Here is a 57,259-nt window from a genome sequence, read left to right as displayed (position 1 = left end):
CCGGCGCACCAGGACGGCCTCGCTGGTGAGCACCGGCTCGCCGATGATGTGCAGCCCGGCGGCGCGCAGCGTCGTCCCGGTCTCGACCACGTCGCAGACGGCGTCGGCGACACCGAGCCGGCAGGCGGTCTCCACCGCGCCGTCGAGCTTGACCACGGAGGCGGGAGTGCCCTGTTCGTCGAGGTAGCGCTGCAGCAGCACCGGGTACGCGGTGGCGATGCGCTTGCCGGCCAGCTGCTCGACGCGCTCGATGCCGGACTCCAGCGGCGTGGCGAACCGGAACGAGGACCGGCCGAAGCCCAGCGGCATGACCTCCACCGCCGCGGCGCCCTGGCCGACGGCCGGCGCGGTCTCGAGCAGCATGTCGCGGCCGGTGATGCCGACGTCCAGCGTGCCGGCGGCGACGTAGACGGCGATGTCGCGGGGCCGCAGGTAGAAGAACTCGGTGTCGCTGTCGGGGTCGTAGACGGCGAGGTCCTTGGTGCTGCGGCGCTGCCGGTAGCCGCTCTCGGTGAGCATCTCGGCGGCCGGCTCGCTCAGGACGCCCTTGTTCGGCACGGCGATGCGCAGCACGGATGGACTCCTTCGGTCGGGGGTGGGCGGTCGGTCCTCCTGCAGGGTCCCGCCGCTGGCTCCGTCCGGAGGCCCACCCCGAGCTCGCTCGGGGTGAGAGGGACGGGGTCCTTCCACGGTGGGGGCAGGAGAGTCCTTCAGAGGTGGGCGTACACGTCGTCGAGGGTCAGGCCGCGGGCGAGCATCAGGACCTGCACCCGGTAGAGGAGCTGGCTGACCTCCTCGGCGGTGCGCTCGGCACCCTCGTGCTCGGCGGCCATCCAGGACTCGGCGGCCTCCTCGACGACCTTCTTGCCCGCGGCGTGCACGCCGTCGCGGACCGCCGTGACCGTGCCCGACGCCGGGTCGCCGGCGGCGACCTTGGCGGAGAGCTCGGCGAACAGCTGGTCGAAGGTCTTCACGCACGGCTCCCGTCGGCCGGTCGGATCGAGAAGCCGGTGGCCCGGGAGTTCCCGCGCAGGCCGCGGAGGGTCAGCGCCGTCGCGAGGGCCGCCACGGTCGCCTCCCAGCCCTTGTCCTCGGCCGAGCCGGGCAGCCCGGCCCGGTCGCGGGCCTGCTCCTCGGTGTCACAGGTGAGGACGCCGTTCCCCACGGGCTTCCCGGCGTCCAGCGCGACCCGGGTGAGGCCCGCGGTGACCGCGTCGCAGACGTACTCGAAGTGCGGCGTCCCGCCGCGGATGACCACGCCGAGCGCGACGACGCCGTCGTGCCGCTCGGTGAGCGCCTGGGCGACCACCGGCAGCTCCACCGCCCCGGGCACGCGGACGACCGTCGGCTCGGGGACACCGCTGGCGACCGCGGCGGCGACCGCGCGATCCAGCAGCGCCCCGGTGAGCTCGGCGTGCCAGGTGGTGGCGACGATGCCGAGGGTCAGCCCGGCCGCGTCGACCACCGCCGCCTCGGGCGCACCCTTGCCACTCACGGGACCTCCTCGCCGACGCTCGTCGGCCGCGTTCGCGGGACCACTGCTGTGCCCGTCGGCGGACTCGCGAGCCCGCTCACAACCGCTGCTCCGTCTGCCGCAGCGGGACGTCGGTGCCCGGCACGGTCGCGGCGTCGGCCGGACCGGACTCGGTCTCCGGCTCGATGATGTCGAGCAGGTGACCCATCCGGTCGCGCTTGGTGCGCAGGTAGGCCAGGTTCTCCGCGGTGACGTGGCTGGGCAGCGGCACCCGCCCGGTCACCTGGAGCCCGTAGCCCTCCAGCCCCGCGCGCTTGGCCGGGTTGTTGGTGAGCAGCCGCATCGTGTGCACGCCCAGGTCGACGAGGATCTGCGCGCCGGTGCCGTAGTCCCGCGCGTCGGCGGGCAGGCCGAGGTCGAGGTTGGCGTCGACCGTGTCGATCCCCATGTCCTGCAGCTGGTAGGCCTGCAGCTTGTGCAGCAGTCCGATCCCCCGGCCCTCGTGCCCTCGGATGTAGAGCACGATGCCGCGCCCCTCCTGGGCCACCGCGGCCAGCGCCGCCTGCAGCTGCGGCCCGCAGTCGCAGCGCAGGGAGCCGAACACGTCGCCGGTGAGGCACTCGGAGTGCACCCGCACCAGGACGTCCTCGCCCTCGCCGATGTCGCCGTAGACGAAGGCGACGTGCTCGCGCTCGTCGTAGGAGCTGCGGTAGCCGACGGCGGTGAAGGTCCCCGGAGCCAGGGGCACCGTGGCCTCGGCCACCCGCTCGACCAGCTTGTCGAAGCGCTTGCGGTAGGCGATCAGGTCGGCGATTGAGATCAGGCACAGGTCGTGCTCGTCGGCGAAGACCCGCAGCTCGTCACCGCGGGCCATGCCGACCGGGTCCTTCTCGCTGACCAGCTCGCACAGCGCGCCCGAGGGGCGCAGCCCGGCGAGGACGGCGAGGTCGACGGCGGCCTCGGTGTGGCCGGGCCGGCGCAGCACGCCGCCGTCCCGGGCGCGCAGCGGGACGATGTGGCCGGGCCGGGCCAGGTCGGTCGAGTCGGTGTCGGTCGAGGCGAGCAGCCGGATGGTCTGCGCGCGGTCGGCGGCCGAGATGCCGGTGGTCACGCCCTCGCGGGCGTCGACGGTCACGGTGTAGGCCGTGCCGCGACGGTCCTGGTTGACCCGGAACATCGGCGGCAGGTCCAGCCGGTCGGCGTCGGCCTCGGTGACGGCCACGCAGATGTAGCCCGAGGTGTAGCGGACCATGAACGCGACGAGCTCGGGGGTGGCCAGCTCGGAGGCGAAGATGAGGTCGCCCTCGTTCTCGCGGTCCTCGTCGTCCATGACGACGACGGGGCGGCCGCTCTTGATGGCGGCGATCGCGTCCTCGACGCTGTCCAGGCGGACGGGTGCGGTCACGAACCCTCCTCGCTCGCGCTCGTCGGCTCCGTGCCCACGGGTGCTGTGCTCCTGCGTGAGCTCGCCCGCTCGCTCACGAGCGGGCTCCCAACAGGCGTTCCACGTACTTGGCGATCACGTCGACCTCCAGGTTGACCGGGCTCCCGGGAGGGACGGCACCCAGCGTGGTCTCCCGCAGCGTGGTGGGGATCAGGCTGACCTCGAACCACGGCTCGGGATCGTCGGCGGCGCTGACGGCGCTCACGGTCAGCGAGACGCCGTCCAAGGTGATCGAGCCCTTCTCGACGACGTAGCGCGCCAGCTCCGGCGGCAGCCCGACCCGCACGACCTCCCAGTGCTCGCCGGGGGTGCGGGAGACGACGGTGCCGACGCCGTCGACGTGGCCCTGCACCAGGTGCCCACCGAGTCGGGTGTGCGGGGTGACGGCACGCTCCAGGTTGACCGGGTCGCCGGCGGCCAGCGCGCCCAGGCTGCTGCGGCGGAGCGTCTCGGCCATCACGTCGGTCGTCCACTCCTCGGCTGTGCCGTCGCCCTTCGGACCCGCCCCGACGAACCCGGTGACGGTGAGGCAGACGCCATTGACGGCGATCGAGTCGCCCAGCGCCACGCCCTCGAGCGCCTTCCGGGCCCGGATGCGCAGCCGGGCGGCGTCCGCCTCGGGCCCGGCCCCGCCGGTCTCCTCGCGGGCGAGCAGGGTGCCGACCTCCTCGACGATGCCGGTGAACACGATCAACCTCCTCCGGTCGCGCCGTGGGAGTCCGCGACGCGCCGGACCCCAGTGTGCCGGGTCGGCCGCAGCCGGATCTCCACGTCCCCGCCCAGGCGGGTGAGGCCGGTGACCCGGAGGGTCAGCGCGTCGCCGATCCCGGTGATTCCCAGGTCGTCCACCAGCGGTGCGCCGGCCCCGAGCAGCTTGGGCGCCAGGTGCACCACGACCTCGTCGACGAGACCCGCGCGCAGGAAGGCGGCGGCCAGCGTCGGGCCGCCCTCCAGCAGCACGCGCCGCACGTCGCGGGCGAACAGCTCGTCGAGCAGCTCCCGCGGCCCCGGCGCGGCGCTGATCAGCGTGGGCGCGGCGTCGTCGAGCACCCGGGCGGTCGCGGGCAGCCGGCCGCGGCGGTCGAGCACGACACGCAGCGGCTGGCGGGGGGCGTCCCGCCCGTCGGCGTCCCGGACGGTCAGCTGCGGATCGTCGGTCAGCGCCGTCCCCGACCCGACGACGACCGCGTCACAGGTGGCCCGCAGCCGGTGGACGGCGGCCCGCGCCTCCGGTCCGGTGACCCAGCGGCTGCTGCCGTCGGCGGCGGCCACCCGGCCGTCGAGGGTGCCGGCGACCTTCCACACCACGGCGGGGCGTCCCTCGCGCACGCCGGTCAGCCACGCGCCGAGCGCGCCCTCCTCGGCGGCCTGCTGCTCCACGCCGAGCTCGACGTCGACGCCGACAGCGCGCAGCCGGGCGGCGCCGCCCCCCGCCAGCTGGGTCGGCTCGGGGACGGCGACCACCACGCGGGCCACCCCGGCGGCCACCAGCGCCTCGGCGCACGGCCCGGTGCGGCCGGTGTGCGCGCACGGCTCGAGGGTGACGACGGCGGTGCCGCCACGGGCCCGCTCCCCCGCCTGCGCGAGCGCCTGCACCTCGGCGTGCAGGCCGCCGGGCGGTGCGGTCGCGCCCTCGCCCACCGGCGTCCCGTCGGCGGCCAGCAGCACCGCGCCCACCGCCGGGTTCGGGCTGGTGGTGCCGAGGACGGCCAGCCCCAGCTCCCGCGCCCGGGCCATGGCGGCGAGCTCGGCCGCGGTGGCGGTCACCGCTGCCGCGCGCCGGCGGCCCGGGCGCGCAGGTCGGCGATGGCGCGCGCGGGGTCGTCCGCGCCGTAGACGGCCGAGCCGGCGACGAAGACGTCGGCACCGGCCGCGGCGGCCTGCTCGATGGTGTCGGCGTTGATCCCGCCGTCGACCTCGACCAGCAGCTCGAGGTGCCCGGTGTCGACGAGCTCCCGCGCCCGGCGCACCTTGGGCAGCGTCTCGGTGAGGAAGCGCTGACCACCGAAGCCGGGCTCCACGGTCATGACCAGCAGGGTGTCGAATTCCGGGAGCACGTCGAGGTACTCGTCGAGCGGGGTGCCCGGCTTGAGCGCCAGGCCGGCCAGCGACCCGGCGGCGCGCAGGTCGCGGGCGACGGCGCGCGGATCGCCGGTGCAGGCCTCGGCGTGCACGGTGACGTTGCGCGCACCGGCCTCGGCGTAGCCCGGGGCCCAGCGCTCGGGGTGGTGGATCATCAGGTGGCAGTCCAGCGGCACCGGGCTGACCGCCTGGAGCGCCTGCAGGACCGGCAGCCCGAAGGTCAGGTTCGGCACGAAGTGCCCGTCCATGACGTCGAAGTGCAGCCAGTCGGCGTCGGCGACGCGCTGCGCCTCGTCGGCCAGCCGGGCGAAGTCCGCCGACAGGAGGCTGGGTGCGATCAGGGGGCCGCGGGACACGTCCGCCGAGTCTAGGCGGGGGTGATCACCGCCCGGCGCGCCAGCGGCGGTACCACAGCCCGCCGGCCACGGCGGCCAGCGCGGCGACCGCCGCGGCCGCCACCAGCCAGCCGCTGCCGGTGCCGTCGTCGGCCGCCGCGGCAGGCGCCGGGGCCGACGCGCTGGGCGCCGGCGGCTCGGCCGCCACCGTCGGGGACGCGGGCGCCGCCGCCGAGGGCACGGCCGCCCCCGGAGCGACGGCGAGCACCGGCGCCGGCAGCTCCGGCTCCGGCCCGCCGGGCACCTCCTGCTCGATCCAGGCGTTCTCGGTGCCGTCGGCGTAGACCTGCACGGTCGGGAAGGCCAGCTCGGTCACGCCGGCAGGCAGGGTTGCCACGGTCACCGCGTACTCGGCGTCCGCGCCGGCGGGCAGCGCGGGCCCGCCCACCTCGAAGCCCTCCGGGGTCGGGGTGAGCGCCCACCCGGGCGGACCGGCGGCCAGCGAGACGCCGGCCGGGTCGATGCCCGCGGGCAGCTGCGTGCGCATCGCCGTGATGCCCGCCGCGGCCTCGGACGCCGCGGAGAAGGCGAGCGTCACCGGACCGGTGCCGGCCACTGCGCCCTCGGCGCTGACCTCGACATGGGCGGCCGCCGTCCCGGTGCCGGCGGCGAGCAGGACGGCGCCGGTCAGGACGGTCGCGAGGGTCCGGCGCAAGGCCGGGCTTCGAGTGGTCACGGTGCAGTGGTCGTCGGCGGGACGCGCCAGGTTCCCGCCGTTCCGGATCGTGGTCGCGGGGTCGCCGTGGGTAGGACTCCCCGGGCGCGCCGACGAGCGGCATCCGCCCCGGGCCGCACCGCGTCGGCAGACCCCCGATACGGAACCGCGCCTCCCTATCGTTCGACGAGTGGTCCGGGGAGGGCGGCGGACGGCGGCCCATGCGGCGGGACGGCACAGGTCGGTGGCGACTTCCGTCGCCTGGTTCGCCTGCGCCGGACTCGTCGTGACCCTGGCGCTGGCCCTGCTCACCGGCGTGCTCGCGCGCCGGGCGGGCCTCGACCAGGGCACGCGGGCCTTCGAGAGCCTGGCCCGCGTCACCGCCGCGACCCTGACGCCCGCCCTCGACAGCGCCCGCGGCGTGCAGCCCGACCCGCCTGCGGACCTGCGCACGCACGTCCGCGCCCTCGTCACGGCCGGCCCGGTCGTCGCGGTGCGGGTGCGGACCGCCGACGGGCGGATCCTCTGGGCCGACGACCGCAGCGTCGCGGGCCGGGCGGCCCCGCTGCCGGACGCCGCGCAGATGGCTCTGGAGACCGGCTCGGTGACCTCGCTGGTGGCCGACCCCGGGGACCCGGGTGTGGTCGAGGGCCGCAGCAGCGGCCGGGTGCTCGTGGCCTGGGTCAGGGTGGAGGACGTGCACGGCACCCCGCTGCTGGTCGAGTTCCACGAGAGCTACTCCGAGGTGACCGACCTCGCCCAGCGCACCTGGCGGCGGTTCGCCCCGGCGGCGCTGGGGGCGCTGACCCTGCTGCAGGTGATCCAGGTGCCGCTGGCCTGGCGGCTGGCGTCGCGGCTGCGCCGGTCGCAGCAGTCCGAGGACGCGCTGCTGCAGGCCGCCGTGGACGCCTCGGACGCCGAGCGGCGCCGGATCGCCGGCGACGTCCACGACCACGTCGTGCAGGACCTCACCGGGCTGGCCTACGAGCTCGACGCGGCCCAGATGCGCGGCCGGCCGCGCAACCCCGAGGACGCCGAGCTGCTGGAGCGGACCGCGACGGCTGTGCGCCGGTCCGTCGAGGACCTGCGCACCCTGCTCGTCGCGCTCATCCCCGCCCGGGGCGGCTTCCGCGGCGGCCTGCTGCCGGCCCTGCAGCTGCTGGCGCAGGAGGTCGGCCGCTCCGGCACCCGCGTCACCGTGCGGGCCGACGCGGCCCGGGACCTGCCCGGCCCGACGGCCGCGCTGCTCTACCGCTGCGCCCAGGAGGCGCTGCGCAACGTCACCGCGCACAGCCGGGCGACCTCGGTGGAGGTCGCCGTCACCCGAGACGAGGGGGTCGCCACGATGAGCATCGAGGACGACGGGCAGGGTTTCGACGAGGCCCGGCTGGCCGAGCGGCTCGCGGCCGGTCACGTCGGGTTGCGAGCACTGGGCGAGCTGCTGGTGGACGCAGGGGGCTCGTTGACGCTCACGAGCGCCCCGGGGCAGGGCACCCGGCTGGTCGCGACCGTCCCGCTGTCGACCACCGTGCGCCCGACCGTGGGAGCCACGCGGTGATCCGGGTGCTGGTCGTCGACGACCACGCCGTCGTCCGGCGGGGCATCTCCAGCCTGCTGGACGCCGCCGACGGCCTGGAGTGCGTGGGCGCGGTCGGGGACGGCGACACCGCGCTGGAGCTGGTCGAGCAGCTGGACCCCGACGTGCTGCTGCTGGACCTGTCGATGCCGGGCCGGGACGGCGTGACGGTGATCCGCACGCTGCGCCAGCGCGGCCACACCACCCCGGTGCTGGTGCTCACCTCCTTCGGCGAGCCCGACCTCGTGCTGCCCGCGCTGGTCGCCGGGGCCGACGGCTACCTGCTCAAGTACCAGGACGGCGAGTCGATCCTCGACGCGGTGCGCTGCATCGCCGCCGGCGGGGCGCCGGTCGACCCCATGGTCACCTGCGCACTCCTCGCCGACCTGCGCGACCGCGGCCAGGACGACCCGCTCACCTACCGCGAGAAGGAGGTGCTCGAACTGGTCCGGCAGGGCCTGCCGAACAAGGTGATCGCGCGGCGCCTGCGGATCAGCGAGGCCACCGTCAAGACCCACGTCACGCGCATCCTGCAGCGCATCGGCGCCACCGACCGCACACAGGCGGCGCTGTGGGCCGAGCGCCGGCTGCGCCCGGCCGGAACCCACCGGACGCCCGGATGAGCACCGGCCGGCACCGCGACCGGCGGTCCGCCGTCCCGCCGGCCGACCCCGGGCAGCGGCCGGTGCTGCTGTACTACGGCGCGACCGGTCGGCCGGCGCGGCGGGCCTGGTCGAAACGGCTGGCCCTGGTGGCGGGGTCGGTCGCCGTGCTCGCCGCCATCGGCACCGCGACGCTCACCGGCGCGTGGGCCGGCTTCTCGCTGCTCGGCGCGCCGGCCGAGCCCGCCCGGCCCGCGGCTGAGCCCGCCCCGCCCGCGGCCGAGGACGCCGGGGCGGACGCCGCGCCGACCAGCAGTCCGCCGTCGTCGTCGGCCGCCCCGTCGCCGTCGGGCGACGAGCCCGCCACGACGGTGCCGCGGCGCAGCAGCGGGTCGGCACCCACCCAGTGGGCGGAGCCCTCCCCCGCCGCCGCGACGGCGGCCGCGCCGCTCACGGTCGTCCCGGCGGACGCCCGGCCGCGGGTCAGCGCACCACCCCCGGTCGCCCCGACCCCGGCCGCGCCGGCCGCGCCGACGGACACCGTCGAGGCAGCCGCGACGCCGTCGCCGGACGACGCCGCCCTCGCCGCGGAACCGACAGCGGCAGCGCAACCGGCAGCGATACCGGCACCGGCACCCGAGCCCGCGCCCGCGGCGTCCACCTCGGCGGCCGCCCCCTCGACCGCGCCGCGGTCGGACGACGACGAGGTGCGCGACCGGCCGGAGGACGGCGACGGCTCCGGCGGGTGGGCCGCCGACCCGGCACGCGGTGACCACCGGGAGCAGGACGGCGAGCACGACGACGCGCACGAGGACGAGGACGAGCACGAGCACGCCGACCACCGCGGCTCCCGGCCCTCCACCGCCGCGCCCGCGCGCCCGACCGGGTGACCGCCCGGCTCAGCGGGTGCGGCGGAGCAGAGCCATGAACATCGCGTCGGTGCCGTGCCGGTGCGGCCAGAGCTGCCCGTACGCGCCGCGGGCGAGCCCGGGCACCTCCGGGAACAGCGGCGCGACCGGCAGCACCTCGACGTCGTCCCGGGCGGCCGCGGCGTCGGCCACGGCGACGGTCTCGTCGGTGTGCGGCGAGCAGGTCACGTAGGCGACCACCCCGCCGGGGCGCACGGCGGCCAGCGCGCCGTCGAGCAGCGCCCGCTGCAGCTCCACCAGCGGCGCGACGTCGTCGGGGGTGCGCCGCCAGCGCACCTCGGGGCGGCGGCGCAGCGCGCCCAACCCGGTGCAGGGCGCGTCGAGCAGCACGCGGTCGAAGGCGCCCGGCCGCCACGGCGGCGTCCGCCCGTCGGCGACCAGCACCTCGACGTCGTCCTCGTCCCGCAACGCGCGGCGGACCAGCTCGGCGCGGTGCGGCGCGCGGTCGGCGGCGGTCAGCTGCACCCCCTCCGGCCGCACCGCCGCCAGCAGCCCGGCCTTGCCGCCGGGGCCGGCGCACACGTCGAGCCAGGCGGCGTCCGGACCCTCCAGCGGCGCGCGGGCGAGCAGCAGCGCGGCCAGCTGGCTGCCCTCGTCCTGCACCGCGGCCCGGCCCTCGCGCACCGACGGGACGCGGGCCGGGTCCCCGCCGCCGAGCCGGACGGCGTGCGGCGACCACGGACCCGGCTGCCCGCCGGACTCGGCCACCAGCTGGTCGCGGGGCACCCGGCGGGCGACCAGGTGGACCTCGGGCGCGGCGTCGTCGGCCAGCAGCGCGGGCTCGAGCTCCGCCTCGTCGCCGAGCGCGTCGCGCCAGGCCCCGACGATCCACCCCGGGTGGTCGGTGGCCAGCGCCAGCCGCTGGTCGCCGTCCCCGTCGAGCCGCTCGAGCCAGGCCGCGCGGTCGCCGCCCGCGGCGACCTTGCGCAGCACCGCGTTGACCAGGCCGGAGGCACCGGTGCCGACGATGGCGCGGGTGAGCGCGACGGACGTGTCGACGGCGGCGTGGGCGGGCACCCGCAGGTCCAGCAGCTGGTAGGTGCCCAGCCGCAGCAGGTCGAGCACCCGCGGGTCGAGCTCGGCCAGCGGCCGGGTGACCAGCGGGGCCAGCACCGCGTCGAGGGTGCCGGTGGCGCGCAGCGTGCCGTAGGCCAGCTGGGTGGCGAAGGCGGCGTCGCGCTCGCCGAGGTCGGCGGCGCGCTCGCGCAGCAGCTGGGGCAGCAGCAGGTTGGCGTAGGCGGCGCGGCTGGTGACGCCGTCGAGGACGTCGAAGGCGGTCAGCCGCGCCCCGTCGAGCACCGGGCGGGAGCGGCGGGACGGCGGACGGCGGTTGCCGCGCCGGGGAGCGGTCACGGGCCGTCGTCCCCGAGTCGCTCGCCCGGCGCCGGCCGCGCGCCGCGGGACCAGTCCGGTGCCGGCAGCAGCCGCTTGCCGGCCGGCTGCACCTCGCCGAGCCGGACCGCGCCCCGACCGGTGCCGACCAGCACGCCGGTCGGCCCCACCGACAGCTCGCCGGGCACCAGCCCCAGGGACGACGGCAGCGGCTCGACCGGCCCCAGCCGCAGCCGGTCGCCGCGCCACGTCGTCCAGGCGCCGGGCGCAGGGGTGACCCCGCGGACCCGCCGGTCGACGACGTGGGCGGGCAGCGACCAGTCGACGCGGGCGTCGGTCGGCTCGAGGCGCGGCGCGAGGCTGACTCCCTCGGTCGGCTGCGGCCGCGGCTCGAGGGTGCCGGCCGCGATGCCGTCGAGGGTGGCCACCAGCAGCCGGGCGCCGCTGATCGACAACCGGCCCAGCAGGTCGCCGGCGGTGTCCCGCGGACCGATCGGCTCGGTCACCGCGCCGTAGACCGGCCCGGTGTCCAGGCCCGCCTCCAGCAGGAAGGTCGAGGCGCCGGTGACCTCGTCGCCGGCCATGACCGCGTGCTGCACCGGTGCGGCACCCCGCCACGCCGGCAGCAGCGAGAAGTGCAGGTTGACCCAGCCGTGCCGCGTCAGGTCGAGCGCGGCCTGCGGCACGAGGGCGCCGTAGGCGACGACCGGCGCGCTGTCGACGGCCAGCTCGGTGAGCCGCTCGAGGAACTCCGGCTCGCGCGGCGAGCGGGGTTGCAGCACGGGGACGCCGGCGGCGTCGGCCCGCTCGGCGACCGGGGAGCGGCTCGCTCGGCGGCCGCGGCCGGAGCGGGCGTCGGGGCGGGTGAGGACGGCGACGACCTCGTGGGCGGAGGCCATCAGGAGTTCCAGCGAGGGGACGGCGACGTCCGGCGTCCCGGCGAAGAGGAGCCTCAGTGGGGGCTCACCTCCACCCGCGGCACCCAGGCCCCGGCGCCGGCCCACTCGGCCGCTCCGATCGCCGCGAGCGCGGCAGCGCGGGCCTCGGCGTCGAGCCGGTCGACGAACAGCACGCCGTCGAGGTGGTCGACCTCGTGCTGCACCGCGCGGGCCAGCAGGTGGGAGCCCTCGACGCGGAACGGCTCGCCGTGCAGGTCGAAGCCCGTGGCGGCCACGTGGAGGTGCCGGCGGCAGTCGAAGGTGAAGCCGGGGATGGACAGGCAGCCTTCGGGACCCTCCTCGGTCTCCTCCCCCACCGGCGCCACCTCGGGGTTCACCAGGTGGCCGACCTCGCCGTCGACGAACCAGGTGAACACCCGCAGCCCGACGCCGATCTGCGGAGCGGCCAGCCCGGCGCCGCCGGCGGCGAACATGGTGTCGGTGAGGTCGGCGACCAGCCGGCGCAGCTCCTGGTCGAAGTCCACGACCGGGGCGGCGGGGGTGCGCAGCACCGGGTCGCCCAGCAACCGGATGGGGGTCACGCTCACCGGTCGATCGTAGGCGGCAGCCCTACGGTGGCCCCCGTGACCTCGCTCCACGCCCTCCGGGCCCGTGCCCTGGCCAGCAGCGCACTCGAGGGGCTGGCGGTCGGCGCCGTGCTGGCCAGCCGCGCCGCGCCGCCGTGGTCCCGGCCGCGGGTGCTCACCGCCACCGCGGCCGGCGCCCTCGTCGCCGTGGACCAGCTCAGCCTGGAGCTCCCCGCCGTGCTGCGCGAGCTGGGCGCCACCGGGGCGGTCGGGCAGCCCCCGGTGCACGAGCGCCGGGCGCTGCTGCACGCCGGCACCCGCGCGCTGGGGCTGGGCCTGCTGCTGCAGGTGTTCGACCGGCCCGCGCGTGCCGAGCTGGCCCGCCGCGGCGTCGCCCACCCCCACCGGTGGTTCGGCCTGGCGGCGGGGCTGGCGCACGCCGCGGCCGTGGCCCCGGTGTACTGGCGGCTGGGCGGCGAGCGGGCCGCTGCCGAGGCCGAGCGCGACGCCTCGATCGAGGCGGAGCTGCAGGCGATGGCCGCCGGCCGCTGACACCCGGCCCCCTGCAGGGTCCCGCCGCGAGCGTGCGAGTGGCGGGGGGTCCTTCCCCAGGCCGGGCAGCTCCCGCTGGACCCGGGTGTGCGCGAGGAGCGTCCCGGCGCTGCGCAGCCCGGTCCCTGTGCCGGCGCGAGCGCCGTCCCGAGGGCCGGGCCCGCCCTCCCGGTGCAGGCCCGGCCTCGGGTCCCTGGTCAGGCGGACAGTCGCACCGAGGACTTGGCCACCTCGAGGTGCGCGACCTGCTCGGTCAGCTGCTGGGCAGCCTCGGTGGCATCGACGCCCACCTGCTCGGCGAAGGCCGCCTCGTGCTCGACGACCGTGCCCTCGAGCTCGACGAGGTCGCCCTCCTGCACCTGATAGGGGACTCCCCGGCCTCGGCGGTCAGCTGCACCCACACCCGCTCGGTCTCCGACGTGCCGAGCCAGAAGCCCTCGTCGGCCGGCACGGAGAGCACCCGGACGCCGGTGGCGGTCACCGGCTGGCCGGCGAGCCCACCCAGCGCCGCGGCGGCGTCGGTCCCCGCGGCCGGCACCAGCGCCGACCGACCGTCAGCGGTCACGACCTGACCGTCGGCGCGGACCCGCCGGACGGGGCGGCCGACGAGCCGGCGGCACCTGACGAGCTCGGCGCGGCCGAGCCGGAGGACGGCTCCCCAGCGGTCGAGGACGTCTGCGCGGCGGGGTCCGAGCCCGCTCCGGGGTCCTCCCCGCCGCACTGGCTCAGCAACAGCAGCAGGGCGACCAGGCCTGCGACGAGCAGCGCCCCGATCAGCAGGGCCCGTCGGCGTCCACCGCCGCGCTCGCCGCCGACGGGCGTGGCCCCTCGCTGCTGGCTCGGGCCGTCGGGGGCGTGCGCGACTCGGTCACTCGGTGCTCCTCGGGTTCGGATCGTCCGCGCGGGGTCCCCTGCGGCGCCGGGCGCTCGGGCGGTCGTGTCCGTCACGGGCCCCGATCAGGGGCCGCGCGGACCCACCCGAGTGCGCTCACGACGTGAACGCGCGTCGGCCGAGCGAGATCGAGGTCACTGGCCGGGCGACCCCTGCGTCTCGCCGCCGGGCCCGTCGTCCGGGCCGCACCGGCCGATCGGCCCGGTGAGGGACGCAGGTCGCGGGGCTCGTCGGCGCTGACGTGTCGGCCTCGGACCGGGGGCACCGCGCGGCGCGGGGTCAGCAGTGGTCCGGCCGACAGGGACACCCGCGTCAGGGCCGCGGGTGAGGGCCTCGCCGTCAGACCAGGTCGAGCGGGTCCAGCTGCACGCGGACGTGCTCCGGGGCCTTCTTCGCACTGCGCACGCCCTGCACCTCGGCCAGCGCGTGCGCCAGCGCCGCGCCCTCGGACCGCGGCACCCGCACCAGGTAGCGCTCCCGCTCACCTTCCTGGCCGGGTCGCGGCGGCTCCGGGACCGGGCCCAGCAGGTCGGCGTCGGCGGGCAGCCGGGCGGCCGCGAGGAACTCCGCCAGTGCCGCCGCCGTCCCGGTCAGCGCCGCCATCCGCGTCACCGGCGGGAAGCCGAGCTCGCGGCGGTCGGCGAGCTCGCGGGCGGCCAGCCACCCCGGGTCCCAGCGGACCAGCGCCTGGACGACGGGGTGCGCGGCGTCGGCGGCGACGACGACCTGCCCCCCGGCCGAGGCCGGGCGGACGAGGCCGGCGGCGTTCACCCACCGGCGCAGCGTCTCCTCCCCCGCCCGCAGGTCGGCCCGGCCGAGCAGCGCCCAGGAGTCCAGCAGCAGCGCGGCGCCGTACCCGCCCTCGGCGACCGGCTCGGCACCCGGCGTGGCGACGACCAGCGCCGGCCCGCCGGGCACGACCGGCAGCACCCCGGAGCCGCGGCCGGACACCCGCACCGCGGCGCCGGGAAAGGCGCGTCCCAGCTCCTCCGCGGTGCGGGCCGCGCCCACGACGGAGGCGCGCAGCTTGGTGCCGCGGCAGTGCGGGCAGTCGAACGTCGCCGCGGGGCGGGCGCACCAGCGGCAGGCCGGCACCCGCGACCCGCCCGAGCCGGGGGTGGGCGCGACGCCCAGCGGCCCGGAGCAGGCCGCGCAGCGGGCCGGCGCCCGGCACCGGTCACAGGCCAGCCCGGGCGCGTAGCCGGCCCGCGGCACCTGCACGAGCACCGGCGCGCCGTCGGCGAGGGCCTGGCGGGCGACGCGGTGGGCGAGGCTGGGTAGCCGGGCGGTGCGGGCGGCGGGGTCGCGGGCCAGCTCGGCGTCGGCGCCCAGGGCCTGCACCCGTGGCGCGGCGGCGCGCAGGGTGGCGCGGTCGGCGGCCAGCTCGTGCGCCCAGCCGCTCTCCACCAGCAGCTGGGCCTCCGCGCTGCGCGCGGTCGCGGCGACGACGGCCGCGCAGTAGGCGAGGTGGGCGCGGTGCACGAGCACGTCGCGGGCGTGCGCGTACGGCGCGCGGGGCTCGGCGTGCAGGTCGTCACCGTCGTCCCAGAGGGCGACCAGCCCGAGGTCGGCGACCGGCGCGTAGACCGCGGCGCGGGTGCCGAGGACCACCTTGGCAGTGCCGCGGACGACGTCGAGGAAGCGGCGGTAGCGGGCGTCCGGGGCGGCGTCGGCGCGCAGCACGACGACCGACCCCTGCGGCAGCCGGGCCTCCGCGGCGGCGGCCAGCCGGTCGAGGTCGCGGCCGTCCGGCGTCACCACCAGGGCGCCGCGTCCCCCGGAGAGGGCGGCCTGGCACAGCTCGACCAGCCGCGCCGGCCAGTCCTCTCCCGGCAGCGCCGTCCACACCGCACGGGCGGGGCGGCCCTCGGCGACGGCGGTGAGCAGCGCCGGGCCGGTCGGATAGCGGGCGAGGCCGGCCGGGTCCGGGGGTGGCGGGGGCGCGGGCGGCTCGGCGGGCGGGCGCTTCTCGGCCGCCACCCGGCGCGGCGGGACGGCCAGGCGCAGCACGTCGGTCACCGTGCCGCCCCAGCGCTCGGCCACCGCGCGGGCCAGCGTGACGACCTCCGGGGTGAGCACCGGCTCGCCCGAGACCAGCTTGGCCAGCGGCACCAGCTTCCGCCCCGACTCGCTCACGTCGGTCAGCTCGAGCACGAACCCGTCGACGAGCTGCCCGGCGAAGCGCACCCGCACCCGGCACCCGGCCCGCACCTCGTCGGCCATCTCGTCGGGGACGGCGTAGTCGAAGGGCCGGTCCAGGTGCGCCAGCGGCACGTCGACGACGACCCGGGCCACCCGCTTCGGCCCCGCCCGGAGGCTCGCCCCGAGCTCGCGGGGGGTGAGGGGGGCGGGGTCCTTCGACAGCGGGGTCTCCGTTCGGCGCGGGTCGTCTCCGGGCAGTGTCCCCGCCGGGTACGACGGCCCCGCGCAGCCGCGGCCGGCGTCCCGAGGGTCACCCCGAGCCGGTGACGTGCTGGCACGACCCCCGTGCAGGGCGCCGGGCCGAGCGAGCGAGGCGTGGGAGGAAGGTGGTTCTCCTTCAGGCTCCCGCGGCCGAGCGCAGCGCCTCGACGCGGTCCAGCCGCTCCCAGGGCAGCTCGACGTCGGTGCGGCCGAAGTGGCCGTAGGCGGCGGTCGGGGCGTAGATGGGGCGCAGCAGGTCCAGGTCGCGCACGATGGCGCCGGGGCGCAGGTCGAAGACCGCGCCGATCGACTTCTCCAGGACGTCGTCGGCGACCGTGCCGGTGCCGAAGGTCTCGACGAACAGGCCGACCGGGTGCGCGGCACCGATGGCGTAGGCCACCTGCACCTCGCAGCGGCGGGCCAGCCCGGCGGCGACGACGTTCTTGGCCACCCAGCGCATCGCGTAGGCGCCGGAGCGGTCCACCTTCGACGGGTCCTTGCCGGAGAAGGCCCCGCCGCCGTGACGGGCCATGCCGCCGTAGGTGTCGACGATGATCTTGCGGCCGGTCAGCCCGGCGTCGCCCATGGGGCCGCCGATGACGAACTTGCCGGTGGGGTTGACCAGCAGCCGGTAGCCGTCGGTGGGCAGGCCGAGCGCGGCGAGCTCGGGCTCGACGACCAGCTCCTGCACGTCCGGGGTGAGCAGCTGCTCGATCGAGATGTCCTCGGCGTGCTGCGAGGAGACGACCACGGTGTCCACGCCGACCGGGCGGTCGTCCTCGTAGACGACGGTGACCTGGGTCTTGCCGTCGGGCCGCAGGTAGGGCACCGAGCCGTCCTTGCGGACCGTCGAGAGCCGGCGGGAGAGCCGGTGTGCCAGCGCGATGGGCAGCGGCATGAGCTCGGGGGTCTCGTCGGTGGCGTAGCCGAACATGAGGCCCTGGTCGCCGGCGCCCTGCCGCTCGATCTCGTCGTCGGCGATCCCGGCGGTGCGCGCCTCGTAGGCGGTGTCGACGCCCTGGGCGATGTCCGGCGACTGCGCGCCGATGGAGACGCTGACCCCGCAGGAGGCACCGTCGAAGCCCTTGCGGGAGGAGTCGTAGCCGATGCCGAGCACGGTCTTCCGGACGATGTCGGCGATGTCGACGTACCCGGCGGTGGTGACCTCACCCGCGATGTGCACCTGACCGGTGGTGATCAGGGTCTCGACCGCCACGCGGCTGCGCGGGTCCTGCGCGAGCATCGCGTCGAGGATGGAGTCGCTGATCTGGTCGGCGATCTTGTCCGGGTGGCCCTCGGTCACCGACTCGGACGTGAAGAGGCGGCGTGACACGCGGTACTCCCTGGGGTCGGGAACGGTGGGGTGGGCGCCCGGGGGTGGACGTCTCGTCGGGTGCACGTTACCGGCGCGCGCCCGCGCCGGGGTCGGCCTCAGGCCAGGCAGGGGCCGACGACGTCCCAGACGCCGGCGGCCACGGCGTCCTTGCTGCCCTCGGGCAGCTCGGTGGCGGTGCCGTCGGCGGCCAGGACGACGGCGGCGTTGTCGGCGCGGCCGAACACCCGGCCCTGCGAGACGTCGTTGACCACGAGCAGGTCGCAGCCCTTGCGGGCGAGCTTCGCGCGGGCGTGGGTGAGGACGTCGGCCTCGTCGTCCCCCGTCTCGGCGGCGAAGCCGACGACCAGCTGACCGGCGGGCCGCTTGGTGACCAGCTCGGCGAGGACGTCGGGGTTGCGCACCAGCGGGACGGCGTCGGGCTCGGCCGCGCTGTCCTTCTTGAGCTTGGTCGACGCGACCGAGGCGGGCCGGAAGTCGGCGACCGCGGCGGCCATGACGACGACGTCGGCGTCCGCCGATTCGGCCACCATCGCCGTCCGCAGCTCCTCGGCGGTGCCGACCGGGACGACGCGGACGCCGAAGGGCGGCGGCAGCTCCACGTTGGCGGCGACCAGCACCACCTCGGCACCGCGGGCGGCGGCGACCCGGGCCAGCGCCCAGCCCTGCTTGCCCGACGAGCGGTTGCCCAGGTAGCGCACCGGGTCCAGGGGCTCGCGGGTGCCCCCGGCGCTGATGACGACGCGGCGGCCGGCCAGGTCCGCGGCGAGCGCGGCGGGGCCGGCGGCCAGCACGACGGAGGCGAGCGCGGCGATGTCGGCGGGTTCGGGCAGCCGGCCGGGGCCGGAGTCCGGGCCGGTGAGGCGGCCGACGGCCGGCGGCAGCACGATCGCGCCGCGCCGGCGCAGCGTGGCCACGTTGTCCTGGGTGGCCGGGTGCAGCCACATCTCGGTGTGCATGGCCGGGGCGAACACCACCGGGCAGGAGGCGGTGAGCAGGCTCGCGGTGAGCAGGTCGTCGGCCCGGCCGGCGGCGGCGCGGGCCAGCAGGTCGGCGGTGGCCGGCGCGACGACGACGAGGTCGGCGGTCTGGCCGATGCGGACGTGGGCCACCTCGTCGACGTCGGACCACACGTCGGTGGTGACCGGGTGGCCCGACAGCGCCTCGAAGGTGGCCGCGCCGACGAAGTGCAGGGCGGCCGCCGTGGGGACGACGCGGACGTCGTGCCCGGACTCGGTGAAGGCGCGCACCAGCAGGGCGGCCTTGTACGCGGCCACGCCCCCGGCGACGCCCAGCACGATGCGGCTCATGCGCTCGATCCTCCCCCAGACACGACGACGCCCCCGGCACCGGCCGGGGGCGTCACTCGCAAGGGACTGGAACGGCCCCGTCGCAGGGTCCCGCCGCGAGCTCGCGAGTGGCGGGGGGCGAGTAGAAGGACCCCGTCCTCCCCACCATTCGCAAGCTCGGGGCGGGACCCGGGACGGGGCCTCAGTTCTCGCCGGCGGTGTGGGTGAGCAGACCCTCGTTGATCTCGCGCAGCGCGATGGAGAGCGGCTTCTCCTGCGGGGCGGTGTCGACCAGCGGGCCGACGTACTCCAGCAGGCCCTCGGAGAGCTGGCTGTAGTAGGCGTTGATCTGGCGCGCGCTTGGCGGCGAAGATCACCAGGCCGTACTTGCTGCTCGTGCGCTCGAGCAGCTCGTCGATCGGCGGGTTGGTGATGCCCTCGGGGGCGGGTGCGACTCCGGACACGGGCGGGCGTGCTCCTCAGATCGGTTCAGCGGGGCGGCGTGGCCGGGCCATCCGCTACTCGTGGGCGCCGCTGCTCCGGAGGGACCCGGGCGACGGCGCAGTCAGCAATCCTACCAACTCGTCGGCAGCCCGGGCCACGTCGTCGTTGATGACCACCACGTCGAACTCCCCGGCAGCGTCCAGCTCGGCCTGCGCGATGCGCAGTCGCTCCTCCTGGACCGCCGGGGGCTCGGAGCCGCGGCCGGCGAGCCGGCTCACCAGCTCGCTCCAGGACGGGGGCGCCAGGAACACCAGCTGGGCGTCGGCGTCGCGGGCCCGGACCTGCCGCGCGCCCTGGAGCTCGATCTCGAGCAGCGCCGGTCGCCCGGTGGCGAGTTGCTCCCGCACCGGGCCGGCCGGCGTGCCGTAGCGGTTGCCGGCGTACTCGGCCCACTCGAGCAGGCCGTCCTCGGCGACCAACCGGTCGAACTCGGCGTCGCTGACGAAGTGGTAGTGCACCCCGTCGACCTCACCGGGCCGGCGCCCGCGGGTGGTGGCCGACACCGACACCCACACGTCGGGGTGCCGGCGCCGGACCTCCGCCACGACCGTGCCCTTGCCGACCCCCGAGGGACCGGAGAGCACGGTCAGCCGTGCCGGGGCGTGCTCCGGGACAGCAGCTGCCACGCGTCGTCGTCCTCGACCTCCGGGTGCCTGGTCCTGCGGGTCAGCCCTCGACGGAGACCTGCTCGGCGGGGACCTTCTCGCCGCCGAACTCCGTCTCGAGGGCCCGGCGCTGGTTGGCACCCAGACCGCGCACCCGGCGGGTCGGGGAGATCTCGAGCCGCTCCATGATCTTCGCAGCCCGGGCCTTACCCACCCCGGGCAGGGACTCGAGGACCGCGGAGACCCGCATCTTGCCGATCACCTCGTCGGTCTCGCCCTGGCGCAGGACGTCACCGACCGTGGCGCCCTTGCTCTTGAGCCGCTCGCGCAGCTCGGCACGGGCCTTGCGGGCGGCCGCCGCCTTCTCGAGCGCGGCGGCACGTTGCTCGGGGGACAGGTCAGGGAGGGGCATCGTGCGACCCAATCTGTCGTCGTCGCCGGCCATCCGATCGGCCGGCGGGGGCTCGGGCTGTGTCGGGGACAGGACTCACTGCTGAGCCTGCGGCCAACCTAGCTCCAGGTATATGCGCAGGTCACGCGGGTCTGAACCCCGGGTTTCCCGCATTCGGTGAGCCAATCGTGACCGACGGTCACCGCGGGGGGTCACGGTCGGTCATCCCCGCAGGTCAGCGGCGCCCGGCAGGCGGTCGGGCACCGGGCCGTCCCGACGAGCGGCGCGCCGGACACGCCGGGTCCGACACGCCGGGGGCCGGTGTGAACGCGCTGGTGAACGCCCGGACCGGCCGGTTCAGCAGTGGACCGGGCGCCCTGTCGGCGACCCTCCCCCGGGGGTGGGCAGCCCGGGACCGGCGACGGGTACGACCCGGGACACCTGCCGACTCAGCCGGCCAGCGCCGCGGCCCACCGCTCGGCGGCGGCGCGCAGCCCGGCCCGGTCGGGGCCCGCGGCGAGCACGTCCCGGGACACGGCCGGCACGACGGTGGTGCCGCGGTCGAACAGCCGGCGCAGGTCGGCCACCGACCCGCCCTGGGCACCCAGCCCGGGGGCGAGCACCGGACCGCCGAGGCCGGTGAGGTCGACGTCCAGCTCGGGCAGCGTGGCCCCGATGACGACGCCGAAGGAGCCGGACGCGTCGGCCGCGTTCCACGCCCGCACGGTGTCGACGACGACCTGCGCGACCGACCGCCCGTCCACGACCGCGTGCTGCAGCGAGCCGGCGTCCGGGTTGGAGGTGCGGGCCAGCACGAACAGCCCGCCGCCGTGCCGCCGAGCGGCATCGACGGCCGGCTGCAGCGAGCCGGGGCCGAGGTAGGGGCTGACGGTCAGGGCGTCGGCGGCCATCGGGTGGTCGGGACGCAGGTAGCCGGCGTAGCCGTCCATCGTCGAGCCGATGTCCCCGCGCTTGGCGTCGAGCAGCACCAGCGCACCGGCGGCCCGGGCGCGGGCGACGCCGTCCTCCAGCACGGCCAGGCCCCGCGAGCCGTGCCGCTCGTAGAAGGCCAGCTGCGGCTTGAGGACGGCGACGGTGCCGGCCAGGGCGTCGACGACGGCGCCGGTGAAGCGGGCCAGGCCCTCGGGGTCGTCGGGCAGGCCCCAGCGCTCCAGCAGCGCCCCGTGCGGGTCGATGCCCACGCACAGCGGCCCGCGCGCGGTGACGGCGTCGGCCAGCCGCTGACCGAACGGCGCTGTCACCGTGCCACCGACCGCGGCAGGGTGCCGCCGTACGCGGCGATGCAGTCGCGGCCGAGGAACGGGTCGGCGAAGGCGCCCGAGGCCGATTGCACGGCGTCGGCACCGGCGTCGTGGAGCGCCGCGAACGACGCCGGGTCGGTCACCCCGCCCATGGCCAGGACGTCGAAGTGCCGGCCGCCGGCCTCGCGCAGGGCGACCAGCCGGCGGGTGAAGTCCAGCGCGGAGTCGCGCACCGCGGCCCCGGACAGCCCGGCCAGCTCCCGGCCGGGGAAGGTGGGCTCGCCGTCGCTGCGCCGCACCCGGCTCTGCAGCGTGTTGATGCCCGCGACGCCCTCGACCAGCGGTGCCAGCCGGGGCGCGAGCGCGGCCAGCCGGGGCGCGTCGAGCCAGGAGAGCTTGGCGACCAGCGCGGTGCGGTCGTCGAGCGCGCGGCGCACGCCCTCGACGACGGCGACGGTCGCGTCGGCGTCCAGGCACAGCGGCGGCCGCACCCCGGACGCCGCGGGATCGAGCGTGTTGGGGCAGGAGAGGTTGAGCTCGACGACGGTCGCGCCGGCCTCCTGCGCCAATAGCGCGGTGCGGGCGAAGTCCTCGACCAGGCCGGTCGCCGCGTCGGCCTCCCCCATGACGCTGACCAGCAGCAGTTGGTCGTCGTCGACGGCGGCCAGCGAGCGCTCGAGGTCGGCCATCCACTCGTCGGGCGCCGGTGACGGAACGCCGAAGGAGTTGACCGTGCTGACCTCCGGTGACCCCGGCGGCACCCAGTCCCACGGATCGGCGGTGACCTCCGCCGCCGCGCCCGGGGGCAGCGGCTGCGTCTGCCGTGCCGCGAACACCCAGTTGGGCTGGGCGTTGGGCTCGTGCGCGCGGCTGCGGACGGTCTTGTAGGTCAGCACGCTGTAGCCGTTGGCCGCGAAGTGGCGGACCCACTCCTCGCCGCCGTTGAGCACGCAGGCGGGTACGCCGATCGGGAAGCCGACGTCGCGGCCCAGCACCCGCCAGCGCCGTCCGCCGGCGACCGGACGCCGCGCCAGGCGCGGCCCCACCGGGGTGGTCAGGTTGTCCCGGTAGGAGCGGAGGACGTCGTAGGCCGGGGTGGGCACCCCGGCCCCGGCGAGCACGCCCGCGTGGCCGGCGAGGAAGAGCACCCGGGTCAGCAGCGGCAGGTCGTCGTCCCCGAGGTCCCCGGCGGCCAGCCGCCCGGCCAGCCCCCGGGCCGCCGCGGCCAGGGCGTCGAGCTCGGGCTGCGGCGGGCGCGCGAAGCGGGTCACCCCGGCGAGGAACGCCTCGGGCAGGCCGGCGACCAGCCCGCGGGCGACCAGCTCCGCCCGCACGACGGCCGTGGCGCTCACGGCCGGGCCGGGGCGCCGGCGAGCGCCGCGTGGACCTCCTGCAGGCTGCGCACGCCGACGTCCCCGCGGCGCAGCGCCTCGATCCCCTGCACGGCCGCCGCCATCCCCTGCACCGTGGTGATGCACGGGATGTTCGCGGCCACCGCCGCGGTGCGGATCTCGTAGCCGTCGAGGCGCGGCCCGCTGTTGCCCGGGGACCCGGCGGGGGTGTTGACGACGATGTCGACGTCCCCGGCGAGGATCTTCTCGACCACGTTGCCCGGCCCCTCGCTGTACTTGCCGACCACCTCGCAGGCCACCCCGTTGCGGCGCAGCACCTGCGCGGTGCCGGCGGTGGCCAGCACCCGGAAGCCCAGGTCGGCCAGCCGCTTGACCGGGAAGATGGCCGACCGCTTGTCGCGGTTGGCCAGCGAGACGAACACCGTGCCCTCGGTGGGCAGGGACCCGTAGGCGGCGTCCTGCGACTTGGCGAACGCGGTGCCGAAGCCGGTGTCGAGGCCCATGACCTCGCCGGTGGACTTCATCTCCGGGCCGAGCACGGTGTCGACGTTCTGCCCGTCGACGGTGCGGAACCGGTGGAAGGGCAGCACCGCCTCCTTGACCGCGATCGGGGCGTGCTCGGGCAGGTCGGCCCCGTCACCGGTGGCCGGCAGCACGCCCGCGGCGCGCAGGTCGGCGATCGACTCCCCCACCGCGATCCGCGCCGCGGCCTTGGCCAGCTGCACCGCGGTCGCCTTGGAGACGAACGGCACCGTGCGGCTGGCCCGCGGGTTGGCCTCGATGACGTGCAGGATGTCGTCCTTGATCGCGTACTGGACGTTGACCAGGCCGCGGACGCCGATGCGCGCCGCCAGCTGCTCCGTCGCCGCGCGGATGCGCACCAGGTCGGCGCTCCCCAGCGTGATCGGCGGCAGGGCGCAGGCCGAGTCGCCGGAGTGGATGCCGGCCTCCTCGATGTGCTCCATGACCCCGCCGAGGTACAGCTCGGACCCGTCGAAGAGGGCGTCGACGTCGATCTCGACCGCGTCCTCCAGGAACCGGTCGACCAGCACCGGGTGCTCGGGGCTGACGTCGGTGGCCTTGGCGATGTAGGCCTCGAGCGTGGCGTCGTCGTAGACGATCTCCATCCCGCGGCCGCCGAGCACGTAGGAGGGCCGGACGAGCACCGGGTAGCCGATGCGCGCGGCGATCTCCCGCGCCTCGGCGAAGGCGGTCGCCGTGCCGTGGGCGGGCGCGGGCAGCCCGGTGTCGGCCAGCACCCGGGAGAACGAGCCGCGGTGCTCGGCGGCGTCGATCGCCTCCGGGGCGGTGCCCAGCACGGGCACCCCGGCGTCCTTGAGCCGCTGCGCGAGGCCCAGCGGCGTCTGCCCGCCCAGGGTGCAGATGACCCCGGCGACCGGACCTGCGGCACGCTCGGCCTCGACGACCTCGAGGACGTCTTCGAAGGTCAGCGGCTCGAAGTACAGCCGGTCGGCGGTGTCGTAGTCGGTGGAGACGGTCTCGGGGTTGCAGTTGACCATCACCGCCTCGTAGCCGGCGTCCTGCAGCGCCATGACCGCGTGCACGCAGGAGTAGTCGAACTCGATGCCCTGCCCGATGCGGTTGGGTCCCGAGCCCAGGATCAGCACCGCCGGCTTCTCCCGCGGCTCGACCTCGGTCTCCTCGTCGTAGGAGGAGTAGTGGTACGGGGTGCGGGCGGCGAACTCGGCGGCGCAGGTGTCGACGGTCTTGTAGACCGGCCGCACGCCCAGGCGCCGGCGCAGCACCCGGACGCCGTCCTCACCGGCCAGCTCGGGACGCAGCGCGGCGATCTGCCGGTCGGACAGGCCGTGCCGCTTGGCGCGGTGCAGCAGCGCCGCGGTGAGGGCCGGCGCGTCCCGGACCTCGGCACCGACCTCGCCGACCAGCGCGAGCTGGTCGACGAACCACGGGTCGAAGCCGCTGGCCTCGGCGACCTGCTCGACGGTGGCGCCGGCGCGCAGGGCGGCCTCGGCGACGTAGAGCCGCCCGTCGACCGGGGTGCGCAGCGCCTCGAGCAGCTCGGCCGCGGACCGGCCGTCGTCCGGACCGGTCCAGAAGCCGGCGACCTTGGTCTCGGTGGACCGCATCGCCTTGCCCAGCGCCTCGGGGAAGTTGCGGCCCATCGCCATGACCTCGCCGACGCTCTTCATCGTCGTGGTCAGCCGCGGGTCGGCGCCCGGGAACTTCTCGAAGGCGAACCGCGGGATCTTGACGACGACGTAGTCCAGCGTCGGCTCGAACGCCGCCGGGGTGACGCCGGTGATGTCGTTGGTGATCTCGTCGAGGGTGTATCCGATGGCCAGCTTCGCAGCGATCTTGGCGATCGGGAAGCCGGTGGCCTTGGACGCCAGCGCGCTCGACCGCGACACCCGGGGGTTCATCTCGATGACGACGAGGCGGCCGTCGGCCGGGTTGACCGCGAACTGGATGTTGCAGCCGCCGGTGTCGACGCCGACCTCGCGCAGCACCGCGATGCCGACGTCGCGCATCCGCTGGTACTCGCGGTCGGTGAGGGTCATCGCCGGGGCGACGGTGACCGAGTCGCCGGTGTGGACGCCCATCGCGTCGACGTTCTCGATCGAGCACACGACGACCACGTTGTCGCTGCGGTCGCGCATCAGCTCGAGCTCGTACTCCTTCCAGCCCAGCACCGACTCCTCGATGAGGACGGTGTGCACCGGGGAGTCGGCCAGGCCGTGGCCGGCCATGCGGCGCAGGCTCGCCTCGTCGGTCGCGAAGCCCGAGCCCAGCCCGCCCATGGTGAAGCTCGGCCGGATGACGACCGGGTAGCCGACCTCCGCGGCGGTCTCCAGCGCCTCCTCGACCGACGCGCACACCCGCGAGCGCGGGGCGTCGGCGCCGATGGACCGCACGATGTCCTTGAACATCTGCCGGTCCTCGCCGCGGTTGATCGCGTCGACGTCGGCGCCGATCAGCCGGACGCCGTACCGCTCCAGCACGCCGTTCTCGTACAGGCCGATCGCGATGTTGAGCGCGGTCTGCCCGCCGAGGGTGGCCAGCAGCGCGTCGGGGCGCTCCTTGGCGATGACCTTCTCGACGAACTCCGGCGTCAGCGGCTCCACGTAGGTGGCGTCGGCGATCTCCGGGTCGGTCATGATCGTCGCCGGGTTGCTGTTGACCAGGCTGACCCGCAGCCCCTCGGCCTTGAGCACGCGGCAGGCCTGGGTGCCGGAGTAGTCGAACTCGGCGGCCTGGCCGATGAGGATCGGCCCGGAGCCGATCACCAGCACGTGGTGGACGTCGTCCCGTCTGGGCATCAGGCGCTCTTCTCCGCGGTGCTGTGCTCGACCTGCGGCGGCGGCCCCCCGGCCTGCGCGTCCCCGGTGCGGGCGGTCTCCATGAGGTCGACGAACCGCTGGAACAGCGGGGCGGCGTCGTGCGGCCCGGCCGCCGACTCGGGGTGGAACTGCACGCTGAACGCCGGGACGTCGAGGCAGCGCAGCCCCTCGACGACGTCGTCGTTGAGCCCGACGTGGCTGACCTCGACCCGCCCGTAGGGGGTGTCGGTGGCCCGGTCGAGCGGGGCGTCGACGGCGAAGCCGTGGTTGTGGCTGGTCACCCGGACGGTGCCGCTGACCCGGTCGAGCACCGGCTGGTTGAGCCCGCGGTGGCCGAAGCGCAGCTTGTAGGTGCCCAGGCCCAGCGCGCGGCCGAGGATCTGGTTGCCGAAGCAGATGCCGAACAGCGGACGGCGGGCGTCCAGCACCCCGCGCACCGCCGCGACCGCGTAGTCGGCGGCCGCGGGGTCGCCCGGGCCGTTGGAGAGGAACACGCCGTCGGGGCCGGCGGCGAGCAGGTCCTCGGCGGTGGCCGTGGCCGGCAGCACGTGCGTCTCGACGCCCAGCTCGGCCAGGTACCGCGGGGTGGCGGTCTTGATGCCGAGGTCGAGCGCGGCGATCGTGTACCGCTGCTCCCCCACCGCCGGGACGACGTAGGGGTCGTTGGCGGTGACCGACGGCGCGAGGTCCGCACCGCTCATGCTCTCCGACGCGCGCACCCGTGCCAGCAGCTCCTCGGCCGGGAGGCCCTCGCTGCTGATGCCGGCGCGCATGGCGCCGCGCTCGCGCAGGTGCCGGGTCAGCGCGCGGGTGTCGATCCCGCTGATGCCGACGACGCCCTGGCCGGCCAGGGCGTCGTCCAGGGTGCCGGTGGCGCGCCAGTTCGCCGGGCGGCGGGCGGGGTCGCGGACGACGAAGCCGGCCACCCAGATGCGGCGGCTCTCGTCGTCCTCCTCGTTGACCCCGGTGTTGCCGATGTGCGGGGCGGTCATCACCACGATCTGGCGCGCGTAGCTGGGGTCGGTCAGCGTCTCCTGGTAGCCGGTCATCCCGGTGGCGAACACCGCCTCGCCCAGCGTCGTCCCGACCGCGCCGTAGGCCTCCCCGCGGAAGGTCCTGCCGTCCTCCAGGACGAGCAGCGCTGTGTTCACTGCTCCACTCCGGGCTCGCTCCGCTCCTCGCTCGCAGAGCTCGCTGCGATGCTCACTCCCCCGTCGTCTTCGCGGGTCACCGCTGGGCCTTGCCGTCGAGCACCGTCGGGACACCTCTCAGGAACGTGTGGACCACCCGGCCGGGCAGCTCCCGGCCGGCATAGGGGCTGTTGCGGCTGCGGCTGGCCAGGGCGGCGGGGTCGACGACCGCGCGCCTGCCCGGGTCAAGCAGCAGCAGGTTGGCGGGCTCGCCGGGTGCGAGCGGGCGGCCGTGGCCGTCGAGCCGGCCGATGGCCGCCGGGCGGACCGACATCCGGTCGGCGACGCCGCGCCAGTCGAGCAGCCCGGTCTCCACCATCGTCGCGACGACGACCGACAGAGCCTGCTCCAGCCCGAGCATCCCGGGCCGGGCGCTGGCCCACTCGGTCTCCTTGTCCTCGACCGCGTGCGGGGCGTGGTCGGTGGCGACCGCGTCGATCACACCCTCGGCCAGCCCGGCGCGCAGCGCCTCGACGTCGGCGTCGGTGCGCAGCGGCGGATTGACCTTGAAGACCGGGTCGTAGCCCTCGGCGCACTCGTCGGTGAGCAGCAGGTGGTGCGGGGTGACCTCGGCGGTCACCTGCACCCCGCGCGACTTCGCCCAGCGGAGGATCTCCACCGAGCCCGCGGTCGAGACGTGGCAGACGTGCAGCCGGGCGCCGACGTGGCCGGCGAGCAGCACGTCGCGGGCGATGATCGCCTCCTCGGCGGCGGCCGGCCAGCCGGTCAGCCCGAGCCGGGCCGAGCGGTCGCCCTCGTGCATCTGCGCGCCGACGGTGAGCCGCGGTTCCTCGGCGTGCTGGGCCACCACCCCGTCGAGGGCCTTCACGTACTCCAGCGCCCGACGCATGAGCGCCGGGTCGCTGACGCAGTGCCCGTCGTCGGAGAACACCCGGACGCGGGCGGCGGAGTCGGCCATGGCGCCGAGCTCGGCCAGCCGGTCGCCCCTCAGCCCGACGGTCACCGCGCCCACGGGGACGACGTCGACCAGGCCGGCCTGCTCGCCGAGCCGCCACACCTGCTCGACGACGCCCGCGGTGTCGGCCACCGGGTCGGTGTTGGCCATGGCGTGCACCGCGGTGTAGCCGCCCAGCGCCGCGGCGCGGCTGCCGGTCTCGACGGTCTCGGCGTCCTCCCGGCCGGGCTCGCGCAGGTGGGTGTGCAGGTCGACCAGGCCGGGGAGGACGACCAGCCCGGCGGCGTCGAGCACCTCGGCACCGGGGGCGGACAGGCCCTCTCCGACCGCGGCGATCCGGCCGTCCTCGACCAGGATGTCGGCGGCGTCCTCACCGCAGGGGCGGGCGCCCGTGATCAGGTACGTCATGCGGCTCTGCTGCCTTCCTGAGCTCGCGAGCTCGCTCACGTGTTCCCTCCGAGCAGCAGGTAGAGCACGGCCATGCGCACGGAGACCCCGTTGCCGACCTGCTCGACGATCGTGGAGCGGACGGAGTCGGCCACCTCGGCGGCGATCTCCATGCCGCGGTTCATCGGACCGGGGTGCATGACGATCGCGTCGTCGCCCAGCGCGCCCATCCGCCGTCCGTCGAGGCCGTAGCGGCGGCTGTACTCGCGAGCGCTGGGGAAGTACGAGGCGTTCATCCGCTCGGCCTGGACCCGCAGCATCATCACCACGTCGGCCTTGGGCAGCACGGCGTCCAGGTCGTAGGAGACCTCGGCGGGCCAGCTGCCCACCCCGACCGGGAGCAGCGTCGGCGGCGCCACCAGGGTCACCTCGGCGCCCAGGGTGTGCAGCAGCCGCACGTTGGAGCGGGCCACCCGGCTGTGCAGCACGTCGCCGACCACGGCCACCCGCACGCCCTCGAGCCGGCCCAGCCGGTGCCGGATCGTGTAGGCGTCCAGCAGCGCCTGGGTGGGGTGCTCGTGGGTGCCGTCGCCGGCGTTGACCACGCTGCCGCGCACCCAGGTGGCCAGCCGGTGCGGGGCGCCCGAGGCCTGGTGGCGGACGACGATCGCGTCGGAGCCCATGGCCTCCAGGGTCAGCGCGGTGTCCTTGAGGCTCTCGCCCTTGGAGACGCTGCTGCCCTTGGCGGAGAAGTTGATGACGTCGGCGGAGAGGCGCTTGGCGGCCAGCTCGAAGGAGATCCGGGTTCGGGTGGAGTCCTCGAAGAAGAGGTTGACCACCGTCCGGCCCCGCAGGGTGGGCAGCTTCTTGACCTCGCGGCCGGCCAGCGCGGCATCGATCTGCGCGGCGGTGTCCAGCACCAGCGTCGCGTCCGCGCGGTCCAGGTCGGCCGCCTCCAGCAGGTGTCGCTTCACGCGATGCGCTCCCGTTCGGCTCCGCCGTCGCTCCGCTCCTCGCTCGCAGAGCTGGCCGCGATGCTCACTCCCTGTCGCCTCACGACCCCACCTCGGTGATGAGCACCTCGTCGACGCCGTCCACCTCGTCGAGGTGCACCTTGACCGACTGGCCGCGGCGGGTCGGCAGGTTCTTGCCCACGTAGTCGGCGCGGATCGGCAGCTCGCGGTGGCCGCGGTCGACCAGCACCGCCAGCTGCACCGCGCGCGGCCGGCCGACGTCGCGCAGCGCGTCCAGCGCCGCCCGCACGGACCGGCCCGAGTACAGGACGTCGTCCACCAGGACCACGAGCCGGCCGTCGATGCCTCCCTCTGGCAGCACCGTGTCCTCCAGCGCGCGGACCCCGCGCAGCCGCAGGTCGTCGCGGTAGAGCGTGATGTCGACGGTGCCCACGTCGACCGAAGTCCCGGAGAAGGCCGCCACGCGGGCGGCCAGCCGGCGGGCCAGCGGGGCGCCGCGGGTCGGGATGCCGACGAGCACCAGGTCGGCGAGGGAGTCGCCGGCCTTCTCGATGAGCTGGTGGGCCATCCGGTCGACCACGCGGGTCACGTCGGCGGCGGTGAGCACTGCGGACGGCGACGGTGCGTCGCCGGCGGCAGGCCCGGTCGGGCTGGCCATCAGGCCTCCTTCCCCGCCTCACGGGACGGGTCGTTAAAGGAGTTGGTCGGACCGGGCTCGACCGTACTGCACGCCGCGATGTGACCCGTCACGCACCAGGAGAGGGCACGATCGGGTGCCTTCTGACCCGGAGGAGTGTCCCGGTGTCACTCGGACCGCTCGACCAGTACGCTCCGTGACGACAACACCTCCACGACGACGGACAGTGAGCAGGAAGCGATGAGCACCGACTACTCACGGGCCCTCGGTGCCCGGCTCCGCGCCATCCGCAACCAGCAGGGCCTCTCGCTCCAGGGGGTCGAGGACAAGTCGCACGGCCGCTGGAAGGCCGTGGTCGTCGGCTCCTACGAGCGCGGCGACCGCGCCGTGACGGTGCAGCGGCTCTCCGAGCTCGCCATCTTCTACGGCGTCCCGGTCTCCGAGCTGCTGCCCGACCCGCGGCCGAGCTCGGCGGTCACCTCGACGACGAAGATCGTGCTGAACCTGGAGTCGCTGGGCTCGCTGCCCGCGGACGAGGCCGGCCCGCTGGCGCGGTACGCCTCGACCATCCAGGCGCAGCGGCACGACTACAACGGCAAGGTCCTCTCCATCCGGGCAGAGGACCTCAAGTCGCTGGCGATCATCTACGACATGAGCCCCGACGAGCTGACGAGCCGGCTCATCGAGTGGGGCGTCCTCTCTCCCGGCATGGAGAGCATCGTCGGCTTCGGCGGCGACGAGGACGAGGACGAGGTCAACCCGAACTGGGAGCGCCGCCGAACCCCGCGGTGAGAGCGGACCCCGTCCTCCCGCCCTCCGCGAGCCTCGGGCGGGAGCCGGGACGGGGCCGCGGCGAGCCTCGGCACGGGGCCGGGACACCGAGGGCCCACTCCGACGATCGGAGTGGGCCCTCGGTGTCCGGTGATACCGGCGGTCGGGTCAGGGAGCGGTGAGCGGCGGCAGGAGCAGCGTCGACTCGGCCGGGCTCAGCCGGCTGCCGGCCGGCACCGGGAACGGGTGACCGAGGACGGCGAGCCGGCCACGGACCTGGTTCTGCGCCTGGCAGTCCGACACGCACTCGGTCGGCGGGTTGGCGACCTCGACGGCGTACTCACCGGTGACGAAGCCCATGCGCCCGCCACTGGCGACGTCCCACACCGACACCCGCCCGCAGTGGTCGACGTCCGGCGCGACCTGGGCGCCACAGTCGGGCTGGTCGACGCGCTCGGCGACCTGCGCGCTGTCGCGCGCGACGAACCGCGGCGAGGCGTCGTTGCCGATGGTGACCCGCGGGGAGACCTGGACGCAGCACCGGCTCGGCGGCCCGGTCTCGACGCTGGTGCAGGCCGAGCCGAGGAACTGTCCGGCGCGGGCCCGGAAGTGCGGGTTGTCGAAGTAGAACGGCGTGACGGCACCGGCGCCGGTCGCCAGGGTGTGCACGATCCGGGTGCGGGTGCCGTCGCCGCGCTCGGGCTCCATCTGGAAGATGCCGCCCTGCGCGCAGTCCTTGGACTGGATCCTCATCGACAGCCCGGTGCCGGCCCGGCTGACGACCAGGTCCTCCTCCTCGAGCGTGACCGTGAGGTCGCCGCCGAGGGTCAGGCCGCGGTGGTCGGGCACCTTGCTCGCGAAGACCGGGGTGAACCGGCGGCCGGTCATGTCCAGCCGGTTGGGCGCCCCGGTGAAGGCGTAGTCGAACAGGGCGAAGTCGCCGGTCCGGACGACGTACTGGTTGTAGCGGCCCTGCACCAGGACCCGGTCGCCGAGATCCGCCGCGCGCACCGTCGTCACCGCCTCCCGGTCCGTGTCCCGGGCCAGCACCCGCTGGGTGGCGGCGTCGACCAGGCGGTAGCCGCCGCCCGCGCAGGCCTTGGACGACGCGGCCTGGGCCGGCGGGGCGAGCGCGAGCAACGGGACGGCGAGCGCGAGGCGGTCACGGCGGCGCGCCAGCGGCGCCGTGCGGGTGCGAGGGCGTTCGTCTGTCCTCCTGAGGGGTCGGGGATGCCCGCCCACCCAGGAGATCACCGTGCGTGCCGGACCAGTGGCCATTCGTCGTACGACCCCGGGACGCCGCACCACCCACCGCGGGCCCTCGTGCGGCGGTCGTCACCTCCACCGGAGGACGACGGGCGCCGCCGGGTCGGTGTTGTCGACGACGACGTCCGCCGTGGCGGCCGGGTCGACCTCCCTGCGGTAGAGCGCCTGGCCGGGCAGGTAGCGGACGCGGTACCGGCGCTCGACCTCGGCACCCATCAGTGCCCGGTCCCGGACAGCCGCCCGCCGGAGCGTCTCCTCCTCGGGCACGTGGAGGTAGACCGCGAGGTGCCAGCGACTCCGCAGCTCGGGGCGGTGCAGGAAGACCCCGTCGGTGACCAGGACGGCCCGCTCCGGCACCGGCAGGCCCCCGAGGGACGCCGCACCGGAGGCGACGGGCCGCAGCCGGTCGGCCACGAGCGCCGGCAGGTCGCAGGAGTCCCGGTAGTAGCCCTCCGGTGAGAGCTCCCCGCGCGCGTACCGGACCTCGCGCGGAGCCAGGAAGTCGTCGATCGACACCCGGAGGACCGGGCCGGGCATGCGCGTGGCGAGACGATCGGCCAGCGTGGTCTTCCCGCGGCGTCCGGGGCCGTCCACGGCGACGAGCACTCGGGTCGTCGTCCGGGCCAGGCAGCCGATCTCGTCGGCCAGCCGGTCGACGAGCCCGGCCGCCGCCCCGCTCAGGTCGTCGGGACCTCGGCGTCGAGCACGGCGCCCAGGACGCCGTTGACGTAGGCCGGCGAGTCGTCGGTCGACAGCGACCGGGCCAACTCCACGGCCTGGTCGATGACGACCGGGTCGGGCACGTCGTCGACCCACAGCAACTCGAAGACCGCCATCCGGAGAATGGCGCGGTCGACGTCGGGCAGCCGGTCGATCGACCAGCCGTGCGCGTGCCGGTCGATCAGCTCGTCGATGCGGGCGGCGTGCTCGGCCACCCCCTCGACCAGCCGGACGGCGTGGTCGGGGATGGGCGGCGAGGCGAGCGCCACCCGCTCGCGGAGCAGCTCCAGCGGGTCGCTGCCGCGGACGTCTGCCTCGTAGAGGACGTCGACGGCGCGCTTGCGCGCCTTGGTACGGGCAGCCATGCCGGCCTTCCCCGACCCGCCCCGCGTCAGTTGGCGCGGCCGAGGTACCGGCCGTCGCGGGTGTCGACCTTGAGCTTGTCGCCGGTGTTGACGAACAGCGGCACCTGGATCTGCGCGCCGGTCTCCAGCGTGGCCGGCTTGGTGCCGCCGGTGGAGCGGTCGCCCTGCAGGCCCGGGTCGGTGTGCTGCACGACCAGCTCGAGGGTCACCGGGAGCTCGACGTAGAGCGGGCTGCCCTCGTGGACGGCCACCACGACGTCGGTGTTCTCCAGCAGGTAGTCCGCACCGCCGCCGACGGTCTCGGTCGGGACGTGGATCTGGTCGTAGGTCTCGCCGTCCATGAAGACGAAGTCGGTGCCGTCCTTGTACAGGTACGTCATGTTCCGCTTGTCGACGGTCGCGGTGTCGACCTTGGTGCCGGCGTTGAAGGTCCGGTCGACGACCTTGCCCGACAGCACGTTCTTCAGCGTGGTGCGGACGAACGCACCGCCCTTGCCCGGCTTGACGTGCTGGAACTCGGTGACGGCCCAGAGCTGACCGTCGAGGTTGAGGACCATGCCGTTCTTGAGGTCGTTGGTGGTAGCCATCTAGAGGACCAGCAGTTCCTTGCTCGTGAGGGTCAACAACTCGGGCTCGTCGTCCGTGACGATCAACGTGTCCTCGATGCGGACACCGCCGTGGCCGGGGAGGTAGACCCCCGGCTCCACGGTGACGGCCATGCCGGCGGCCAGCCTACCCGCGCCCAGCTGGCCGATGCCCGGCGCCTCGTGGATCTCCAGTCCCACGCCGTGGCCCAGCCCGTGGGGAAAGTGCTCGGCGTGGCCGGCGGCGGCGATGACGCCGCGGGCCGCAGCGTCCACCGCGACCACGTCCGCACCGACGGCCAGCGCCGCCCGCCCGGCGGCCTGGGCGGCCGCGACGAGGTCGTAGACCTCGCGCTGCCAGGCCGCGGCCTCCCCACCCACCCCGCCGAGCACGACGGTGCGGGTCATGTCGGAGTGGTAGCCGTCGACGGTCGCGCCGAAGTCGAGCTTCAGGAAGTCGCCGGCCCTCAGCTCCGTGATGTCGGGCCGGTGGTGCGGGATGGCGGAGTTCGCGCCGGAGGCGACGATCGTCTCGAAGGACGGCGCCTCCGCGCCCATCACCAGCATGCGGGCGTCGAGCTCGCGGCCGACCTGCAGCTCGGTGCGCCCGGGCCGCAGCGCCCCCTCGGCGGCCAGCTCGGCCAGCGCCGCGTCGGCGATCGCGCAGGCCCGGCGCAGCGCGTCGACCTCGTCGTCGTCCTTGACCGCCCGCAGCGCCTCGACCGCCCGCCGCACGCTGGTCAGCTCCGGCAGGGTGCCACCGGCGGCGGCGTCGGCGAGCACCGACTCCAGCGTGCGCAGCCCGTCGACGGTGAGGTGGTGGCTCTCGTAGCCGATCCGCCCGGCGCCGCGACGCACCGCCTCCCGCGCCAGCGCCGGGACCGTGGCCCGGTCGACGAGCAGCTCGACGTCGGGCACCTGGCTGCTGGCCTGGGTGGTGTAGCGGCCGTCGGTGCCGAAGACGTCGCCGCCGTGGGCGCGCAGCAGCAGCGCGCCGTTCGAGCCGGTGAACCCGGTCAGGTACCGCACGTTGAGCAGCTCGGTGACCAGGACGGCGTCCAGCCCGCGCTCGGCCGCCGTCGCGCGCAACCGCTCCCGGCGCGCCCCGTACCTCACGCGACCCCCCGTTCCGCGAGCCACCGCAGCGCCAGCACGTACCCCTGCACGCCCAGCCCGGCGATCACCCCGTCGGCCACCCCCGAGACGTAGGAGTGGTGCCGGAACTCCTCGCGCTTGTGGATGTTGCTGATGTGCACCTCCACCAGTGGCGCGGTCAGCATCGCCAGGGCGTCGCGCAGCACCACCGAGGTGTGCGACCAGCCCGCCGGGTTGAGCACCACGGGATCACCGGCGTCGGCCGCGTCGTGCACCCAGCGCAGCAGCTCGCCCTCGTCGTCGGTCTGCCGGACCCGCACCTCCAGCGCCAGCTCGGCGGCGGTGGCGGCGATGAGCTCGACCAGCTCGGTGTACGTCGTCGACCCGTACTTCTCGGGCTCGCGCGTGCCGAGGCGGCCGAGGTTGGCGCCATTGAGCACTTGGACGGTCACATCTCCACCTGGATGGTCACGGTCGCTCCGATACTGCGGCCCACGCCGCGTCGAGCCAGGCCTGGTCGGGGTCGGCGAGGATGCGCGGGTCGCCGATCCCGTCCAGGACGACGAACCGCAGCGAGGACCCCCGGGCCTTCTTGTCCACCCGCACGACCCCCTGGATGCGCTTCCAGTCCCCGGTGTAGCGGGTGGGCAACCCCATCGCGGCGACCAGCCGGGCGTGCCGGTCGACCTCGTCACGGCGCAGCAGCCCCGCCTGACCGGCCAGCTCGGCGGCGAACACCAGCCCGACGGCCACCGCCTCGCCGTGCCGCCAGCCGAAGTCCTCCACCCGCTCGATCGCGTGCGCCAGCGTGTGCCCGTAGTTGAGGAACTCCCGGACGCCGGTGTCGTAGAGGTCCTCCCCCACCGCGGCGGCCTTGACCCGCACCGCCCGCTCGATGAGCTCCTCGGTGTCCCGGCGGCCGGTCGGGTCGGCCTCGAGCAGCTCGAGGATGCCGGGGTCGGCGATGAAGCCGCACTTGACGACCTCGGCCATCCCGGCGCGGAACTCCGCCTCGGGCAGCCCGGCGAGCACGTCGGTGTCGGCGAGCACCGCGGCCGGCGGGTGGAACGCGCCGACGAGGTTCTTGCCGGCGCCGGTGTTGATGCCGGTCTTGCCGCCCAGCGCGGCGTCCACCATGCCCAGCACGCTGGTCGGCACCTGCACCACGCGCACGCCGCGGGTCCACGTGGCGGCCACGAAGCCGGCGAGGTCGGTGACCGCGCCCCCGCCCACACCGACGATCGCGTCGGACCGGGTCAGCCCCAGCCGGCCGAGTTCCTCCCACACGCCGGCGGCGACCGCGGCGGTCTTGGCGGCCTCCCCGTCCGGGACGACGACGGCCTCGGCGGCCACCCCGGCGGTCTGCAGCGTCTCCACGAGGGCGCCGGCCAGCCCGGCCAGCGGCGGCGCGTGGACGACGGCGGCACGGGCGGTACCGTCGAGGACCAGGCCGAGCTCGTGCTGGGCGCCGGCCCCGATGACGACGTCGTAGGGCTGCTCACCGGGGACGGTCACCCGCCGCAGGGTCCCCGGTCCACTCCCGCTCATGGCGCCGCCTGCGCGGGGACGGCAGCGGCCACCTCGTCGACGACCTCGCCGGGCTCGCGGCCGCCGGTGGTCACGGTGACGGTGGCGACCTCGGCGTACAGCGGCGCCCGCGCGGCGAGCAGGGTGCGCAGCGTGGCGCGCGGGTTGAGGCCGAGCACCGGGCGGCTGCGGCCCAGCCCCACCCGCTCGGCGGCCGAGGCCAGGTCGACGTCGAGCCAGACGACGGTGCCGCCGGCGCGGGTGTAACCGGTCAGCCGCTCGCGGGTGACGGCGCTGAGCACCGCGCCGCCGCCGAGAGCCAGGATCCCGTCGTGCTCGTCGAGCGCGGTGGCCACGGCCTGCTCCTCGAGCGCCCGGAAGTGCGGTTCGCCCAGGTCGACGAACAGGTCGGCGACGCGCCGGCCGGTGGCGGCCTCGACGTCGCTGTCGGTGTCGCGGAAGGCGAGCCCGAGCCGGCCGGCCAGCGCGGTGCCGACGGTGGTCTTGCCCGACGACGGCGGCCCGACCAGGACCAGCAGCGGGTGGCGGGCGGCGGAGCTCATCGGCGAGGCGGGAGCCCCGCGTCCATCGGGGTTCATCGGATCGGTAGCGCGTCGAGGTAGGCGCGCGCGTTGCGGCGGGTCTCGACCACCGAGTCGCCGCCGAACTTCTCCAGGGCGGCGTCGGCCAGCACCAGCGCCACCATCGCCTCCATGACGACGGCGCCGCGGGGCACCGCGCAGGCGTCGCTGCGCTGGTTGATCGCGACGGCGGGCTCGCCGGTGGCCACGTCGACGGTGGCCAGCGCCCGCGGCACCGTCGAGATCGGCTTCATCGCGGCGCGGACCCGCAGCACCTCGCCGTTGGTCATGCCGCCCTCGATGCCACCGGCACGGTCGGACAGCCGCTGGATGCGGGCCTCGCCGTCCGCACCGGGGGCCAGCACGATCTCGTCGTGGGCCACCGAGCCGCGGCGGCGGGCGGTCTCCAGCCCGTCGCCGACCTCGACGGCCTTGACCGACTGCACGCCCATCAGCGCCGCAGCCAGCCGGGAGTCCAGCCGGCGATCCCAGTGCACGTGGCTGCCCAGGCCCGGCGGCAGGCCGTGCACGACCACCTCGACGACGCCGCCGAGCGTGTCGCCGTTCTGCCGGGCGTCGTCGACCTCGGCGACCATCTGCGCGCTGGTGGCGGGGTCCGCGCAGCGCACCGGGTCCTCGTCGATGCGCGGGTTGTCCCCGGGACCGGGCACCACGCCGTCGGGGACGACGACCGGGCCGATGCCCACCACGTGGCTGACCACCTCGACGCCGAGCGCCTGGCGCAGGAACGCCCGCGCGATCGCGCCGAGGGCGACCCGGGCCGCGGTCTCCCGCGCGCTGGCCCGCTCCAGCACCGGGCGGGCGTCGTCGAAGCCGTACTTCTGCATGCCGGGCAGGTCGGCGTGGCCCGGCCGCGGACGGGTGAGCGGCGCGTTGCGGGCCTGGTCGGCGAGCACCTCGGGGTCGACCGGGTCGGCCGACATGACCGTCTGCCACTTGGGCCACTCGGTGTTGCCGATCTGGACGGCGATCGGCCCGCCCTGGGTCCGCCCGTGCCGGATCCCGCCGGTCAGCGAGACGACGTCCTGCTCGAAGGACATCCGGGCGCCGCGGCCGTGGCCGAGGCGGCGGCGGGCGAGGTCGACGTCGAGGTCCGGAGTCGTGACCTCGACGCCGGCGGGCAGGCCCTCGAGGATGGCGGTGAGCTGCTGGCCGTGCGACTCACCGGCGGTCAGCCAGCGCAACATGAGCGCGATTGTAGAAGGACCCCCTTCCTGACCACCCTTCGCAAGCTCAGGGCGGGTCCCCGGAAGGGGGCCGTTCCAGCACGTCACCAGGCTCAGGACGGGCCCTGGAAGGGGGCCACCCGCTCAGGCGGGGGGCAGCGGTCCGGCCACCACCAGGGCGAGCGCCGCGCCCACCAGCAGCGGCGGGCCGAACGGCAGGGCGGTGCGCCAGCCGGCCCGCCCGGCGGCGACCAGGGTCACCGACGCGGCGGCACCGGCGACCAGCCCGAGGAACACGCCGGCCAGCAGGGCGCCCCAGCCGACCCAGCCGAGCACCAGGCCGAGCAGGCCCAGCAGCTTGACGTCGCCGAAGCCGAGCCCCCGCGGGGAGACGACGGCGGCGCAGGCGGCCAGTCCGAACGCGGCCGCGCCGGCCAGGACGGCGCGCAGCAGCGCCGGCCAGGTGCCGAGCGCCACGGCGTCGACCAGCAGGGCGGTGGCCACCGCCGCGTACGCCGGGACGGTCACCCGGTCCGGCAGCCGGTGCGCGGCCAGGTCCACCTGGGCGAGGACCACCCCGGCGACCCCCGCCCACGCCAGCGCCACGGTGGCCGGCCGCACGCCGCCGGCCAGCAGCGCGCCGCCGACGGCCAGCGCGACGAGGAGGACGGTGAGCACGGTGCGCAGCGGCCCCGCCCGCGCCGCGTCGTCCCGCCGGGCCTGCCGGACCGCCACCCGCGCCAGCCACGGCCCCAGGGCCAGCCCGCCCGCGAGGGCGAGGGCCGCGGCGAGCGGGAGGTCCGCGGCGGGCACGCCGCTCAGCGGGAGCCGACGGCGGCGTCGAGCGCGCCGCGCATCGCCACCAGCGGCGCCGGCCGGCCGGTCATCAGCTCCACCTGGGCGGTGGCCTGCCAGAACAGCACCTCGAGGCCGCCGACGACGGTGCCGCCGGCCTCGGCGACCGCGCTGGCCAGCGGCGTCGGCCAGGGGTCGTACAGGACGTCGAGCACCGTCTGCCCCGCCGTCCACGGCAGCCGGGCTACGGCCGGCTGCCCGCCGACCGGCACGGTGCTGACGACGACCTCGGCCTCGACCACGGCGGAGGCCAGCGAGACCACCGTCGTCGGGACGCCGAGGGTGTCGAGGACCCGCAGCAGGTCCCCGGCGCGGCCCGGCTCGCGGACGACGACGTCGACGTGCGCGGCGCCCAGGGAGGCCAGCGCGACCGCCGCGGCCGCCGCCGTCCCTCCGGCGCCGACGATCGCGGCGCGGTCGACCGCGGTGACCCCGGCCTGCTGCAGCGTGGTGCCGACGCCGAGGACGTCGGTGTTCTCCGCCCGCCAGCCCGCCCCGGTGCGCACCAGCGTGTTGGCCGCGTGCAGCAGGCGCGGCAGCGGCTCCACCACGTCGGCGACGTCGGCCGCGGCCTGCTTGCACGGCATCGTCACCGAGAAGCCGCGCCACTCGTCCCCGAGCCCGGCCAGGAGCACCGGCAGGTCCTCGGCCCCGATGTCCAGGGCGTCGTAGGTCCAGTCGTCGAGGCCCAGGGCCGCGTAGGCGGCCCGGTGCAGCAGCGGGGACAGCGAGTGCCCCACCGGGCGGCCGAGGACGGCCGATCTCACTCCCCCACCGTCCCGCCGATCCTCACCCGCCCGGCTGCTCGCGCAGCCACTGCTGGAACAGCAGCACGTTCTGCTGGTGCTCCTCGGCGGTGCGCGCGAAGCGGGTCTCGCCGGTGTCGGGGTCGATGACGACGAAGAACCGCCAGTCCCCCGGGGTCGGCGCGAGCACTGCCGCGATGGCCTGCTCGCCGGGGTTGCCGATCGCGCCCGGCGGCAACCCGGTGTGCACGTAGGTGTTGTACGGCGAGGGGTTGGCCCGGTCCTGCGGCGTGGTGGTGATGCCGGACTTGCCGTTGGCGTAGTTCACCGTGGTGTCCAGCTGCAGCGGCATGCCGTCGGCGAGCCGGTTCTCCAGCACGCGGGCCACCATGGCCATGTCCGCGGGCGAGGCGGCCTCGGCCTGCACGATGCTGGCCTTGGTGAGCACGGTCAGCCGGTCGGCCTCGGGGACCCCCAGCGCGTCGAGCGCCTGATCGGTCCGCGTCACCATGCCGCCGAGCACGTCGGCGGGGGTGTCGTCGGGCTCGATGTCGTAGGTGGCCGGGAACAGGAAGCCCTCGAGCAGCCCGTTGGCGTAGGGCGGCAGCCCGAGCGCGACGGGGTCGGCGGCGACGGCCTGCAGCTCGGGCAGCGGCGTCCCGGTCTCCTCGGACACCAGCGCGAGGGTGGCCGCCACGGTGAGCCCCTCACGGACGGTCACGCGGGTGACCTGGCGGGCCGCGGGGTCCAGGAGCAGGTCGAGAGCGGCCTGGCCGCTCATCTGCGACCGCAGTGCGTAGACACCGGGCTGGATGCCGGTGGCCGCCGGCTCGGTCTCCGCGGCGTCGACGAAGGGACCGGGCGAGGCGATGACGCCCTCGGAGACGAGGGTGCGGGCGATGTCGCTGAGCGTGTCGCCGGAGGACACGCGCACCTCGACGGTGCCGCTGCCCTGCCCGGCGAAGTCCTCGCCGCCCGGGTTCACCAGCCCGATGAGCGCCTTGCCGCCGTAGAAGATGCCGACCACGAGACCGGCGAGGACCAGCAGCGAGAGGACGGCGGCGAGCGGGCTGCGCCGGCGGCGCGGACGGGAGCCGCGCCCGCCGCCGGGCGTCTCGAAGCCGCCGTGGTCGTCGGCGTGGTGGTCGTCGGCGTGAGGGACGGTCCTGGCACGCCGGCCGCGGCGCCGGCTGCGGACGTCGTCGGAGCCGGAGGCGCCCAGCACGTCCAGGCCGCCGGTGGAGTGGTCGGTCTCGTCCCAGTCGGAGCCGACGGGGTGCGCCTCGGTGTCGGAGGGCCCGGCGCCGGGCACGGCGGGGACGGCGCCCAGCCCGACCGTGGCGTCGTCGGTGGTGACGTCGGAACGGTGGGAGAGCCGGGACCAGGCGCCGGCGGGCATCGGCGGCAGGTCGGGCAGCGGCTCGGAGGGGTGCCGGGGCCGCTGCGGCTGCGGGTCGCCGGCGTGCGCGAGCGGCCCGGTGCCGGAGTCGTCGACGCGGCGGCGTCGCGGGGCCGACCCGGCCGGGCGGCCCTCGCCGGCACCCGGCGGACGGCTCGGCATCGAGGCGAGCCAGGCGGACGCGGGCACGCCGCTCGCGGGCTCCGGGGAGGCGTGCCGACCCCGCCGGCCCGGCGGGGTCGGGTCGGTCACGAGCGCTCCCGCTGCGCGTCCAGATAGGCCTGGAGGATGACCACCGCCGCGGCCTGGTCGATCACCGAACGCTGCCGGCGGCTGTCGACACCGTTGGCCCGGAGGGAACTGGCTGCGGTCACGGTGGAGAGCCTTTCGTCGACGAGGTGCACGGGCACGGAGCCGATGCGCCCGGCGAGTGCCCGAGAGTAGGCACGCGCCTCCTTCGCCGACGCGCCCGACGCACCCGAGAGGTGCCTCGGCTCCCCCACGATCACCTCTGTCACCTCGTGTTCCACGACGAGCGCCGCGATGCGGTCGAGGTCGGACTCGTCGCGCGCCCGCTGCACCGTCTCCAGCGGGCTGGCCAAGGTGCCCGTGGGGTCGGAGAGCGCCACGCCGACGCGCACGGTGCCGACGTCGATGCCCAGCCGGCGGCCCTGCCGCCGCGGCCGCGGCGGGACCGGCAGCCCGCCGGGCAGGCCGCCGGACAGGTCGATCTGCGCGGTCTCGTGCCGCACCGGCGGGAACGCGGCGCGCAGGTCGATCTGCTCGGTCGCGTGGTGGACCGGCCGCTGCGGGGTCGCCCGGGGCCGGGCCGGGGGGACGGCGGGCCGTCCCTGCATCGGGCGCTCGCCCGCCGGACCGGTCTGGTCGGGGTGCTGACTGGGCACTCCGCTCACCTCCCTGCGGCGGTCTCGACCGCCTGTTCGCCGGCCTGCAGGGCCGCTGGGATGCCCGAGGGGTCGGTACCGCCCCCCTGGGCCACGTCTGGCTTGTTGCCACCGCCACGTCCGCCGACCTCGGCCGCTGCCGCCCGAAGCACGTCGGGGGCCGAGAGCCCTCGCTCGACCGCGGCCGGGTTGAGGGCCGCCACCAGAGCCACCTTGCCCCCCGACTCGGACGCGAGCAAGACGACCGCCGGCCGGTCGGCGGGCAGCCGACCGCGGACGTCGAGGGCCAGTGTGCGCAGGTCGCCGCCGCCCAGTCCGCCCGGCGCGCCGGTGACCACGGCGATCCCGCCGACGTCGCGGGCGCCGGCGGCCAGTTCCCCGGCCGCGGCCAGGGTCTGCTGGGCGCGCAGCTCGGCGAGCTCCTTGTCGACGTCCCGCAGCCGGGCCAGCATGCCGCTGACCCGCTCGAGGACGGTGTCTGTCGGCGTCTTGAGCAGCTCGCCGAGCTGGCGCACCAGGTCCCGCTCGCGGGCCAGGTAGCGGAAGCCCTCGAGCCCGACGACGGCTTCCACGCGGCGCGAGCCCGAGCCCACCGACGACTCGCCGGTCAGCGCAAGCGTGCCGATCTGGGCGCTGCCCTGCACGTGGGTGCCACCGCAGAGCTCGCGGGACCACGGCCCGCCGATCTCCACGACGCGGACCTGCTCGCCGTAGGTCTCGCCGAACAGCGCCAGCGCGCCGACGGCCTGGGCCTCGGGCAGCGTCATGTAGCTGGCGCTGACCCGGTGGTCGGCCCGGACGGCGGCGTTCGCGACGTCCTCGATGTCGTGCCGCTGCTGCTGGGTCAGCGCGCCCTGCCAGGCGAAGTCCAGCCGGAGGTACCCGGGGCGGTTGTAGGAGCCCGACTGCAGCGCCTGCGGGCCGAGCACCTGGCGGAGTGCCGCGTGCACCACGTGGGTGCCCGAGTGCGCCTGGCAGGCCGACAGCCGCCACTCGCGGTCGACCTCGGCGGTCAGCTCGGCGCCGAGGTACAGCTCGCCCTCGAGCACCCGCACCTGGTGGGCGACCAGGCCCCGGACCGGGCGCTGCACGTCGAGCACCTCGGCGCGGCCGCCGTCCCAGCTCAAGACGCCCGCGTCGGCGACCTGACCGCCGGACTCGGCGTAGAACGGCGTGCGGTCGAGCACCACACGGGTGACCTCGCCCGGGCCGGCCGGCGTGCTGGGCGCGTCCTCCTCGGCGGTGAGCTCGGTGACCAGACCGAGCACCCGGGAGTCGGTGCGCAGCGTGTCGTAGGCCCGCCAGTCCGTGGGGCCGTGCTCGGCGAGCAGCCGGCGGTAGGCCAGGACGTCGACCGACCCGGTCTTCTTGGCGCGGGCGTCGGCGCGGGCCCGGTCGCGCTGCTGCTGCATGAGCGCGCGGAAGCCCTCCTCGTCGACGCGCACGCCCTGCTCGGCGGCCATCTCGAGGGTGACGTCGATGGGGAAGCCGTAGGTGTCGTGCAGCGAGAACGCCTGCTCGCCGGAGAGCGACGGCGTCCCCGCAGCCGTCGCCTCACGCACGGCGCTGTCGAACAGCGCCGTACCGGAGGCCAGCGTGCGGCGGAAGGCCTCCTCCTCGGCGTAGGCGACGGCGGAGATGCGGGTGAAGTCGGTCTCCACCTCGGGGTAGCTGGCCTTCATCGCGTCCCTCGACACGGGCAGCAGCTCGGGCAGGGTCGCCTCGTCCACGCCCAGCAGCTTCATCGAGCGGACGGCGCGGCGCAGCAGCCGGCGCAGGATGTAGCCGCGGCCCTCGTTGCCCGGGGTGACGCCGTCGCCGACGAGCATCAGCCCGCTGCGGACGTGGTCGGCGACGACCCGCAGCCGGACGTCGGAGTCGTGGTCGGCGCCGTAGCGCACCCCGGCCAGCTCGGCGGCCCGGTGCAGCACCGGCGCCACCTCGTCGATCTCGTAGAGGTTGTCGACGCCCTGCAGCAGGTAGGCCACGCGCTCCAGGCCCATGCCGGTGTCGATGTTCTTCTTGGGCAGCTCGCCGACGATCCGGAAGTCCTCCTTGCTCCGGACGTCGGTGAGCTCGTACTGCATGAAGACGAGGTTCCAGATCTCAAGGAACCGGTCACCGGCCGTGTCGACCAGCGGGCCGCCGTCGGGGCCGTACTGCGGACCCCGGTCGAAGTAGATCTCGCTGCAGGGGCCGCCCGGGCCGGGCTGCCCGGTGTGCCAGTAGTTGTCCTTCTTGCCCAGCCGCTGGATCCGCTCGACCGGCAGACCCGCGATCCGGTGCCACGCCTCGGCGGCCTCGTCGTCGTCCAGGTAGACGGTGACCCAGATCCGGTCCGGGTCGAAGCCGAGCCCGCCGTCGCGCAGCGGCCCGGTGACCAGGTCCCAGGCGTGCTGGATCGCCCCCTCCTTGAAGTAGTCGCCGAAGGAGAAGTTGCCGTTCATCTGGAAGAACGTGCCGTGGCGGGTGGTCTTGCCCACCTCCTCGATGTCGAGGGTGCGCACGCACTTCTGCACGCTGGTCGCCCGGGGGTAGGGCGCCGGCTCCCGGCCGGTGAGGTATGGGATGAACGGCACCATCCCGGCCACGGTGAACAGCAGGGACGGGTCCGGGGAGACCAGCGAGGCACTGGGGACGACGGTGTGCCCGCGGCTGGCGAAGTGCTCCAGGAAACGGCGGCGGATCTCGGCGGTCTGCATGTCCTACTCGGTGTGGGGGCTCGGTCGTCGGGGCTGCGGCGTCCCGCGACGCTCAGCGGTCGGTGGCGTGCCGGCCGGGCAGCTGGGCCTGGCCGGCCTCGGGCAGCGGCGCGTCCAGGCCGGTGCCGGTGCGCAGCTCGTCCTCCCGCTCGGCCATCGCCGCGCGCACGTCGGCGCCGAAGTCGCCGATGGCGTCGGCCAGGTCGCGCAGGCCCTCGGCGATCGAGCCGCCGATGCCGGCGGGGGTCATCTTCTCCGCCGCGGCGGACAGCTTGCGGACGACGAGCACGCCGATGGTGACGCCCATGGCCAGCCAGAACAGCCGCCGCATCAGGCGGCCCGCCGGGCGGCACGGCGCGAGCGGCGCTCGGCCTTGTCGCGGGCGGCGGCGTCGGCGATGGCCTGGCCCTCGCGCTTCTTGCGGGCGGCGCTGCGGACGCCGTAGCTGAACGCGGCCACCTTGATCAGCGGGCTGCCGAGGGTGGCGGCGACGACGCTGGTGAGGGCGGCGACGTTGCTGGAGACGTTGGCGGCGTTGCCGGTGATGTCGTCGACCCGCTCCAGGTTGCTGTTGACGTGGGCGACCGTCGTCGACGCCTGGCTCAGGATCGGGCCGCTCTGCTCCCGGGTCTGGCGGATGGTCAGCGTCGCCTCGTCCAGCGTGCGACCCAGCTTGAGGATCGGGACGGCGAGCAGCACCACCAGCAGCACCAGCGCCAGCGCTGCGATCAGTCCGGCCCACTCTCCTGCGGACACCCGGTCCTCCTGGTTCGTCGACGTGGTCCTGCGGCGTCCGGGCCCCCGCCGGTCGCCGCCGGCGGGCGTCGGCCCGGCGTGGTCACAGTAGTCGGGGGCTCCGGCTGCCGTCCGTGCCCCGCCGGGCTCAGCGGCCGCGCCGGACGATGGCGCGCAACTTGGCCAGCCGTGCCCCGATCGTCGCCTCCGCGCCGCGGCCGGTCGGCCGGTAGTAGTCCTTCCCCACCAGGGCGTCCGGCGGGTACTGCTGCGGCACCACGCCGTCGGGGTGGGCGTGCGGGTAGACGTAGGTCCCCCCGTGCCCGAGCTTCTTCGCGCCCGCGTAGTGGGCGTCGCGCAGCCCCGGCGGCACCGGGCCGGCGAGCCCGGCGCGCACGTCGGCGACGGACTCGCCCATGGCGACGGTGACGGCGTTGGACTTCGGCGCCGTGGCCAGGTGGACGACGGCCTGCGCCAGCGGGAAGTGACCCTCCGGCATGCCGATGAAGGCCACCGCATCGGCGGCGGCGACGGCGGTCTGCAGCGCCGTCGGGTCAGCCATGCCGATGTCCTCGCTGGCGGAGATGACCAGCCGGCGGGCGATGAAGCGCGGGTCCTCCCCCGCCTCGACCATGCGCGCCAGGTAGTGCAGCGCGGCGTCGACATCGCTGCCGCGGATGGACTTGATCAGCGCACTCGCGACGTCGTAGTGCTGGTCGCCGGAGCGGTCGTAGCGCACCGCGGCCTGCGCCACCGCCGTCTCCAGGGTGGCCAGATCGATCTCGGCGAGCCCGGCCGCCTGCGCCGCCCCCGCGCCGGACTCCAGCGCGGTGAGCGCCTTGCGCCCGTCCCCGCCGGCGATGCGGACCAGGTGCTCCTCGGCCTCGGCGCTCAGCGTCACCGCGCCGTCCAGCCCGCGGTCGCTGGTGAGAGCGCGGTGCAGCAGCCGGCGGACGTCGTCGTCCGAGAGCGGCTGCAGGGCGAGCACCAGGCTGCGCGACAGCAGCGGGCTGACCACGGAGAAGAACGGGTTCTCGGTGGTGGCGGCGATCAGGCTGACGATCCGGTCCTCGACCGCCGACAGCAGGCTGTCCTGCTGGGTCTTGGAGAACCGGTGCACCTCGTCGATGAACAGCACGGTGCGGCGGCCGGCGTAGGTCAGCTCGCGCTTGGCGCTCGCGATGACCGCGCGGACCTCCTTGACCCCGGCGTCGAGGGCCGACAGCTGCACGAACTGCCGCTTGGTGGCCAGCGAGATGACGTGCGCGAGCGTCGTCTTGCCGGTGCCCGGCGGGCCGTAGAGCACCAGCGACATCGGCTCGTCGGCCTCGACCAGCCGGCGCAGCGGCGCGCGGGGGCCGAGCAGGTGCGACTGCCCGACGACCTCGTCCAGCGACCGCGGCCGCATGCGGACGGCGAGCGGCGCGCCCGGGTCGGCGCCGGAGGCCTCCGGCGCCGGCTCGTCGAACAGCGACACTTCGCCTCCGATTCGCTCCCGCAGGGCGCTCCGCTCCTCGCTGCGGTGCTCACGCCCCTGTCCGCTCAGGGGTGAGAACGCTACCCGCGGGGCACGACACCCCCGTGCAGCAGCGACGCATCGGAGACCGGACCGTCAGCGCCATCGGGCTCGGGGCGATGCCCCTGTCCACGAAGACCGACCGGCCCGGCCGCGAGGACGCCGTCGCCACGGTGCACGCCGCGCTCGACGCCGGCGTGACCCTCATCGACACCGCGGACGCGTACGCCGTCGACGAGTCGGAGTTCGGCCACAACGAGGAGCTGGTCGCCGCGGCGCTCGCCTCCTACGGCGGCGACACGTCGTCGGTGCTGGTCGCCACCAAGGGTGGGCACACCCGGCGCGGCACCGACTGGGAGCTCGACGGGACGCCGGCGTACCTGCGCCGGGCCTGCGAGGACTCGCTGCGCCGGCTGGGCGTCGACGCCATCGGGCTCTACCAGTTCCACCGGCCCGACCCGGAGACGCCGTGGGAAGAGTCGATGGGTGGGCTGCGGCAGCTGGTCGACGACGGGCTGGTGCGGATGGCCGGGATCTCCAACGCCGACGTCGCGCAGATCGACGTCGCCCGCTCGATCGTCGGCCCGGCCCTGGCCAGCGTGCAGAACCGGTTCTCCCCCGGCTGGCGGTTCTCCGCCGACGAGCTGGCCCACTGTGCGGCGCACGGGCTGGCGTTCATCCCGTGGAGCCCCTTCGGCGGGGTGTCGGCGGCCGGGTCGCTGGAGTCCACGGCGCCGGCGTTCACGGCGGTCGCCGAGGAGCTGGACGTGTCGGTCTACCGGGTGACCCTGGCCTGGCACCTGGCCCAGTCGGAGGTCGTCGTCCCGATCCCGGGGGCCTCGCGGCCGGCTTCCATCCAGGACTCCGCGGCAGCCGCGGATCTGCAGCTCACCCCGGAGCAGCTCGCCCGCCTGAGCGGGGCCTGAACCCTCCTCCCGCAGCCCGTAGCCCGAGCCCGCCGTGATCATCGGCACGTGGCTGTCCCCACCGGCGTGTCGGGCAGCCACTCGCCGATGATCACCGCGGCGGGGCCGCCGTCCACAGCGCCCGCCCGGCTCCACATCCCTACGCCGGGACCCGCCGCGGATGGTGCAGCCACAGCAACGTCGGGCGCGTGATCCTGCCTCCCGCCCACACCGCCGCCTCCGCCCGCGCCGCCGGACTGACCCGTGCGCAGCTGCGCAGCTCCCGGTTCGTCCGGCTGGCCCACGACTTCGTCGTCCCTCTGGACGACGCCGTCGACCCACGGGAACGCCTGGCGCTGCTGGCCGGCCTGCTGCCCGCGGACGCTGCCTACAGTCACGGCACCGCGGCTGCGCTACTCGGGACGCACGTCGACATGCCGGTCCGCGCCCACGTCGCCATGACCCCGCGCCGAGTGCTCCCCCAACGCGCCGACTTCGTCGTCCACGCCCGCCGGCTCGCCGAGGAGGACGTCGTCGTGCACCACGGCCTGCGGACGACGTCCGGACCGCAGACCTGGCTCGACCTCGCCGAGCGGCTGCCACCGTACGAACTGGTCGCGGTCGGCGACGCGCTGATGCGCCGCGGTCACCTGCCGGCCGAGGCACTCGCCCGACGTCTCGAGCGCGGGACCCGGGTCCGCGGCGTGGTGAGCGCTCGGCGGTGCGCACCCCTGCTCACACCGCTGTCGATGTCCCGCCCGGAAAGTCTCGTGCGGTACTGGCTGGTGACCAGCGACCTGCCCGATCCGCAGCCGCAGGTGCCGGTCCGCGACCGCTGGGACCGGGTCGTCGCGCACGGCGACCTCGGGTACGAGCGCTGGAAGGTGCTGCTCGAGTACGAGGGCCGGCAGCACGCGGAGGTCGAGCAGTTCGGCCGCGACATCGACCGGTACTCCCTCATGGCCGCGGACGGCTGGCTGGTGCTCCGCTTCGCCGCACGGCACGCGGAGTCGCCACGGTGGTCGTCGACCGCACGCGCCGGGCACTCATGAGCCGCGGCTGGCGCCCCGGCCTGCCGTGATCATGGGCAGGTGGCGGCCCGACACGCCGATGGGAGCAGCCAGCCGCCGATGATCACGGCAGCGAGGACGACGGCGGACCTCAGCGGGTCGGGTCGCTGGGCCCCGGGGCGCCGGGCTCGCCGGGCAGGGCGGGCTCCTCGGGCTGGGCGTCGATGCCGGCCTCCTTGCGCTGGGGGTCGGTGATCGGCGTCGGCGCACCGGTCAGCGGGTCGTACCCGGCGCCGGTCTTCGGGAAGGCGATGACCTCGCGGATGGACTCCACTCCGGCCAGCAGCGCGGTCAGCCGGTCCCAGCCGAGGGCGGCGCCGGCGTGCGGCGGCGGGCCGTAGGCGAAGGCCTCCAGGAAGAAGCCGAACCGCTCGCGGGCCTCCTCGCGAGACATCCCGAGCGTCTCGAACACCCGCTCCTGCAGCGCGGCGTCGTGGATCCGGACCGAGCCGCTGGCCAGCTCGTTGCCGTTGCACACCAGGTCGTAGGCGTCCGACAGCGCAGCGCCCTTGTCCTGCTCGAACCGGTCGCGCCACTCGGGCGTCGGCGAGGTGAAGGGGTGGTGCGTGAACGTCCAGGAGCCGTCCTCGGTCTCCTCGAACATCGGGAAGTCGACGACGAACAGGAACGACCACGAGCCCGGCTCGATGAGCTCCAGCCGGCGGGCGATCTCGTTGCGCGCCGCGCCGAGCAGCTCCTGGGCCTGTCGGCGCGGACCCGCGGCGAAGAAGACGCAGTCGCCCGGCTGCGCGCCGACGGCGGCCACGAGGCCCTCGCGCTCGGCGTCGGAGATGTTCTTCGCGACCGGCCCACCGAGGGTGCCGTCCTCCCCCACCGTCACGTAGGCCAGGCCGCGGTGTCCGCGCGACCTCGCCCAGTCCTGCCAGGCGTCGAACGCCCGGCGCGGCTGCGAGCCGCCCCCGGGCATCACGATCGCGCCGACGTAGGGCGCCTGGAACACCCGGAACGGCGTCCGCGCGAAGTACTCCGTGAGCTCGGTGAGCTCGATGCCGAAGCGCAGGTCGGGCTTGTCGGAGCCGAAGCGGTCCATCGCCTCCCGGTAGGTCATCCGCGGGATGTCAGGCACGTCGTAGGACGCCAGCTCCCGCCACAGCGCCCGGACGACGTCCTCGACGACGGCGAGCACGTCGTCCCGCTCGACGAAGCTCATCTCGAAGTCCAGCTGGGTGAACTCCGGCTGCCGGTCGGCGCGGAAGTCCTCGTCACGGAAGCAGCGGGCGATCTGGTAGTACCGCTCCAGCCCGCCGATCATCAGCAGCTGCTTGAACAGCTGCGGCGACTGCGGCAGCGCGTACCACTTGCCCGGCTGCAGCCGCACCGGCACGAGGAAGTCGCGGGCGCCCTCGGGCGTGGACCGGGTGAGCGTCGGCGTCTCCACCTCGACGAACCCGTGCCCGGCCATCACCCCGCGGGCGATGCGGCTGACCTCCGACCGCAGCCGGACGACCCTCGCCGGGCCCTGCCGCCGCAGGTCGAGGTAGCGGTACCGGTACCGGACGTCGTCCGAGGCGGCCTGGTCGGTCTCGATCGGGAACGGCAGCGGGGCGGCCGGGGAGAGCACCCGCAGCTCGGCCGCGGCCACCTCGATCTCGCCGGTCGGCAGCTCCGGGTTCTCGTTGCCCTCCGGGCGGCGGCGCACCTCGCCGGTGACCAGCACGCAGAACTCGTTGCGGAGGGCGTGGGCCTCCTCCTCGCGGACGACGACCTGGACGTAGCCCGACGCGTCGCGCAGGTCGACGAAGACCACGCCGCCGTGGTCGCGGCGGCGGGCGACCCAGCCGGCGAGGGTGACGGGAGAGCCGGCGTCGGACGCGCGCAGCGTGCCGGCGTCGTGGGTGCGGAGCACGGGGGTTGCCTCTCGGGGGGTGGGCGGGAGATGACGCAGCGGGGGTCAGGTCACCAGCGGTCGTGGACGTGCGCGCGGATGCGCTCGTCGTAGACACGCTCGAGGTCGGCGAGCTGGGAGTCGGGGAGCCTGGGCAGCGCGGCCGCCGCGACGTTGCCGCGGACCTGATCGACGGTCCGCGCGCCGGGGATCACCGTGGTGACGCCGGGTTGGTCGATCACCCAGCGCAGCGCGAACGCCGCCGTCGGGGCGTCGCCGGCGATCGCGGCGACCTCGCGGGCCGCGGCGACGCCGACCTCGAACGGCACGCCGGCGAAGGTCTCGCCGACGTCGAAGGCCTCGCCGTGGCGATTGAAGTTGCGGTGGTCGTCGGGGGCGAACGTCGTCGACTCGTCGTACTTGCCCGTCAACAGCCCGCTGGCCAGCGGCACCCGGGCGAGGATGCCCACGCCGGCCTTCGCGGCCGCGGGCAGCAGCTCCTCGAGCGGCTTGCGCCGGAAGATGTTCAGGATGACCTGGATCGTGGCCACGCCGGGGTGCTGCAGCGCGGTCAGGCCCTCGGCGACGGTCTCCACGGAGACGCCGTAGGCCGCGATCGCGCCGTCGGCCACCATCGCGTCGAGCGCGTCGTACACCCGCTCGTCCGAGTAGACGGCCGGCGGCGGGCAGTGCAGCTGCACCAGGTCGAGGGTCTCCACGCCGAGGTTGCGGCGGGACCGGTCGACCCAGGCGCGCAGGTTCTCCGGGGTGTACTGCTCGGCCTCGAACGGGTCGGCGCGCCGGCCGGCCTTGGTCGCCACGAACGGCCGCTCGGACCGGGCGACCAGCGCCCGGCGGATGCGCTCCTCGGAGCGGCCGTCGCCGTAGACGTCGGCGGTGTCGAGCAGGGTGACCCCGGCCTCGAGCGCGGCGTCGAGGACGTCGGCCGCGGCGTCCTCGTCGACGTCCCCCCAGTCGCCGCCGAGCTGCCAGGTGCCCAGGCCGACGACGCTGACGTCGGCTCCCGTCCGGCCGAGCGGCCGCTGTTCCATGGAAGTCACTCCCCCACGCTCGCACGCACCCGCTCGAACAGCTCGCCGACCGGGACGGGGTGCTGCTCGCCGGTGCGCATGTCCTTGAGCTGGCCGACGCCCTCGGCCAGGTCGCGCTCGCCGATGACGACGACGTGCGAGGCGCCCGACCGGTCGGCGGCCTTCATCGCGCCCTTGAGCCCGCGCCCGCCGTAGACGGTGTCGGCCGCGACGCCGGCCTGGCGCAGCTGCCCGACCAGGCGCACCGCCAGCCGCCGGGCCTCCTCGCCCAGCGGGACGACGAACGCCTGCACGCCGGCCGCGGCGCCGATGTGGAGCCCCTCGGCCTGCACCGCCAGCAGCGTCCGGTCGACCCCGACGGCGTAGCCGATGCCCGAGACGTCCGGGCCCCCGAGCGCGGCCGACAGCCCGTCGTACCGCCCGCCGCCGCCGATCGCCGACTGGGCCCCGAGCCCGTTGTGCACGAACTCGAACGTCGTCTTCGTGTAGTAGTCCAGCCCGCGCACCAGCCGCGGCGCCTCGGTCCAGGTCACGCCGAGGTCGGCCAGGTGCTGGCGGACGGCGTCGTAGTGCGCCCGGGTCGAGTCCGAGAGGTGGTCGACCATCAGCGGCGCCTCGTCCAGCTGCGCCTGCACCTCGGGCCGCTTGTCGTCGAGCACCCGCAGCGGGTTGATCTCCGCGCGCCGCCGCGTCTCCTCGTCGAGGTCCAGCTTGTCGAGGTACGCGACCAGCTGCTCGCGGTACTGCGGCCGGCAGGTCGCGTCGCCCAGCGAGGTCAGCAGCAGCTCGAAGTCCGTCAGCCCCAGGTCGCGGAAGCCCTGCACGCCCAGCGCCACCACCTCGGCGTCCAGCGCCGGGTCGTCGACCCCGAGCGCCTCCATGTCGACCTGGGTGAAGTGCCGGTAGCGGCCGGCCTGCGGGCGCTCGTAACGGAACGCCGAGCCGATCGTCCACAGCTTCACCGGCAGTGCGCCGGTGTGCAGCCGGTGCTCGATGAAGGCCCGCATGAGCCCGGCGGTGAGCTCCGGGCGCAGGGTCAGGGAGCGGCCGCCGCGGTCGTCGAAGGTGTACATCTCCTTCGTCACGACGTCGGTGGACTCGCCCACCCCCCGGGAGAAGACCTCGGTGTGCTCGAACACCGGCGTCTCGACGTAGCCGTAGCCGGCCCGGCGCAGCGGCGCGGTCAGCGTCTCCCGGACGGCGAGGAAGCGCTCGGACTCCGGCGGCAGGACGTCGAAGGTGCCCTTCGGCGCGGTCAGCCCGCTCACGACGCCCTCCGTTCGGCTCCGGACCCGATCCGCTCCTCGGTCGCCCGTGCGCCCTCGTCCGTCACGCTCACAGCCCGCGACCCTTCGGGGCGCTCGCCGCCTCGGCCAGGTAGGGGTTCGTGGCCCGCTCCCGGCCGATCGTGGTGAGCGGGCCGTGCCCGGGCAGCACCACCGTCTCGTCGTCCAGCGGCAGCACGACGTCCTGCAGGGAGCGCAGCATGTCCTCCCACGACCCGCCGGGCAGGTCGACCCGGCCCACCGAGCCGGCGAAGAGCACGTCGCCGGCCAGCAGTCCCGGGGCTCCGTCGAAGTCGGTGCCCAGGTCGAGGGAGAGGACGACCGAACCCCGGGTGTGCCCCGGCGCGTGCCGCACGGTCAGCTCGACCCCGGCCAGCGACAGCACCGCGCCGTCGTCCAGGGGCTTCACGTCGGCCGGGTCGGGCAGCCGGACACCGCTGATCAGCGGGGCCAGCTGCGGGCCGTGCCAGCGCGCGGGGTCGCTGAGCATCCCGGAGTCGGCCGGGTGCAGGTAGGCAGGGATGTCGTAGCCGTCGCAGACCGGCAGCACCGAGAACGTGTGGTCGAGGTGGCCGTGGGTGAGCACGACGGCTACCGGCTTGAGGCCGTCGTCGGCCAGCAGCCGGGCCAGTGGCTCGACGGCGTCCATGCCGGGGTCGACCACCACGCACTCCTGCCGCGGCCCGGGGGCGACGGCGTAGCAGTTGGTGCCGAACGCGCCGGCCGGGAACGAGCGGATGAGCACCCGTGCAGGTTACGCGGGCCATCCGCGGCGCTCCGGGCCTTCCCGCTGCCAGGGAACGGGCAGGCTCGACACCTAGACTCGGGGCTCCGACCAGCGGGGCGCGGGCGCACCAGGACGTCCCCCCGCAGCCGTCCGTCTCGAGGAGTACCACCCGTGCCGAGCAACAAGCAGCGGCGGGAGGCCGCCCAGCGCCGCCTGCAGCGCCAGCTGGAACGCCGCGCCGAGCTGGCGCGCAAGCGCCGCCGCAACCTGCTGATCGGGGTCACCGCCGCCGCCGTCGTCCTCGTCGTCGGCACCGTCCTGCTCGTCACCGGAACCGGCGGCGACGACGCCGACCCCGCCGCCGCGGAGGCCACGCCCGCCTCGGCCGCCCCTCCCACGCCGGGCGTGGTCGACGGCAGCGACGGCACCTGCGACTGGACGCCGGTCGACACGGCGGCCAACCCGAACCTGCAGGCCGACACCGGCACCCCGCCCGTGGAGGTCACCCCGACCGGCACCACCGAGGTCGACGTCACCACGAACTTCGGCGCGATCGGCCTGACGCTGGACAACGCCAACGCGCCGTGCGCGGTGGCGAGCATGGTGTACCTGGCCGGGCAGGGCTACTTCGACGGCACCGTCTGCCACCGCGAGACCGACTCCGAGGGCCTGCAGGTGCTGCAGTGCGGCGACCCCAGCGGCACCGGCACCGGCGGCCCGGCCTACGAGTTCCCCACCCAGGTCACCGGCGCCGAGACCTACCCGCGGGGCACGGTCGCGATGGCCAACAGCGGCCAGGGCTTCGACGGCAGCCAGTTCTTCCTGGTGTGGGGCGACAGCCAGCTGCCACCGAGCTACACCGTGCTCGGCACCGTCGACGAGGCGGGACTGGCCACGCTCGACACCATCGCCGCGAACGGCAACGACGGCAGCAACGGCCCCGGTGACGGCGCGCCGACCCAGGAGGTCCGGATCCAGTCGCTGGTGGTCGCCGCGTGAGCCGGCGGCTGCGCGCAGCGGCCGGCCTGACCGGCGCACTCCTGACCCTCGCGGCGTGCGGCGGCTCCGCGGCGGAGGGCGAGCAGGACGCGGGCACCACGGGCGCCGGGGACGGCGGCGCGGCGGCGTCGGGCACGGTCACCTGCGCGTGGGGCGAGGGCTCGTCGGCCAACCCCTACCTCACCGAGGTGGCCCCGCCCGACGACGTCGTCCCCGCGTCGGGGAGCACCGGCCTGCTGGTCGCGACCAACCTCGGCGAGCTCACCCTCACCCTGGACCGGGCGGCCACGCCGTGCGCGGCCGCGAGCCTCGTGCACCTCACCGAGCAGGGCTTCTTCGACGACACCCCCTGCCACCGCGAGGTCGACAGCGAGGGGCTGCAGGTGCTGCAGTGCGGCGACCCGACCGGCACCGGTGCGGGCGGGCCGACCTACACCTCGCCGACCGAGGTGACCGGCGCCGAGACCTACCCGCGGGGCACGGTCGCGATGGCCAACAGCGGCCAGGGCTTCGACGGCAGCCAGTTCTTCCTGGTGTGGGGCGACAGCCAGCTGCCGCCGGCCTACACCGTCGTCGGCACCGTCGACGAGGCCGGTCTGGCCGTCCTCGACGAGGTGGCGGCCAACGGGAACGACGGCTCGCTGGACCCCAGCCCCGGGGGCGGCGCCCCGACCGTGCCGGTGACCATCGAGTCGGTCACCCTCGTCTGATGCCGCCGGCCGCGGACGACCACTACGCGGGGTTCCCCCCGGGCTTCTTCGAGCGCGCCGACGCCCGGGACGACGCCCTGTTCTACGCCCCGCCCCGGCTGGTCACCCACATCGACGACGCCGCGATCGCCGCGGTGGGTGCCCTCTACGCCGAGCTGGGCATCGACGGCACGGCACCGCGCCCGCGGCGGGTGCTGGACCTCATGTCGTCGTGGGTCTCGCACTTCGCCACCCCGCCGGCCGAGCTGGTCGTGCTCGGCATGAACGCCGAGGAGTTGGCGGCCAACCCGGCGGCCACCCGGCGGCTGGTCCACGACCTCAACGCCGACCCCCGGGTGCCGTTGCCCGACACCGACGTCGACGCCGCCGTCTGCTGCGTGTCGATCGACTACCTGACCCGGCCGATCGAGGTGCTCACCGACGTCGGGCGGGTGCTGCGGCCGGGCGGGCCGCTGGCGATCACCTTCTCCAACCGGTGCTTCCCCACCAAGGCGGTGCGCGGCTGGCTGGCGACCGACGACGACCAGCACGGCCGGGTCGTCGCCGAACTGGTCCGCCGCACCGGGCGGTTCGACGAGCCGCGCGTCCAGCTGAGGACGCCGCCGGGGACCGGCGACCCGCTGTACGCCGTCACCGCGAACCGGCTGCCGGCCGACTGACGGGCACCTCGGTCCCTGGCGCCTCCCAGCCGCGTCAACAGCGCCGCTCTGATCGCCGGGCGCGAGCCGAACACCCGCAGGAACGCCGCCTCCCGCGCCGTCCGCTCGGCCGCCGAGCCGGTGCGGACGGCGGAGCTGCCGGTGGCGACCACCAGTTGCGGAGCGCGGTCAGCAGGTGGTGACGGCCGGCGGCACTCGACCCGCTCGTACCGCCGGAGCGAGCCACCGCGTGGACCTCCTGCGCCGAGAAGTCGAAGCCGGCACGGCACTGGTCTCACGGCCCTCCGCTCCTCGCGGCAGCAGTCGCGACGGACAAGCACCTCCTCGACTCCCATGGGGATCGAGGTGACCTTCGTGCAAGATCAGTTCGGCGTGCCTCCCCCGTTCGATGACTCGGTCTGTCGAGGCTGTGCTGGGTGATCGAGGAGCTCGTCCCTGACCGGCTGTGGGACCGGGTCGCCCCGCTGCTGCCGCCGCCGAGACCCCGCCGCCACCGTCATCCGGGCCGCCGGCCGATCGGTGACCGGGCTGCACTGGCCGGGATCGCCTTCGTGCTCACGACCGGCATCACCTGGAATCAGGTGCCGTCGACCCTGGTCGGCTGCTCCGGGGTGACCTGCTGGCGGCGGCTACGCGACTGGACCGAGGCCGGCGTCTGGCCGGAGGTCGGACGCCGAACACCATCTGCAGGTCCATCCCGGACCTCCCGGGCCCAGCGCGCAACAGCCGGCCGCAGGTCCTGCCCCCGACTCGACTAGGCAGTCACGCGCTCGACGTCGAAGACGCCCTCCACGCTGCGGACCGTCTGCAGCACCGCGCCGAGGTGCGCCGGGTCGGCCAACTCGAAGGTGAACCGGCTGATCGCCACGCGGTCGCGGCTGGTCTGCACCGACGCCGACAGGATGTTCACCCGCTCGTCGGCCAGCGCCTTGGTGACGTCGGAGAGCAGCCGGTGCCGGTCGAGCGCCTCGACCTGGATCGCCACCAGGAACACCGACCCGGGCTGCGAGGCCCACTCGACCTCGACCAGCCGCTCAGGCTTGCGCTCGAGGTCGGCGGCGTTGGTGCAGTCGGTGCGGTGCACGCTCAC

General features: G+C 75.6%; 56 protein-coding genes and 2 pseudogenes (2 of these 58 running past the window's edge). 11 read left to right on the top strand and 47 right to left on the bottom strand.

Going from position 1 to position 57,259, the window contains the following annotated elements; translation table 11 throughout:
* From hisG to BLW63_RS11990, 8 genes are all read right to left on the bottom strand, one after another.
* Positions 1-573, bottom strand: the 5' portion of a protein-coding gene (hisG, locus tag BLW63_RS12025; protein WP_091155914.1) for an ATP phosphoribosyltransferase. It extends 294 nt beyond the left edge of the window; only the first 573 of its 867 coding nucleotides appear in the window; it begins with the start codon at positions 571-573; its stop codon lies beyond the left edge, outside the window.
* A 137-nt stretch (positions 574-710) separates the two neighbouring features.
* Positions 711-974 (bottom strand): phosphoribosyl-ATP diphosphatase, encoded by a 264-nt coding sequence (locus tag BLW63_RS12020; RefSeq protein ID WP_091155911.1) that lies wholly within the window; start codon positions 972-974, stop codon positions 711-713.
* Positions 971-1,495, bottom strand: a complete 525-nt coding sequence (gene ribH, locus BLW63_RS12015) for a 6,7-dimethyl-8-ribityllumazine synthase (protein ID WP_091155908.1) — start codon at positions 1,493-1,495, stop codon at positions 971-973. The genes BLW63_RS12020 and ribH overlap by 4 nt, the downstream gene beginning before the upstream one ends.
* A 76-nt stretch (positions 1,496-1,571) precedes the next feature.
* Positions 1,572-2,879, bottom strand: coding sequence for a bifunctional 3,4-dihydroxy-2-butanone-4-phosphate synthase/GTP cyclohydrolase II (locus tag BLW63_RS12010; protein ID WP_091155904.1), 1,308 nt, complete (start codon positions 2,877-2,879; stop codon positions 1,572-1,574).
* Between the two features lie 73 nt (positions 2,880-2,952).
* Positions 2,953-3,606 (bottom strand): riboflavin synthase, encoded by a 654-nt coding sequence (locus tag BLW63_RS12005; RefSeq protein WP_091155901.1) that lies wholly within the window; start codon positions 3,604-3,606, stop codon positions 2,953-2,955.
* A gap of 2 nt (positions 3,607-3,608) precedes the next feature.
* On the bottom strand, positions 3,609-4,685 hold the full coding sequence (ribD, locus tag BLW63_RS12000) for a bifunctional diaminohydroxyphosphoribosylaminopyrimidine deaminase/5-amino-6-(5-phosphoribosylamino)uracil reductase RibD (protein ID WP_211517092.1): 1,077 nt from the start codon (positions 4,683-4,685) through the stop codon (positions 3,609-3,611).
* Positions 4,682-5,356, bottom strand: a complete 675-nt coding sequence (gene rpe / locus BLW63_RS11995; RefSeq protein ID WP_091155898.1) for a ribulose-phosphate 3-epimerase — start codon at positions 5,354-5,356, stop codon at positions 4,682-4,684. Before rpe ends, ribD begins: the two co-directional genes overlap by 4 nt.
* A 25-nt stretch (positions 5,357-5,381) precedes the next feature.
* The gene (locus tag BLW63_RS11990; RefSeq protein ID WP_139263527.1) at positions 5,382-6,071 is read right to left on the bottom strand and encodes a DUF1775 domain-containing protein; all 690 of its coding nucleotides are present in this window, start codon (positions 6,069-6,071) and stop codon (positions 5,382-5,384) included.
* Between the two features lie 223 nt (positions 6,072-6,294).
* Between BLW63_RS11990 and BLW63_RS11985 the strand changes: the two genes are divergently transcribed.
* Genes BLW63_RS11985 through BLW63_RS11975 form a run of 3 tightly spaced genes read left to right on the top strand, consistent with a single transcriptional unit; the run spans position 6,295 to position 9,118 of the window.
* Positions 6,295-7,608: a sensor histidine kinase gene (locus tag BLW63_RS11985; RefSeq protein WP_091155891.1), complete on the top strand. Its 1,314-nt coding sequence runs from the start codon at positions 6,295-6,297 to the stop codon at positions 7,606-7,608.
* On the top strand, positions 7,605-8,249 hold the full coding sequence (locus tag BLW63_RS11980; protein ID WP_091155887.1) for a response regulator: 645 nt from the start codon (positions 7,605-7,607) through the stop codon (positions 8,247-8,249). Before BLW63_RS11985 ends, BLW63_RS11980 begins: the two co-directional genes overlap by 4 nt.
* Positions 8,246-9,118 (top strand): hypothetical protein, encoded by an 873-nt coding sequence (locus BLW63_RS11975; protein ID WP_091155882.1) that lies wholly within the window; start codon positions 8,246-8,248, stop codon positions 9,116-9,118. The genes BLW63_RS11980 and BLW63_RS11975 overlap by 4 nt, the downstream gene beginning before the upstream one ends.
* A gap of 9 nt (positions 9,119-9,127) precedes the next feature.
* Here the strand turns inward: BLW63_RS11975 and BLW63_RS11970 are convergent, their stop codons facing one another.
* From BLW63_RS11970 to def, 3 genes are read right to left on the bottom strand one after another with little or no spacing between them, the layout of a single operon-like run.
* Positions 9,128-10,510, bottom strand: a complete 1,383-nt coding sequence (locus BLW63_RS11970) for an RsmB/NOP family class I SAM-dependent RNA methyltransferase (RefSeq protein ID WP_091155879.1) — start codon at positions 10,508-10,510, stop codon at positions 9,128-9,130.
* Entirely contained in the window at positions 10,507-11,493 is a 987-nt protein-coding gene (gene fmt / locus BLW63_RS11965; protein ID WP_280140512.1) for a methionyl-tRNA formyltransferase, read from the bottom strand. Before fmt ends, BLW63_RS11970 begins: the two co-directional genes overlap by 4 nt.
* Entirely contained in the window at positions 11,442-11,975 is a 534-nt protein-coding gene (def, locus tag BLW63_RS11960) for a peptide deformylase (protein ID WP_091155875.1), read from the bottom strand. Before def ends, fmt begins: the two co-directional genes overlap by 52 nt.
* A 36-nt stretch (positions 11,976-12,011) precedes the next feature.
* Here def and BLW63_RS11955 point away from each other — a divergent pair, with 36 nt between their 5' ends.
* Complete coding sequence (locus BLW63_RS11955) at positions 12,012-12,506, top strand: hypothetical protein (RefSeq protein ID WP_091155872.1); 495 nt, start codon at positions 12,012-12,014, stop codon at positions 12,504-12,506.
* A gap of 197 nt (positions 12,507-12,703) precedes the next feature.
* On the opposite strand, the gene BLW63_RS26795 is transcribed toward BLW63_RS11955, so the two are convergent.
* From BLW63_RS26795 to pyrR, 14 genes and pseudogenes are all read right to left on the bottom strand, one after another.
* Complete coding sequence (locus BLW63_RS26795) at positions 12,704-12,865, bottom strand: hypothetical protein (RefSeq protein ID WP_170856740.1); 162 nt, start codon at positions 12,863-12,865, stop codon at positions 12,704-12,706.
* An 872-nt stretch (positions 12,866-13,737) separates the two neighbouring features.
* Positions 13,738-15,693: a primosomal protein N' gene (locus tag BLW63_RS11945; RefSeq protein ID WP_091155865.1), complete on the bottom strand. Its 1,956-nt coding sequence runs from the start codon at positions 15,691-15,693 to the stop codon at positions 13,738-13,740.
* Between the two features lie 244 nt (positions 15,694-15,937).
* Entirely contained in the window at positions 15,938-17,134 is a 1,197-nt protein-coding gene (gene metK / locus BLW63_RS11940; protein ID WP_091155861.1) for a methionine adenosyltransferase, read from the bottom strand.
* Positions 17,135-17,232: 98 nt separating this feature from the next.
* A complete protein-coding gene (coaBC, locus tag BLW63_RS11935) occupies positions 17,233-18,444 on the bottom strand; it encodes a bifunctional phosphopantothenoylcysteine decarboxylase/phosphopantothenate--cysteine ligase CoaBC (protein ID WP_091155857.1) in 1,212 nt (403 codons plus the stop codon).
* Positions 18,445-18,625: 181 nt separating this feature from the next.
* A pseudogene (gene rpoZ / locus BLW63_RS11930) lies at positions 18,626-18,887 on the bottom strand (DNA-directed RNA polymerase subunit omega).
* Positions 18,888-18,941: 54 nt separating this feature from the next.
* A complete protein-coding gene (gmk, locus tag BLW63_RS11925; protein WP_091155853.1) occupies positions 18,942-19,553 on the bottom strand; it encodes a guanylate kinase in 612 nt (203 codons plus the stop codon).
* A gap of 40 nt (positions 19,554-19,593) precedes the next feature.
* The gene (mihF, locus tag BLW63_RS11920) at positions 19,594-19,944 is read right to left on the bottom strand and encodes an integration host factor, actinobacterial type (protein WP_091155849.1); all 351 of its coding nucleotides are present in this window, start codon (positions 19,942-19,944) and stop codon (positions 19,594-19,596) included.
* 428 nt (positions 19,945-20,372) lie between these two features.
* Positions 20,373-21,185 carry an orotidine-5'-phosphate decarboxylase gene (pyrF, locus tag BLW63_RS11915; protein ID WP_091155846.1) on the bottom strand — a complete coding sequence of 271 codons (813 nt, stop codon included), beginning with the start codon at positions 21,183-21,185 and terminating at the stop codon, positions 20,373-20,375.
* A complete protein-coding gene (locus BLW63_RS11910) occupies positions 21,182-22,537 on the bottom strand; it encodes a beta/alpha barrel domain-containing protein (protein WP_244522522.1) in 1,356 nt (451 codons plus the stop codon). The genes pyrF and BLW63_RS11910 overlap by 4 nt, the downstream gene beginning before the upstream one ends.
* A complete protein-coding gene (carB, locus tag BLW63_RS11905; RefSeq protein ID WP_091155839.1) occupies positions 22,534-25,836 on the bottom strand; it encodes a carbamoyl-phosphate synthase large subunit in 3,303 nt (1,100 codons plus the stop codon). The genes BLW63_RS11910 and carB overlap by 4 nt, the downstream gene beginning before the upstream one ends.
* Positions 25,836-27,008, bottom strand: a complete 1,173-nt coding sequence (gene carA, locus BLW63_RS11900) for a glutamine-hydrolyzing carbamoyl-phosphate synthase small subunit (protein WP_091155835.1) — start codon at positions 27,006-27,008, stop codon at positions 25,836-25,838. Before carA ends, carB begins: the two co-directional genes overlap by 1 nt.
* 76 nt (positions 27,009-27,084) lie before the next feature.
* Positions 27,085-28,371: a dihydroorotase gene (locus BLW63_RS11895; RefSeq protein ID WP_091155833.1), complete on the bottom strand. Its 1,287-nt coding sequence runs from the start codon at positions 28,369-28,371 to the stop codon at positions 27,085-27,087.
* A gap of 35 nt (positions 28,372-28,406) precedes the next feature.
* On the bottom strand, positions 28,407-29,324 hold the full coding sequence (locus tag BLW63_RS11890) for an aspartate carbamoyltransferase catalytic subunit (protein ID WP_091155830.1): 918 nt from the start codon (positions 29,322-29,324) through the stop codon (positions 28,407-28,409).
* Positions 29,325-29,403: 79 nt separating this feature from the next.
* Complete coding sequence (gene pyrR, locus BLW63_RS11885; protein WP_091155829.1) at positions 29,404-29,982, bottom strand: bifunctional pyr operon transcriptional regulator/uracil phosphoribosyltransferase PyrR; 579 nt, start codon at positions 29,980-29,982, stop codon at positions 29,404-29,406.
* Positions 29,983-30,201: 219 nt separating this feature from the next.
* Between pyrR and bldD the strand changes: the two genes are divergently transcribed.
* Positions 30,202-30,753, top strand: a complete 552-nt coding sequence (gene bldD / locus BLW63_RS11880) for a transcriptional regulator BldD (protein WP_091155827.1) — start codon at positions 30,202-30,204, stop codon at positions 30,751-30,753.
* 147 nt (positions 30,754-30,900) lie between these two features.
* Here bldD and BLW63_RS11875 read toward each other — a convergent pair whose 3' ends face one another.
* The 17 genes from BLW63_RS11875 to BLW63_RS11795 all read right to left on the bottom strand — a co-directional run bounded on the left by BLW63_RS11875 (position 30,901) and on the right by BLW63_RS11795 (position 46,876).
* Entirely contained in the window at positions 30,901-31,872 is a 972-nt protein-coding gene (locus tag BLW63_RS11875) for a hypothetical protein (RefSeq protein WP_211517091.1), read from the bottom strand.
* Between the two features lie 195 nt (positions 31,873-32,067).
* Complete coding sequence (locus tag BLW63_RS11870; protein WP_211517090.1) at positions 32,068-32,604, bottom strand: nucleoside/nucleotide kinase family protein; 537 nt, start codon at positions 32,602-32,604, stop codon at positions 32,068-32,070.
* Between the two features lie 71 nt (positions 32,605-32,675).
* The gene (gene nusB / locus BLW63_RS11865) at positions 32,676-33,083 is read right to left on the bottom strand and encodes a transcription antitermination factor NusB (RefSeq protein ID WP_091155825.1); all 408 of its coding nucleotides are present in this window, start codon (positions 33,081-33,083) and stop codon (positions 32,676-32,678) included.
* 26 nt (positions 33,084-33,109) lie between these two features.
* On the bottom strand, positions 33,110-33,670 hold the full coding sequence (efp, locus tag BLW63_RS11860) for an elongation factor P (RefSeq protein ID WP_091155823.1): 561 nt from the start codon (positions 33,668-33,670) through the stop codon (positions 33,110-33,112).
* The gene (locus BLW63_RS11855) at positions 33,671-34,783 is read right to left on the bottom strand and encodes a M24 family metallopeptidase (protein WP_091155820.1); all 1,113 of its coding nucleotides are present in this window, start codon (positions 34,781-34,783) and stop codon (positions 33,671-33,673) included. It abuts the gene before it with no gap.
* Complete coding sequence (gene aroQ, locus BLW63_RS11850; protein ID WP_091155817.1) at positions 34,780-35,214, bottom strand: type II 3-dehydroquinate dehydratase; 435 nt, start codon at positions 35,212-35,214, stop codon at positions 34,780-34,782. The genes BLW63_RS11855 and aroQ overlap by 4 nt, the downstream gene beginning before the upstream one ends.
* A gap of 16 nt (positions 35,215-35,230) precedes the next feature.
* Positions 35,231-36,277: a 3-dehydroquinate synthase gene (aroB, locus tag BLW63_RS11845; RefSeq protein ID WP_244522521.1), complete on the bottom strand. Its 1,047-nt coding sequence runs from the start codon at positions 36,275-36,277 to the stop codon at positions 35,231-35,233.
* Between the two features lie 29 nt (positions 36,278-36,306).
* Entirely contained in the window at positions 36,307-36,852 is a 546-nt protein-coding gene (locus tag BLW63_RS11840) for a shikimate kinase (RefSeq protein ID WP_244522520.1), read from the bottom strand.
* Positions 36,853-36,884: 32 nt separating this feature from the next.
* Positions 36,885-38,078 carry a chorismate synthase gene (gene aroC / locus BLW63_RS11835; RefSeq protein WP_091155812.1) on the bottom strand — a complete coding sequence of 398 codons (1,194 nt, stop codon included), beginning with the start codon at positions 38,076-38,078 and terminating at the stop codon, positions 36,885-36,887.
* 123 nt (positions 38,079-38,201) lie between these two features.
* The gene (locus BLW63_RS11830; RefSeq protein ID WP_091155810.1) at positions 38,202-38,870 is read right to left on the bottom strand and encodes a prepilin peptidase; all 669 of its coding nucleotides are present in this window, start codon (positions 38,868-38,870) and stop codon (positions 38,202-38,204) included.
* A 5-nt stretch (positions 38,871-38,875) separates the two neighbouring features.
* On the bottom strand, positions 38,876-39,679 hold the full coding sequence (locus tag BLW63_RS11825; RefSeq protein WP_091155808.1) for a shikimate dehydrogenase: 804 nt from the start codon (positions 39,677-39,679) through the stop codon (positions 38,876-38,878).
* 22 nt (positions 39,680-39,701) lie between these two features.
* The gene (gene mltG / locus BLW63_RS11820; protein ID WP_091155806.1) at positions 39,702-41,309 is read right to left on the bottom strand and encodes an endolytic transglycosylase MltG; all 1,608 of its coding nucleotides are present in this window, start codon (positions 41,307-41,309) and stop codon (positions 39,702-39,704) included.
* Positions 41,306-41,962 carry a Holliday junction resolvase RuvX gene (gene ruvX / locus BLW63_RS11815; RefSeq protein WP_091155804.1) on the bottom strand — a complete coding sequence of 219 codons (657 nt, stop codon included), beginning with the start codon at positions 41,960-41,962 and terminating at the stop codon, positions 41,306-41,308. Before ruvX ends, mltG begins: the two co-directional genes overlap by 4 nt.
* Before the next feature lie 5 nt (positions 41,963-41,967).
* Positions 41,968-44,664, bottom strand: a complete 2,697-nt coding sequence (gene alaS, locus BLW63_RS11810; RefSeq protein WP_091155802.1) for an alanine--tRNA ligase — start codon at positions 44,662-44,664, stop codon at positions 41,968-41,970.
* A 52-nt stretch (positions 44,665-44,716) separates the two neighbouring features.
* Complete coding sequence (locus BLW63_RS11805; RefSeq protein WP_091155800.1) at positions 44,717-44,995, bottom strand: hypothetical protein; 279 nt, start codon at positions 44,993-44,995, stop codon at positions 44,717-44,719.
* A complete protein-coding gene (locus BLW63_RS11800; RefSeq protein ID WP_091155797.1) occupies positions 44,995-45,420 on the bottom strand; it encodes a DUF948 domain-containing protein in 426 nt (141 codons plus the stop codon). Before BLW63_RS11800 ends, BLW63_RS11805 begins: the two co-directional genes overlap by 1 nt.
* A 127-nt stretch (positions 45,421-45,547) precedes the next feature.
* The gene (locus BLW63_RS11795) at positions 45,548-46,876 is read right to left on the bottom strand and encodes a replication-associated recombination protein A (protein WP_211517089.1); all 1,329 of its coding nucleotides are present in this window, start codon (positions 46,874-46,876) and stop codon (positions 45,548-45,550) included.
* Between the two features lie 71 nt (positions 46,877-46,947).
* Between BLW63_RS11795 and BLW63_RS11790 the strand changes: the two genes are divergently transcribed.
* Both BLW63_RS11790 and BLW63_RS11785 read left to right on the top strand, forming a co-directional pair.
* Entirely contained in the window at positions 46,948-47,841 is an 894-nt protein-coding gene (locus tag BLW63_RS11790) for an aldo/keto reductase (RefSeq protein WP_342028708.1), read from the top strand.
* Positions 47,842-48,029: 188 nt separating this feature from the next.
* Positions 48,030-48,872: a hypothetical protein gene (locus BLW63_RS11785; protein ID WP_244522518.1), complete on the top strand. Its 843-nt coding sequence runs from the start codon at positions 48,030-48,032 to the stop codon at positions 48,870-48,872.
* 109 nt (positions 48,873-48,981) lie between these two features.
* Here BLW63_RS11785 and aspS read toward each other — a convergent pair whose 3' ends face one another.
* The 4 genes from aspS to BLW63_RS11765 form a co-directional block, all read right to left on the bottom strand.
* Complete coding sequence (gene aspS, locus BLW63_RS11780; protein WP_091155782.1) at positions 48,982-50,757, bottom strand: aspartate--tRNA ligase; 1,776 nt, start codon at positions 50,755-50,757, stop codon at positions 48,982-48,984.
* Positions 50,758-50,807: 50 nt separating this feature from the next.
* A complete protein-coding gene (locus BLW63_RS11775) occupies positions 50,808-51,788 on the bottom strand; it encodes an aldo/keto reductase (protein ID WP_091155777.1) in 981 nt (326 codons plus the stop codon).
* 5 nt (positions 51,789-51,793) lie between these two features.
* On the bottom strand, positions 51,794-53,056 hold the full coding sequence (gene hisS / locus BLW63_RS11770) for a histidine--tRNA ligase (RefSeq protein WP_091155773.1): 1,263 nt from the start codon (positions 53,054-53,056) through the stop codon (positions 51,794-51,796).
* Positions 53,057-53,123: 67 nt separating this feature from the next.
* On the bottom strand, positions 53,124-53,819 hold the full coding sequence (locus BLW63_RS11765) for an MBL fold metallo-hydrolase (RefSeq protein ID WP_091155771.1): 696 nt from the start codon (positions 53,817-53,819) through the stop codon (positions 53,124-53,126).
* A 153-nt stretch (positions 53,820-53,972) separates the two neighbouring features.
* On the opposite strand from BLW63_RS11765, the gene BLW63_RS11760 reads away from it, so the two are divergent.
* From BLW63_RS11760 to BLW63_RS11745, 4 genes and pseudogenes are all read left to right on the top strand, one after another.
* Positions 53,973-54,800: a peptidylprolyl isomerase gene (locus tag BLW63_RS11760; protein ID WP_091155766.1), complete on the top strand. Its 828-nt coding sequence runs from the start codon at positions 53,973-53,975 to the stop codon at positions 54,798-54,800.
* Complete coding sequence (locus BLW63_RS11755; protein WP_091155762.1) at positions 54,797-55,510, top strand: peptidylprolyl isomerase; 714 nt, start codon at positions 54,797-54,799, stop codon at positions 55,508-55,510. Before BLW63_RS11760 ends, BLW63_RS11755 begins: the two co-directional genes overlap by 4 nt.
* On the top strand, positions 55,510-56,169 hold the full coding sequence (locus BLW63_RS11750; RefSeq protein WP_091155758.1) for a class I SAM-dependent methyltransferase: 660 nt from the start codon (positions 55,510-55,512) through the stop codon (positions 56,167-56,169). Before BLW63_RS11755 ends, BLW63_RS11750 begins: the two co-directional genes overlap by 1 nt.
* A gap of 416 nt (positions 56,170-56,585) precedes the next feature.
* A pseudogene (locus BLW63_RS11745) lies at positions 56,586-56,831 on the top strand (transposase); the annotation flags it as partial.
* 92 nt (positions 56,832-56,923) lie between these two features.
* Here BLW63_RS11745 and BLW63_RS11740 read toward each other — a convergent pair.
* A protein-coding gene (locus BLW63_RS11740) for a RelA/SpoT family protein (protein WP_091155754.1) crosses the window boundary here: on the bottom strand, positions 56,924-57,259 show its 3' portion. Its footprint extends 2,136 nt past the window's final position; 336 of the gene's 2,472 nt are visible here — the last part of the coding sequence; its start codon lies off the right edge, out of view; the stop codon is at positions 56,924-56,926.

Origin of the sequence: Geodermatophilus africanus, assembly GCF_900107105.1 — a bacterium.
In the GTDB taxonomy this organism is placed as follows: Bacteria; Actinomycetota; Actinomycetes; order Mycobacteriales; family Geodermatophilaceae; genus Geodermatophilus; species Geodermatophilus africanus.
The sequence above is the reverse complement of the archived record's forward strand: the minus strand, read 5'-3'. Positions and strand labels throughout refer to the sequence as shown.

Bases quoted from the DNA above. Each gene is read 5' to 3' on its own strand.
- BLW63_RS11775 (WP_091155777.1), bottom strand. From the start codon at position 51,788: ATGGAACAGCGGCCGCTCGGCCGGACGGGAGCCGACGTCAGCGTCGTC.
- efp (WP_091155823.1), bottom strand. From the start codon at position 33,670: ATGGCTACCACCAACGACCTCAAGAACGGCATGGTCCTCAACCTCGAC.
- pyrR (WP_091155829.1), bottom strand. From the start codon at position 29,982: ATGGCCAGCCCGACCGGGCCTGCCGCCGGCGACGCACCGTCGCCGTCC.
- BLW63_RS11840 (WP_244522520.1), bottom strand. From the start codon at position 36,852: ATGAGCTCCGCCGCCCGCCACCCGCTGCTGGTCCTGGTCGGGCCGCCG.
- bldD (WP_091155827.1), top strand. From the start codon at position 30,202: ATGAGCACCGACTACTCACGGGCCCTCGGTGCCCGGCTCCGCGCCATC.
- carB (WP_091155839.1), bottom strand. From the start codon at position 25,836: ATGCCCAGACGGGACGACGTCCACCACGTGCTGGTGATCGGCTCCGGG.
- aroC (WP_091155812.1), bottom strand. From the start codon at position 38,078: ATGTTGCGCTGGCTGACCGCCGGTGAGTCGCACGGCCAGCAGCTCACC.
- coaBC (WP_091155857.1), bottom strand. From the start codon at position 18,444: ATGAGCCGCATCGTGCTGGGCGTCGCCGGGGGCGTGGCCGCGTACAAG.
- alaS (WP_091155802.1), bottom strand. From the start codon at position 44,664: ATGCAGACCGCCGAGATCCGCCGCCGTTTCCTGGAGCACTTCGCCAGC.
- BLW63_RS11750 (WP_091155758.1), top strand. From the start codon at position 55,510: ATGCCGCCGGCCGCGGACGACCACTACGCGGGGTTCCCCCCGGGCTTC.
- BLW63_RS11975 (WP_091155882.1), top strand. From the start codon at position 8,246: ATGAGCACCGGCCGGCACCGCGACCGGCGGTCCGCCGTCCCGCCGGCC.
- nusB (WP_091155825.1), bottom strand. From the start codon at position 33,083: ATGGCTGCCCGTACCAAGGCGCGCAAGCGCGCCGTCGACGTCCTCTAC.
- BLW63_RS11895 (WP_091155833.1), bottom strand. From the start codon at position 28,371: ATGACGTACCTGATCACGGGCGCCCGCCCCTGCGGTGAGGACGCCGCC.
- BLW63_RS11805 (WP_091155800.1), bottom strand. From the start codon at position 44,995: ATGCGGCGGCTGTTCTGGCTGGCCATGGGCGTCACCATCGGCGTGCTC.
- mihF (WP_091155849.1), bottom strand. From the start codon at position 19,944: ATGCCCCTCCCTGACCTGTCCCCCGAGCAACGTGCCGCCGCGCTCGAG.